This is a genomic window from Bartonella sp. CL266QHHD (genome assembly GCF_042195355.1).
Classification (GTDB): Bacteria; Pseudomonadota; Alphaproteobacteria; order Rhizobiales; family Rhizobiaceae; genus Bartonella.
On the sequence record NZ_JBHIOD010000058.1, the window covers coordinates 1 to 57,671 of the forward strand.

Below are 57,671 nucleotides of genomic sequence, written 5' to 3' on the forward strand. Positions count from 1 at the left end.
AGATTTTACAATGACACTGTTAAATGACAATCATACACTCTAATATGCTTCTTAATTTTAAGGTGTTGCATGTAATATAATCTTGAGCTTAAAGTAAAGACTCTTATTCATAGAATAGACCAAATTTATTGGAACTGTTACATATTAGAGACAACAAAAAACACTCCATTATTATCGCTTGATAAGAAAAATAGTATGATAATAGCTTGTTATTAAAATAAGAAAATGCGTAATGCCATAACTTATGAAGAATTAGCATATTTTAAAGCCGCTTATCCCAATGAAAAAATTACTAAAGATGATCTATTTTATTATGTTTACGGTCTCTTGCATTCAGAAGATTATCGTGCTCGTTATGCTGATAACCTCTCTAAAGAATTGCCTCGTATCCCGTATGTAAAAATTGCTAAGGATTTTGGAAATTGTGACAGTAGGGCGTAAACTGGGGCATTTGCACGTGAATTATGAAACTGTAGAGCCTTATCCTGTGACCTTTAAAAAGGGTAATCCAAAACAGACAGAAATCTCTAATCTCGAAAAATTCTATTATGTGACTGAAATGAAATTTGCTGGGAATAGTAAGGAAAAGGATAAATCAACAGTTACTTATAATAGCAATATCATCATAACAGATATCCCTAAGTAAGCTTATGAGTATATCGTAAATGGTAAATCCGCTCTTGAATGGGTTATGGAACGCCAATGTGTAAAGACAGATAAGAAGAGTGGCATTGTTAATGATGCCAATCGTTATGCTGTTGAAACCATTGGCAACCCTGCTTATCCATTAGAGTTGTTTCAAAGGGTTATTACTGTAAGTTTAGAAACAATGAAAATTGTTAAGAACTTACCAAAATTAGAAATAAGAGAAACCAAATAACTTATAAAGCATGCTCACATGATAGGCATATTAACCTCACAAGGGGGTATAAGGTCTTATACCTATAGGTTCCTATACCCCCTTTATACATTGCTTACATACAATCTTTAAAAGGAGTATTTATATGCGTTATTCTAAAAAGAAATCATTTGCACTTTTAAATACTCTTATTTTGATTGCCTTTAAAAGATTATATCGTAATCTAAAATGATAGCTTTATCCTTTTCAAAAGCTTTGTTTAAACAGAATTATGTATATTCATTTTCTTATATTACTTATAGGTTTTGAATGTTTCTACCCCCCCCAAAAAAACCTACAAAAATATATAGCATTAGTTGAATTTATAGGTTGCATTATTAATATAGGTTGTATTTTGAAAAATAGACAAAACTTAACTTATTGAAATATAATGATTTTAATTTTTTCTCATTTAAAAAAAATGATATAGGTTCTAAAAAGAACTGACAAGACTGACAAAAGTTTATTAAAAGGGATTTTGCTCATCTCTATAATGATCAGTTTCTATTGAGATGTTTTCATAAGTGTTTTCATAACGGTCTATAAATCACAATTATCATATATCCTATTTATCATTTCTCTTATGAACATGAAAAATGATGCCATGGCTATAAAGAACATAACAGCTATAGAGAAAGCAAAAATGCAAATGAAAGCATTTGTTATAAGAGCGCGGTGCTATTAAGGTCGTTTAAATTAAAGCCCCTTATAAACAAAATTCACAAAAAATTTAAAATTCATTTAGTAAAAAATTGATAGGTTATAAAGATAAAAATACGCATTATGAGAGCGTTTTTAAATATTATAAATGTATAGATTCAGAAAATAACGCAATCGTTTCATAAAACCTATAATATAGTTTTAAAAGCACATAAATATAAAAGAAGAAATTGATAAGCATAAGATATTATCAACACGCAACGTATTAAAAAATAAGAAAAAATATCAAAAAGATAGAAATATTATTTGACAATAAACACGTATTTTGTTATATAAATATTCAAGTGCTGAAAACACTTAACGATTAGCGGATAGGTTACGAAACAATCTTTCCAAAGTCTTTAAAATACTGACTGTTTTTTATACGTATTAAAGCGTATAATGATTTTGTCGGGTGTGTCACACCATGCAATACCCTTATGGGAAAAGTGTGACGACGGACTAATCGCCGTGTTTTCAACGCCCGGCGCCTTTATAGCGCGTCAATTGAAAACTTCATTACGATTAGAAAGAATTTAAAATGAAAAATTCTATAATAAAAACTTCCCAAAATACAATTTCCTCTAACATTGCAAACGAAATCACATCTGTTAATCAACAAGAGTCTGCAAAAAAATACGAATTTACCAATGAAAAATTCACTTTTGATGGTCTTACTTTACACCGTATACGTGCTCTAAGAGATTTTGATGATGTTAAGGCGGGAGACCTCGGCGGTTTTATTGAAAATGAAAGTAACTTATCCCATGATGGCAATTGCTGGGTCTATGATAATGCCGCGGTTCTTTTCAATGCAACTGTTTATGAAAATGCTAAAATTTATAATGATGCGAAAATCTTTAGAGGTGCCAAGGTGTATGGCAATGCTATCGTTAATGGCAAGGCATTGGTTTTTGATACAACCGCTCATATTTATGATAATGCAAAAATTCATGATAACGCTAAGGTCTGTGGGCATGTTTATGGTAATGCCGTAATTAGTGATAATGCTACTATTTCTAATGGTGCCAAGGTTTATGACAATGCCCGTGTCTATGAAAGTGCCTATGTTTGTAGCTATATTTTTGGCAATGCTCGTGTGTATGGCAAGTCACGCATTTATGTCTGGGCGCGCGTTTATGATAATGCCCATGTTTTTTGTAATGCTTGGATTAAGGATTATTCAAGTATCTATGGTCATGCCAAGGTTTCTGGCTCGGCTCGTGTTGGTTGCTTTGTAAGGATTTATGATCATGCCAAGGTCTATGGCAAATCAAATATTGATCATCATGTGCAAATTTATGGCAATGCTGTTGTGAATAGCCGTGCAAAAATTCGTAATGATATCTGTGATGATAATCAGTCACTAAAAGACGCTGCTTAAATAACGCGTGGGCGCAGCGGGGGCGCCCTCCTTTAAACATCTCATTTAAAAATTAAATCTCTTTATAAAGGAATTGTGCTCATGCAAAAGAAGTTTGCACTCACAAATGAAACGCGTGTATTTGGTAATCATACCCTTTATCGCATTAAAGCATTAAAAGACTTTTCTGATATCAAAGCAGGTACCTTAGGCGGCTTTATTGAAAAGGAAGATAACCTCTCTCATGATGGCAATTGCTGGGTGTATGATGAGGCTCTTGTGTTTAAAAATGGTCACGTTTATGAAAATGCAAGAGTTTTTGGCAATGCTGTCACTTGTGGTCATATCTATGGTCATGCGTGGGTTTATGACAATGCTATCATTGCTGGCTATGTCTATAATAATGCCCATGTTTATGGCAATGCCGTTATTTCTGATAATTCCCATGTCTATGGTAATGCTCATGTGTATGGCAAGGCTATTATTTATGATAATGCCTATGTTTATGACAATGCTAGGGTTTATGAAAACGCTCGTATAGCAAATAACATGCATGTTTATGAAAATGCCAATATTCATGGAATTGCTGTTATTCGTGAAAATGTCGGCGGGTCTACTAAAATAAAAAACTATACTGAACGTCTCTCTCCTTATGGTGAATTAGAGATTGTCTGGGTCTAATCAATAAAGCAGTGTAAATGAAAGCACGGGCGCGGCGGGGGCGCCCCTCTTTCAAATTTTCCCATTTCAAATTTTAGAAAACGTTTATCACATTAAATTGTGAGGGTATCTCTATGTGCAAAAAATATGAATTAACCAGTGAAATCAAAAAAATCAAACATGCTCTTACTCGAAATATTATAAACCTTTATCGTATTAAAGCTTTAAAAGATTTTGATGATGTAAAGGCGGGGTCCTTAGGCGGCTTTATTGAAAAGGAAGTTAACCTATCCCATGATGGTAATTGCTGGGTGTATGATGAGGCTTGTGTCTATGGTCATGCAAGAGTGTATGAAAATGCAAAAATACGCCATTTTTTCAAGTCTGTGGTCAAGTTTATGGCAATGCTGAGGTCTATGGAAAGGCTTTTATCTCTCAATATGCTAAAGTTTATGACCATGCTTTTGTCTATGGCAATGCTCATGTTTATGGCAATGTTTATGGGTATGCTCATGTGAATGGTAGTGCCCGCATTCTTGCTGATGCTCATATTTATGATCATGCGCATGTTTCTTATGATGCTACGGTTTTTAGTTATGCACGCGTTTATGGTCATGCCAAGGTTTCTGGCTTGGCTTGTATTTATAGCCATGCAAAAATTTATAATTATGCTGTTATTAATGGTCGTGCAAAGATTTATGGCAAGGTTTATGGAAATGCTTGTGTGAGTGGCTCTTGTGAGATTTATGGCTCTGTTTATGGCAATGCTAAAATCTCATATTGTGCAACGATCTGGGGGCGTGCTTATGGCAATGCAAAAATCAACAAAAAAAGCAAAGTAAGGTTGGTTCCAAAAAAATGTGAGGTTTATGAAAGGGATAATGTTGTCAATATAACTGATAAAACAGAATAAAAACACGCATGGGGTGTGCATTCTTTATGGTTATAAACGCATATAAAATGCATTGCTATAAACATATCATAAAAGAGAGAGTAAAATAAAAAAAAAGCCGTGCCAAGTGATATGACGCGGCTTTCAAATAGCGATTCTTATTGATTAAAATGAATCATCCACAATGGAGTAATGAATGCATATATACAAAATGTATCATATTGCAAGCGCTCTATTAGAGATATGAAAACTTATCAAAAGGAATGTAAATGTGCGTATGATCTTTAATCACTCATTTGAATGAGAGAGCCTATAAAACGCTTGTTATGGCTATCAAACGTATCAAACAAATCAAAATGCTCGGTAGCTTTAACAATCCAATCAAAAGCAAATGCATATTCAATAAATATCTGCAAAAAACGTTCTTTTTACATTTGGAAGCGTTGGTTTTTACAAAGCAGCTTTTCATAAGATAAATAAACAATTATGGTTTTTTGTTACCATTTTTATCAAGTCAATTTTATTAATAATAGTTATTAAAAAATCACAAAATTAGAATAACCACTTGAAAATATACCCATATGGGTATATTAATAATCATGAGTAAAATAAAACGTATCATATGGCTTGGTTCTTCACTCAAAGATATAAAAAGTCTTCCTGATCTTATTCAACAAAGGATTGGTTATGCTCTTTATCTTGCTCAGATAGGAGATAGAGGAGAAAATGTTAAGGTTCTCAAGGGGTTTGGATCTGCCAATGTTCTAGAAATTATTGAACGCGATATTCAAGGAACTTATCGCGCTGTTTATACGATACAATATAAAAAATCTCTTTATGTGTTGCATTGTTTTCAGAAAAAATCGACCCGTGGCATTGCAACAGCAAAACCAGACATTAATCTGATTAAAGAACGTCTCAAGTTAGCAGAACAATTAGAAGGGAATTAAAATGATCAATGTTTTTCACGGTAGTTCCAATGTTTATGCGGATCTTGGCTTTTCAGATTCCAGAGAGATGCTTATCAAAGCGCAACTTGCTCATAAGATTAGTCAAATTCTGAAAGAAAAGAACTTAACACAAAAACAGGCTAGTCAACTTTTGAAAATGACTCAACCAAAACTGTCTAAACTCTTAAGTGGAGAATTTCGAGGAATTAGTGAAATGAAAATGCTTGAGTGTTTGGCAAAATTGGGAAACGATATAAAGATTATTGTTAATCCGAAAGAAGTTAAAACGCTTGAAGGACATTTTGAAGTTGTTTTTTCTTCTTAAACTTCTTTATGATTAGCTTTTTTGGGTCTATTCATACATGGCAATTGTTTATAAAAAATGGTCAAATGAATCACGTATAAAAGTGTGGATTCTTGAGTGGATTCATATAAGATAATTACACTCAACCTATTGACTTTATTGTGTTTTTTAGTATTATATCTCATATGACCGATAACAACTTTCTTGTCTCTTCTAGATGTTCACTGATACTTACTGGTGTTAATAACTTTTCTCTTGGTGTAGCTACTCCATCTGCACTCGCAATCTTGACAAAAAAACCACTGGTCATTAGTGCATAAAAACTTAATTTCAATTTGCGTTGCATTCTTTACACTCCATAATTTCAAATTTAAATTCTCCCATTTAGAAAAAAGTGCATAGACAAAAACAACACAACGTAATTGCTCAACCTCATGTCTTTTAAGATAGCAAAGCATACGATGGATTAAGCTCTGATAGACGAAATATACACCTTGTGTTTTAAAATGCATACACAACTAAAAGATTTAATTTATTTTAGATACACTTTAAAAGTGTTGCAATTGCATCCATAAAAAATATTTTTAATATTTTGAGACACTAAATACTGATCTACGAATAAGATTGATCCCTTAATAGATAAAAATGGCATTAAACTTTAAAGGAAACAGCAATGTGAATGAGAGCTGCGTTTATAGCCACCTATTGCCATCTTCTACAGCATTTAAAGCAGCGTCTTTATTTTATTCATTTTAGATAATATATAGAACACTTATTCATACTCATCAGTCCATAATCATTGTTCTAATATATAACGAAGTGTCATAATATTGACTCGACACTGATTTGAAATTTCTATAGTTATAATTAGTTAACTCGTTATTTGATTTGTCATATACTGAAAGGGACATTCTATTCATGTCTATAAACTCAGAAATGAAAGCTACAAGCAACAGAAACTCCCCTCGTCGAATTTTATTTGCTAGCCTTATTGGACCAACAATTGAATTCTTCGATTTCTATGTCTTTGGCACTGCCGCAGCTCTTATATTCCCTCATGTGTTTTTTCCAACACAAAATGATCAGACTGCCATTTTACAATCTTTCCTAATATTTGGAGCAGCCTTTTTTGCCCGCCCTTTTGGATCAGTTGTTTTTGGACATTTTGGGGATAAAATTGGAAGAAAAGCAACACTTATTGCTTCTCTTCTCACAATGGGTCTTTCAACAGTCATTATTGGTTTTCTTCCTACTTATGAAATAGCAGGGTGGTTTGCCCCTTTCCTCTTAACCTTGTGCCGTATTGGACAGGGAATGGGATTAGGAGGAGAATGGGGAGGCGCTGTTTTGCTCGCAACAGAAAATGCCCCTCCAGAAAAGCGCGGCTGGTATGCGATGTTCCCCCAATTAGGCGTTTCAATAGGTTTGTTTTTATCTATTGCTGTTTATTTAGCTCTGTTGCATTTCCTTGATCGTGCGGAACTTTTAGCTTGGGGATGGCGTATTCCTTTTATTGCTTCAGTTGTCTTTATGATTATAGGATTATGGGTCCGTCTTTCAATTAATGAAACTGTTCAATTCAAAAAAACTCTTGAAAGTAAAGAACATGTCAAAGTTCCTATCATAGATGTCTTTTTAAAATGTCCACGAATCCTATTTCTTGGAGTATTTTCTGGTATGGCAACTTTTGTTTTGTTTTACTTGGTTACTACATATTTGTTAAGCTATTCAACAAACCATCTGCAATTGCCATTTCATCAAGCTCTTCAAATCGAAATTGTCGGTGCTATTTTTTGTGGGATTTTTACTGTCATCACTGGAAAACTCGCTGACCGTATTAGACGTAGAACTTTGATGATTTGGATTACGATCATCACCGGTATTTATTCTTTCGCAATTCCTTATTTCTTAAATTCTGGAGTTATAGGAGTCCTTGCAATGTCTGTCATCGGTTTGTCTCTCATGGGAATGATATATAGTCCTCTTGGTGCTGTTTTGGCTTCACCATACCCAACAGCAATTCGATATACCGGTTCTTCTATCACTTTCAATTTATCTGCTATCATAGGAGCTTCTCTCGCGCCTTATATTGCAGAATATCTGGTGCAACATTTCGATACATCTTATATCGGTTATTATTTGCTTCTTGCTTCTTTTATTTCACTGATTTGCTTCGTCGGATTTACAGATGATGAAATATCCAACTAAAATATAATAACGAAGAATAAAATAAGGACTGGCGGCAAAAATGCTGCCAGTTTTGTTTTTAAAGACAGGGGTTGAGGTATTTTCCACCACAATATTCCCGCAAACAATGCACTCAAAAAGAAAAATAAAAAATCTGCAATATTACTCATATAAGCAACAGCAAACATTTTTGATAAGATATGCGTTGTCCCCAACCACGACACGCAAAAGAAGGACAACATCACAGCCCATAAAATAAGCAAAATTCGATCAATAATCATCATCATGGCGTTTCGTTTTTTTAATTATAGGCCATATCTTTAGCATGCCTAAAAGAAAAATCACAATAAAAACCCAACGCCCTCCCCCTGAACCTTCCGTAATAAAAAGTGCTGGATTTACTATTCCCAGCAATCCTATAAAAATCAGAGCAATAGATACGAGACGCATTAAACCTGTTTTTCCCAGCGACGATCTTCAGTCTGTTGCCAATACGTTAAATTATGATTTTCCATTTTATATTTTTTCCACTGTGCACGAACGAGATTCAACTGCTCTTCACTTCTACCATCAAATATCACGACAAGCCGTTGATAAGCATCAATATCCGAACAAACAGCTCCCTCTATGAGAAAACGAACCTTTGAATCATTCGGATTTTCTTGTCCTGTCGTCAGAAATACAGGCTGAAAGTTTGAATATTGATCACACTCCGTTCCATGTCCAATAAATGATTCATCAGCATAAACCCATAAATGTATATCTATAGAATCGCGTTGTTCTTTACTCACACATTGTATTGTTACTTTACCAAAACGAGCCAATGCACGCTCCACAAGCGTCGGCAAAATATCCTTCAGCGTTGACTGCGTCAAATGATAGAATAAAATATCCAATCTCTTAAGCCTTCATCATTCTTTATAAAAAAGCTAACATCTTTTTAAAAAAACTTCTATATCTCTAATACAAAGGAAACGGTTCAAGATATAAACCCTCTTTTTTGATGGAGATGCATCATCTTTTTGCACGTGTCTTTAAAAGACAATAATTTTTATTTTCAACGTTAATAAAAAAGTTTTTTAAGTTATTTTCTAGATTCTTTGTAGACTATAGTTGAAAATAAAATATAATGTACGGAAAATTTAAAGAGGACCTCATAGGCAATTTTATATTATTTATTTGGTAAAAATATCCAATTCATGAAAGGATATTTTTTCAAACTTTATTACATTTTAACCGAAAGCAGTAAAAATATTTGCTATCGAATTAAAGACTGAGGATTTTCCCCAATTTATGCGTATTATTGAGTTCTACATCCTGAAACGTGTCCTTGTTTTGTTTAGTTCTGTCATGATTGCAGCAGTGGGCGTTAGTTGGACTATACAAATTCTTGCACGGATAAACTTTCTCACAACAAGTAAACAAACACTCCTCACAGTCTTACAATTTTCACTTTCATTGGTTCCTTCTGTTATTTTTCTTGTCATTCCATTTGCATTAGTGATCGCAGTTACAACCATCCTCTCAGCAATGCATCAAGACTCAGAATTTGCTGTCATCAATGCCTCTGGTTTTCCTAAAAGTACTGTTTGGAAACCTATCCTTCTTCTTGCTATTGTTGCATCCTGTATCTCCTTTTCTATAGCTAATTTTGTTGTTCCTCAAGCGCGTCTTCATATGCGACAAATGCTAGCAAGCGCTCATTTTGATCTTATTAATCTATTCATTAGTGAAGGGAGCTTTCAAAAACTCGCCAATAACCTTTACATAGAAATTGGCGAACGAAATCCAAACGGAACACTTGAACGCCTTTTCATTGCCGACCAGCGTGATCCTAAGACTGATCTTTTTTATTATGCAACAGACGCATCCATTGTGAGCAATAAAAACGGCAGTTTTCTGGTTCTCAATAACGGTGAAATAGAAAGAGTCAATCATCAAAATAACAGTGTTTCAATCGTGCAATTTAGCTCATATACTTTTAGCCTAGGAGAGTTTATCCCCAGTGATAAAACACCTACTCTTTATCCAAAAGATCGGTCTCTTTCTTATTTACAAAACCCTGACCCAAAAGATCCCTACTATCAACGAAAACCACTCCAATATAAAGCTGAATTTCACCGCAGATTAACACAATGGCTCTACCCTATTGTTTTTTCACTTATTGCATTAGCAGCGGCAGGGGATGTACGCTCCCATCGACAAGCTCGTCATTCCGCAAATCTCTCGGCAATTGCCCTTTCTTTTCTGGTGTATTGGATAGGATATTTTTTCGCAGAAAAATCAAAAAGCGATCTTGCATACGTTCCTCTCCTTTATATTATACCCATAGGAACAAGTGCATTTGTCTTTTTTATGCTTTTAACGAATCATAAAATTGGGCTTCCCACAAAAGTTAATGAGATACTTCAAATCGCTTTTCAAAAAATAATGAACAAATTTGAACAGCGAAAATCTCAAGATTCCTCGGATAAAATATCATGATTGGGTGGACACTTGGACGATATTTTTTTATACGGTATCTTAAAATAACTTGTTATTTCTGGGGAAGCATTTTTGTTCTTGCTCTTTTAATCGATTTCACAGAGAATTCCGGTAGGCTATCTTCCCTTCCGCATTATACAGCAAAAGATGCATTTTTCCTCTCTGCTTTACGCATCCCTTTTATCATGCAACAACTTATCCCTTTCATTGCACTCTTTTCTGCAATGGCAACGCTTATCTCGCTCAACAAAAAACTTGAACTTGTAGTGACTCGTTCAATCGGTGTTTCTGCATGGCAATTTCTTATGCCAGCTTGTTTTGGAGCTTTTCTTTTGGGATTATTTTCAATTCTTCTCATTAATCCACTTGCTGCATGGGGATTTTCTCAAGCAGAAAAAAAGATGACTGAATGGCGCAATCACAATGTACTAACACCTCTTCACAATACAAGTATCCACTGGTTAACACAACGTACAAATTTAGGCAGAACAACCATTGGTGCCAAATCTATCACCGATCAAGGACTTTCTCTTCTCGATGCAACCTTTGTACAATACAATGACAACGCAACCGTCAAAAATTGGATTAACGCCCCAAAAGCAACCTTGACTAATGGATTTTGGCTATTAACAAATGGAACAATCTATAAAATAGGGCATCCTCCTGAAAAATTTACCGTGTTGCAAATAAAAACCAATCTAAAACCTGAATTTTTAACGGAACGTTTAGTGAATCCCGCAACTATTCCATTTTACCAATTGCCAAAAAAAATTATGATTGCACGTTCATTTGGCTATTCTGCTAATAATTTTGATATGTATTTTCAATCTTTGATTGCATTACCGGCATTGCTTGTGGCAATGACCCTCATTGCAGCAACTGTATCTTTAAATTTTACACGTTTTGGGCAATCTAGAATGTTGATTCTTGGTGGCGTAATAGCTGGGTTTATGCTTTATGTTATTTCCGTACTTGTTCAAGCTTTTGGTAATGCTGGATATATTCCACCAATTATTGCAGCTTGGACACCCGTTGTTATTGCGTTATTCTTAGGAATCTCTTTTTTACTTCATAAAGAGGATGGCTAAGTGAAAGCATTAACACTTAAAAAAACTATTTTAACAAAATTAAGTGCTCTCGCTTTTAAAAGTGTTATAGGGGTTATTTTAGGAAGTGCTTTGTCTTATTGTGCGCACGCTCAAAGCCTTCTATCTCCTTCTCAAAGTCGCATTCAAAATCCGGAACCTCCTCTTTTGCTCTCTGCGGATGAACTCATCTACAATCGTGATGAAAACACTGTTTCTGCACACGGTAATGTTCAAATCGAATATGATGGCAATAAAGTTGTCGCTCAAAAAATTATTTACAATCAAAAAACAGGACGGCTTATAGCACAAGGGAACGTTGAAATTACTCAAAAGGATGGTAATAAAATTTATTCCAACCAAATTGATATGACCAAAGATCTTGGCGAGGGTTTTGTAAACGCCTTACGTATTGATACAGCCAACAATGTTCACTTTTCAGCCCAAAATGCTACACGCAAACACAACCACATAACAGTCTTTGAAAATGCAACCTATACAGCCTGTGAACCTTGCTCTTATAAACCAGATCGAGACGTCCTATGGAAAATTAAAGCAAGAAAGATCATATGGAATAATAACATCAAAAAAATTCGGTTTGAAAATAGCAGTTTTGAAGTTTTTGGTGTACCGATTATAAAATTTCCAAATTTTGAGATCTATGATCCAACTGTTAGGCGTGCTAGCGGTCTGCTTACTCCTCATTTTTTTTATACTGATTATCTCGGTATGGGGATAAAGAATTCTTATTTCTGGAATCTCGCCCCCCATTATGATTTTACCCTTTCTTCTACGGTTTATACCCAACAAGGGCTTTTAACCGAAGGGGAATGGCGTCAGCGTTTAAAAACGGGACGTTATAACATTCGCTTTGCTCATATATATCAAATGAAACCGCATAGATTTGATAATGATACGATTGATGCCCAACATAAAAACCGTTATATGCTGGCGACAAAGGGGGATTTTCGTATTAATTCACACTGGACTTATGGATGGGATATTCTTGCACAATCAGATCGGCATTTTAGTCGTGCCTATAAACTTGAAAACTATAACAATCCTACACAACTTTCTCAGATCTATCTGAATGGTCTTGCAGGAAAAAATTATTTTGATATGCGTTTTTATCATTTTAAAGTTCAAGATTCAATATTGAATGATCCTCATTATGAACGTCACTCTCGGCAAGCGTGGGTCTTACCACGCATCGATTATTTTTTCACACCAGATGAACCCATTTATAATGGAGAGCTTACCTTCCATAGTAATATGCAATCAGTTTATCGTCGCCATGCTGACTTCAGTTCACCCGACCAGAACGGAAACCCTCTCAACACAGTAAAACTTTCTGGTATGGCTGGAAATAGTTTGCGTTTAACAAACGAGCTTCAGTGGAAAAAGCGCTTCAACACGCACAACGGACTCATCTTAACCCCTCTTCTCTCTCTACGAGCTGATATCATTACAACCAATGCAAGAGAAAATCACACAGATTCTATAGAAAACAATGCCTTATCCGCAATTCATGGTTCAGCAATTCGTGGCATGGCAACAGCAGGGTTGGAACTACGCTATCCCTTCCTCATTACAGCTGATCATTCTACACATATTATAGAACCAACTGCACAAATTTTTATACGCAATAATGAACAATATATTGGACAAATTCCTAATGAAGATGCTCAAAGCTTTGTCTTTGATGCAACCACTCTCTTTCAACGAGACAAATTTTCTGGTTATGATCGTGTAGAAGGCGGTACAAGAGCCAATATAGGTATAAGATATTCTGGAAGCCTTAATGATAATTGGTCTCTTTATGGTCTCATTGGACAATCCTTTCATCTAGCAGGAAAGAATTCTTTTGCAGAAAAGGACTTTATCAATGTCGGTACTCATTCTAGCTTAGAGGCAAAACGTTCAGACTATGTTGCAATGTTTGGTACAACCCATAAAAGTGGTTTTTCCTTAGAAACGCGTGGACGCTTTGACAAAAAAACAGGAAAAATCCGCCGTAGTGAAATCGAAGCATCACAAAAATGGCAAAATTTTTGGGCAGCTCTACAATATGCCTATATCGCAAAGCAACCAGATTATGAATATTCTCAAGAGCGCCAAGAAATTTCTTTTCAAACAGGACTTAAATTGGCAGATTATTGGTCCATTAATAGCAACGCCGGTTATGATTTAGTATCTGGTACATTTATAAAGCGAGGAATTAGCTTGAGTTATATGGATGAATGTTTCGGGTTAACATTCGGTTATCAACAGGTAACGAATCCAGGCAGGAAAGCACCCTTGCAAAACTTTAATTTCTCTCTTTCATTGCGTACGATTGCAGATATCGGAAAAAAGATAGATTAATTTATAAAGGGAATGTATCAGTCATTTAACTTATCATTGTTTTTATGAAAGAAAGCGTGTATTTTAAGTTGTTGATGAGAATTAATAAACAATGCGAAAGCCTATTTACATGAATAAATTGAAAAAGCGTTTTCTTGCTTTATTTTATATTGCGTCTTTGAGCGTAAGTAGCCTGTTAATAAATGGATTTTTGATTCCGACAGTCTTTGCGCAGACTTCTATTGTTGTTACAGTTAATGGCAACCCCATCACAAATTATGATATACAAAGACGCCTTGCTTTTCTCAGATTACAACAAAAGCAAGGCAATTTGGTGGCACAGGCTAAAAAAGAGCTTATTGACGAAAAGCTAAAAAATATTGAAATAAAACGTCGTAATATTGAAGTAAGCAATGATGAAGTTGATAGAGCTTTTGAGAATTTTGCGACACAAAATAATATGACGATTGATCAGCTCAACCAGATTCTGATCCAAACTGAGATCACAGTGCAACACTTTAAAGATTACATCCGTGGACAAATAGGATGGGGGCGTCTTGTTAGCGCACGCTATCAAGCTGAAACAGGTATGATTAGCGAACAAGAAGCTGTACGCAGAATATTAAAAAATGGTGGTGTAAAACCTTCAACCAACGAATATACATTACAGCGAATTGTTTTTGTCATTCCTGCACATCGTCGTTCAGAGATCTTTGAAAGACGTCAAAGAGAAGCAAGTAATTTTCGCGCACATTTCCGTGGATGTGCCAATGCTCACAATCAAGCAAGAGGTATTTTAGACGTTACTATCCGCCACTTAGGAAAGTTTCTGGAGCCACAACTTCCTAATGCATGGGAACAAGCTATTCTTGAAACGCCTGCTGGAAAAATGACAAAATTACAAGAAACATCTGATGGAATTGAAGCAATTGCTGTCTGCAAAATAAAAAGAGTTTCTGATGATTATGTCGCTCGACTGATATTTTCTCTTCAAGATAGTAAAAAAAGAAGCCCGCAAAAACTTGAAGAATTAAGCGACAAATATTTAGGAGAACTGCGGCGAGTGGCACGCATTCAAAATTCATAATGGCTGCTCTTATTGTTAGTGGTGGTGATCCTGCCGGTATTGGTCCTGAAATAGTATTAAAAGCGTGGAATTTGCGTGTTACGCGCCAAATTCCACCTTTTGTACTTCTTGCTGATCCAGATGTTATTCGTTCGCGCGCTCGTTTTTTACAGATTGATGTTGAGGTGCAATCTGTTTTAAGCAATAATCCTGCAAAAAATTTTCAAAACGCTCTTCCTATCATACCGTTAAAAAACAAACAAAGTGATCAATTAGGTATACCTTCATCGAATAATGCCGCTGGAATTATTGAAGCAATTAAACGCTGTGTTCAATTGATTCAAAATGGCCATGCATGTGCACTTATCACTTGTCCTATTGCAAAAAAGAACCTTTATGATGCCGGTTTTCAATTTCCAGGTCATACAGAATTTTTAGCTGATTTAGCCCATAAAGCTTTTCATAAATATTATCATCCAGTTATGATGTTAGCAGGACCTCGATTAAAAACAGTACCAATAACTGTTCATATTCCATTTAAAAATGTTCCTTCACAGCTTACCCGTGATTTAATTATTCAAACGGTACTTATTACTGAATGTGACTTAAAAACACGGTTTAAAATAACGTCACCCCGACTAGCTGTTGCTGGTCTTAATCCCCATGCTGGAGAAGGGGGTGCAATGGGCAAAGAAGATATTGAAGTTATCACTCCTGCTATTGAATATCTTAAAAAGAAAGGACTCAATATTGCAGGCCCGCTACCTGCCGACACAATGTTCCATGAATGTGCAAGAAAGGCATATGACGTTGCCATTTGTATGTATCATGATCAAGCCCTTATCCCTGTTAAGACATTAGACTTTGACAGCACTGTTAATGTCACGTTAGGTCTACCTTTTATTCGCACGTCTCCAGATCACGGAACTGCTTTTGACATTGCTGATAAAGGGATAGCCTCTCCCGAAAGCTTTATTGCTGCTCTTAAACTTGCAAATCAACTTGCAAAAAATAGTTTAATACCATGCCAATAGATAATCTCCCTCCTCTGCGTGAGGTCATTGATATATATGGATTGCAAGCGCATAAATCTTTGGGGCAGAATTTTCTTTTTGATCTTAATTTAACATCTAAAATTGCTCATCAAGCAGGCAATATAGAAGGAAAACCTGTTCTTGAAATTGGTCCTGGTCCTGGAGGTCTCACACGTGCCTTGCTAGCAAAGGGTGCCATTGTAACAGCAATAGAACGCGATGAGCGCTGCATACCGGCTCTCTTAGAAATAGAAAAACACTACCCTAAAAAATTAAAAGTTATTTGTAATGATGCACTAAAGCAAGACTTCTCAAAACTCTTTGAAACAAGCCCAGAAAAACCTCGTATTATTGCAAATCTTCCCTATAATATTGGGACAAAACTCTTATTAAATTGGCTTTTGACTGAACCATGGCCTCCTTTTTATGAATCAATGACATTGATGTTTCAACGTGAAGTTGCCAAACGGATTACAGCTAAACCTCAATCTACTCATTATGGACGTCTTAGTGTCTTAACTGGCTGGCGTACTACTGCTAAAATTGCTTTTGATGTACCCCCTCAAGCCTTCATACCAATACCTAAAGTAACGTCTTCCGTTGTTCATATTATTCCACGAACACAACCTCTTGCCTGCTCTGCACAAAAACTAAGCCTCGTCACAAAAACCGCCTTTGGGCAAAGACGAAAAATGCTTCGTCAAAATCTCAAAACACTTGGAGGTGAAGTGCTATTAGAAAAAGCTGGAATTGATGGAATGCGCCGTGCTGAAACGCTCTCGGTTTCTGAATTTGTAACTTTAGCGCATCTAGTGCTCTAAAAAATGCACTTTGTGTTATGAAACCTTTTTTAATCACAACATTTATCGATTTTTTCAGCAATAAGCCCATCAACAAAAGAGCCAAGATAAGAACAACGCTCACGTTTTACGGTTTCAGCTAAATAAATTGATTTAATAAAAGATAAAGACTGATCTAAATCTTCGTTAATCACAACATAATCATAAGAACGCCAATGCTTTAACTCCGTTCGTGCATTTTCCAATCGCAAATTGATGATATCTTGACTATCTTCTGCTCGACGATGTAAACGCGAAACAAGCTCTTTCATTGATGGTGGAAGGATAAAAACAGATACAGTGTCTCCTAGCATCTTTTTTTGCAGCTGCTCGGTACCTTGATAATCAATATCAAATAACATATCATGGCCAGCATTCAATGCGTTTTCAACAGTTTCACGCAAAGTGCCATAATAATTTCCGTGAACTTCTGCCCATTCAATAAATTCATCTCTATCACGCTTATATTCAAACTCTTCCTTTGAAATAAAGTGATAATGTAGCCCATCTACTTCACTAGGACGCCTTTTCCTTGTGGTCATACTTACGGAAAGCTCTAATTGTCCATCTTTTAGAAGTAATCGAGAAATTGTTGATTTACCAGCACCTGAAGGTGAAGAGAGAATAAATAAAAAACCGCGGCGTTGATTTATTTTTATAGCACTCAATTTACTTTCAAAGACTGTCATTACATCACTCTACTTTGTTCATAAATGTTTCTCCAAAATTTGAATTATACATTATCTCAACCTCTCCCCTAATCAATGTGTTTTCTTAGCAATTCTCAATGTTATTTTGCTCTTTTTTGAGATAAGGTATTAGCAGTATATTCACTTCTTTCTTAAATATTTTTATCCATACGCCAATCCCACTTGTGACAGACAAGAAAATGATTTTTTATCATTCTCATAAAAAGTTTAAATAGAAAAATTTTACTATATTTGGGATTCTCATTTACGATGCAAAAAGATGTGTTATCACTATAAATTCAATGTTTTGCCTTTAATTCTCGCCACTTGCGAACATTCATATTATGTTCCTCTAAAGTTCGAGAAAAAACATGCCCTCCTGAACCATCAGCAACAAAATAAAGTGCATCACTGCTTGGTGGATGTGCCACCGCTTTTAAAGAATCCCGACCTGGATTTGCAATAGCCGTTGGGGGCAAACCATTAATTTTATAAGTATTATATGGTGTTTCCTTCTCAAGATCTGAACGATAAATTGCACGACCGGATGGTTTTCCTTTTCCTCCGAAGAGACCATAAATTACTGTTGGATCCGATTGAAGACGCATATGCTTTGTAAGGCGGTTATAAAATACCGCAGCAACCATTGGTCTTTCTGCTGCAATTCCCGTTTCTTTCTCAACAATTGAGGCTAATATAACAAATTCATCAATTGATTTAATGGGTAAATCAGGTGAACGCGTAGCCCATATAGCATGAATTAATTTTGTCTGTCCTTCACGCAACCTGTTTACAATCTCTTTACGCGTTGTTCCCCGAATAAAACGAACAGTATCCGTCATTAAATAACCTTCTGGAGGCAAAATTTTTGGAAGGTCTCCAATCAAAATTTCATTCGCAGCTAATCGATCGAAAACTTGCTGAACCGTTAAACCTTCAGGTACTGTAAATGTATACTCTATAGATTTTCCTTTCACAAGAATATCCATAATATCCTGCATCGAAGCATGAGCTGGAATTAAATATTCACCAGCCTTCAGATGCGTTGTTTTTTGGTGATAACCAACCCCATAAACAAAAATATCTGATGATCGAATGAAACCACGTTTTTCTAGCAATGAAGCAATTTCACGAATTCCGGTACCAGGATGGATAAGAACAATTTGTTCTTCCTCAATTTTTCCCTTTTCTTCAAAAATACTTTTTCCAATATAAAGAGGAATACTTATGGCAAAAAGAATAATCACAATCAGCATAAGAAAAAAATGACCGAGAATGACCAACGGATTACGGACGATAGATGATTTCTTTCGTTTTTTATGTATTAACATGTCATAACTATCTGCTAAATGATTCGAAGAGGAATCACTTACGTCCTTTAATGATTTCCATTTTTCACATCGGACATAACCCCTCAATAGCGATTAAGGATAATATTATAATTTCTCATTCACCTTATAATAAAGTAGAAAACTCAAAAGCAAAAATTAAATAAAAATACTTATTATCCCCTAAAACGTCGCATCACCAACGATGCATTTGTCCCACCAAATCCAAAAGAATTAGAAAGAATCGTATCAATCTTTCGTTCACGCGGTTTGTGTGGTACAAGATCGATTTTCGTTTCAATCGATGGATTGTCAAGATTAAGTGTCGCTGGGGCTATATTATCCCGTATAGCTAAAATAGAAAAAATAGCCTCAGCAGCACCGGCTGCACCAAGTAAATGCCCGATAGATGATTTCGTTGATGACATAGAAACTTGTGGTGCATAACTCCCTAAAACACGCTCAACAGCCGCTAGCTCTATGGAATCAGCCATCGTAGATGTACCATGAGCATTAATATAATCAAGTTCACTCACATTCACTTGTGCACGCTTAAGAGCAGCTATCATACTACGCTGAGCCCCTTCACCACTTTCTGAAGGCGCTGTAATGTGGTAAGCGTCACCAGATAAACCATAGCCAATAACCTCAGCATAAATACGCGCTCCTCGTTTTTTGGCATGTTCCAGCTCTTCTAAAACAACAACTGCTGCTCCTTCCCCCATCACAAAACCATCACGATCAGTATCATAAGGACGTGACGCCCGTTCAGGATCATCATTGCGACAAGTAGAAAGAGCTCTACAAGCTGCAAAACCTGCAAGAGATATCCGATTTATCGGAGATTCAGCCCCCCCTGCCACCATGACATCTGCATCACCAAACATAATCAAACGTGCCGCATCACCAATCGCATGCGCCCCTGTTGAACAAGCCGTTACAACAGAATGATTAGGCCCCCGTAAACCATATTGAATAGACACATAACCAGAAGCAAGATTAATCAAACGACCTGGAATAAAAAAAGGAGAAACACGACGTGGGCCCTTGTCACGAAGCGTATAACCAGCTTCAACAATACCCTCAACTCCCCCAATTCCCGAACCAATTAACACGCCTGTACAAATCTGATCTTCATCACTCTTAGGAAACCATTCGGCATCTGCAAGCGCTTGGTTAGCAGCAGCCATTGCATAAACAATAAATGCATCAACTTTACGTTGCTCTTTAGGTTCCATATACAAATCAGCATTATAAGTCCCCTCTGTTCCATCCCCTAAGGGGATACGCGCAGCAATCTGGCATGGCAAATCTGACACATCAAACTCTGTGATACGTCGGACACCACTTCTTCCTTCAAGAAGTCGTTTCCAACTATATTCAGTATTACCAGCTAATGGAGATACCAACCCTAAACCAGTAACAACAACACGTCTCATAACTTCTAACCTTGAACTAAACTTCACCTCTCAAAGCTCTCTTTTCAAAAGAGCTCCGAAGAATATAGGCAAAAGCAATTCATGCCTTTGCCCTTTAGTAATCACGCAGAAGCTTTATCAATGAACTTGACTGCATCGCCAACTGTGAAAATCGTTTCAGCAGCTTCATCTGGAATTTCTACCCCAAACTCTTCTTCAAAAGCCATAACGAGTTCAACCGTATCAAGGCTATCAGCCCCTAGATCATCGATAAAGCTTGCATTTTCTACAACTTTATCAGCATTAACCCCAAGATGTTCCACGATAATTTTCTTAACGCGCTCTACTGTATCACTCATGTTGAAATCCTCGAATTTATATTTTCCTATAATTTGGTTAACTATATCGGTTCATCTAATCAAGCAATAGATGCATTACTTTAAAAGATTTTAGTAATGATTTAAAACATCCTGTGGATATCCCCTACAAAATGAACCAATCTGACATTCCGACATCAATTGATCAACGACCATATTAAAGAAATAGATGCATCTATCCATTTCAATCGTTACTATCTAAAATAATACAACTCATAAATCAATGTGGAATAAAATAAATACTCAAATCATTGCCATTCCACCATTGATATGGAGTGTTTGACCTGTCGTATAGGCTGCTTCATCGCTTGCTAAATAAACAGCAGCAGCGGCTATTTCTTGCCCACTTCCCATACGCTTCATCGGAATCGCAGCCATAATGGCTTCTTTTTGCTTTTCATTAAGCTTGTCTGTCATTGCGGATTTAATAAATCCTGGAGCAATACAATTGACAGTGATGTTTCGCGAAGCAATTTCTTGTGCCAATGCTTTAGAAAAACCTATCAAGCCTGCTTTTGCAGCACAATAATTCGTTTGTCCAGGGTTTCCCACAACACCAACAACAGATGTAATGTTAATAATCCTTCCATAACGGCGGCGCATCATAGAATGTATTAATTCACGCGTCAAAAGAGAAGCAGCTGTTAGGTTAACTTCTAAAACATCATCCCAGTCTTTATCTTGCATACGCACAAAAAGACCATCCCTAGTGATTCCCGCATTGTTAACCAAAATATCGACGCCATCCATTTCTCTTTCTGCAACTTCAGCCAATTGTTTAATCGATTGGCGTTCAGAAAGATTAGCGGGAAATACAAAAACATTCTGCCCTAATTCTGCCGCCACTTCTCTAAGCTTTTCTTCGCGTGTTCCATGAAGTCCAACAATGGCTCCTTGTGCATGAAAGCAGCGTGCAATTGCCTCACCAATTCCTCCCGAAGCCCCCGTTACAAGAGCTTTACGTCCTGTTAATCTAAACATCTTTTAACTCCTTATAGATTAAACGCCGAGCATACCTAGCGCTGATTCTATTTCATCAACTGTTCCAATGGTTACCCCCTTTATATCTTTATTAATACGACGCGTTAAACCTGTTAATACTTTTCCAGAACCAACTTCAAAAAGCGTATCAACTCCATTAGCAGCGATCCATTCTATTGTTTCACGCCATCGCACCCTCCCAGTCACTTGTTGGACAAGAAGAGTAGTAATACGCTCTGGATTGCTCTCAGGTGCAACAGAAACATTGGCAATCAAAGGAACAATAGGGGACATTTTGTTAACAGTCAAAAGTGCTTTCTTCATGGCATCAGCAGCAGGTTGCATTAAAGATGAATGAAAAGGTGCAGAAACAGGAAGAAGAAGTGCACGTTTTGCACCTTTTGTTGATGCAATCTCTACCGCTGCTTCAACTGCTTTTGCTTTACCGGAAATAACAATTTGCCCACCACCATTATCATTAGCAATCTGACATAGTCCTTCTCCAGAAACAGTTTCACAAATTTCTTCCACAATGTGCTCTTCTAAACCAATTAATGCAGCCATAGAACCTTCACCAACCGCGACAGCAGCCTGCATAGCATTGCCACGAATACGCAAAAGTCTTGCCGTATCTGTGAGAGTAAATGTACCAGCAGCACAAAGAGCCGAGTATTCGCCTAAAGAATGACCAGCAACAAATCTTACCTTTTCTTCTATACGAAGCCCTAATTGTTTCATCACACGAATGACAGCCATAGATACAGCCATTAATGCCGGTTGTGCATTTGCTGTTAACGTTAAAACATCTGCTGGTCCTTCAAAAATGATCTTTGATAATTTCTCACCCAAAGCATCATCAACTTCCTCGAAAACCATCCGTGCGGCAATAAATTGCTCTGTAAGCGCCTTCCCCATACCAACAAGTTGACTCCCCTGCCCTGGAAAAATAAAAGCTGCACCCATTTATCAACTCCTAAAACTGTACAATTAAATTATTTTCTTTTGACCTTATTCATCCGCACAAATCAAGATAAAGCCCTTTATTTAAAACGAATACCACACTTAAAATTATATTTTAAGGGCGGAATTTGATATAAAAACTTAGGGAAATAGGGTGCTATAAACTGAATAACACCCAAACTTATGAGACTTCCTAAAATTGCACCTGCTAAAATATCAAAGGGATAATGTACACCCACAAAGATGCGCGCCCAACAGATCAAACATAAAAATACCGAAGCAAATTTAAAAGCAACTTTGTATCGGTAAAAATAAAAGTTAGCTGCATAAGATGCAATGGTCAAGGCATGATTACTAGGAAAAGAAGCTGTCGCACGATGTTGAATAAGCGGTGTCGTCAGCCCTACCACGAATGGGCGAGGATGAAAATAAAAAAGAGAAATGAGATAACCTATGAAAAGAGCCGCACAAATACTCATGCAAATGCTTAGCACGACACATCGTTCCCTCTCCCCACCACAAAACCACAACGCACAAAGATGGAGAGGAATAATATAAATTAAAAACTTTGCACAAAAAATACTAAAAAAAACTACAATCGACCAAGCGTGATGATTGCCGACAAACATTTCAAAGAGTGTAACATCAATCTGGTTTAAAAAGTCCATTTTTCCCTCCTTTACCTTTATATTACAGTATTATCTTTTTGTAGAAGAAGGAAATATATCAAGATTTAACAAATCAATTTTTTTATGTGCATAAACTTGCTATTTTAAAAGATAACCTGTAAATGTGAAATGTTCGTTGCCGGCACTTTAGCTGGAGGTTGAACGGAGGGCTGTAAAATATCAGTAGGAAATACAATGTTTCCGGCCTCCCGTGTCTCCGCTCTGAGATGTCTCGAATTGTAAACGCGTCCTTTCTTCTTTGGATTTCCAAAAAAGACAAGTCGCAGAGGCTTTGCGCTAAAGCCGGTGAAATTTAATTGAAGAAAGGCAAAACAATGGCTCTTTATGAACATATGTTCCTTGCCCGACAAGACATCGCACCGCAGCAAGTTGATGAACTTTTGAGTCTCTACAAAGGTGTCATTGAAGCGCATGGTGGAAAAGTTGGGCGTATAGAAAATTGGGGACTTCGTCCTCTTGCTTACCGTATTCGTAAAAACCGTAAAGCTTATTATGTCTTGGTCAATATTGATGCACCAGCTTCAGCAATTGCTGAAGTGGAGCGTCAGATGCGCATCAATGAGGATATTTTGCGTTATATGACCATTCGTGTAGAAAAACACGAAAAAGAAAAATCTGCTATGCTCTCACACCTTGATCGCAATAGTCACATTGGACACGATGAAGAGCGTCCTCGTTTTCCACGTCGTCAACGTGAAAATGCTATAGAAGAGGTAGAATGATGACTGATACTAATCAAAACTCTGCACGTCGCCCCTTTCATCGTCGTCGTAAAACATGTCCTTTTTCAGGGACCAATGCTCCCAAAATTGATTATAAAGACATCAAGTTGTTACAACGTTATATTTCCGAACGTGGGAAAATTGTTCCTTCACGGATTACTGCTGTTAGTCAGAAAAAACAGCGTGAATTAGCTAATGCTATCAAACGTGCTCGCTTTTTAGGCTTACTTCCGTACGTTATAAAGTAAGCGATCAATACGCTATGCAACTGGAGATTTTCTCCAGTTGCTTTTCTTATATGGTTAAAAATAGCTTGTTGTATCCTATGTTAAGCTATTAAATGTCAAAGTTGGGGTATTGACACGCCTCTAACTGCAGAAAGCAGGACAGCAATAAATGAAAAAAAATCGTACTTATGAGATATTAACCGGTATTTTGGCAGGATTATTTGCTGTTGTGATAGGAATGGCAATCATCAGTGTTGCAAATATCGCGCCCTTTTTTTCTCTTCTTCTTGGCTGCTTTCTTTCATTGCCAATTTTTATTGTTGCGTTCGGTCAAGGAACATTAGCCAGTCTCATCGCCCTCATAAGTGCCACTGTTGTTCTTATCATAACCACTAATACCTATATTGCTCTTGGCTCTATGTTCTTATTTTTCCTTCCTGCTGTCTATGCTTCTTGGCTTCTTGGGCTTGCACGACCAGCGCAAAAAGAAAACGAACTGATATGGTATCCATTATCATCGGTTATTTTTCATTTAACTAATTTTATCGCTCTTATAGCAACTTTCATTGGGCTCTATGTTCAAACCCGTCCATCCACACCCGTCATTGCAAAAAAAATCACCGAAAACATAGCACAAACTCTGCAACAATCACAGTCAATAAAAGAAGCCGATATACGCGCTTTTAGTGAGCTTTTAATGACGCATACAGCAACTTTTACTGCTTTTTCTTTGACTATTTATAGTTTGGTTTTTCTCATTGGTAACCTTTACTTTTCCATGATAGCAGCACAACATATGAAATGGCTGAAAAGACCCCGTGATGATTGGAGCCAAACTCTCCGCCTTCCAATTTCTGGAATTATTATTTTCATTATTGTTTGCATAGCATCGATGATTGAGCTGAGCGCTTCTCTTAACTTGAGTACCCGTGTCTTTAGCACTGCATACATTGTCATCATATTAATTAGCGGTCTAGCATATCTGCACAATATTACAAAAGGGGTAAACGGTCGAATTATTATACTTTCTCTTGTTTATATTGCTATTTTTACAATCGTTTTTACTCCACCTATTGTTTTCATGATGCTTTTGATGGGAATTTGGGCTGCTATTCAATACAATTTTCAATCACGCAAAAAACTCCACTAAATTTATTTGTTCGAAAGGAAAAACTATGGATATTATTTTACTTGAGCGCATTCCTCGTCTTGGTCAGATGGGTGATATTGTCTCAGTTAAAGATGGTTATGCGCGTAATTTTCTCTTGCCTCAAGGTAAAGCTTTACGCGCAAATGAAGCTAATAAAAAACATTTTGAGGTACAACGTGCACAACTTGAAGCACGTAATCTTGAACGCAAAAGTGAAGCTCAAAAAATTGCTGAAAAACTTGATGGACAATCATTCATTGTTGTTCGTTCTGCTGGTGAAACGGGACAACTTTATGGTTCTGTGTCAACACGTGATATTGCTGAAATCATAACAGATGAAGGCTTTTCTATTGGAAGAAATCAAATCGAACTTAATCATCCAATAAAAATGATCGGTCTTCACACTATCACTCTTAGCTTACATCCAGAGGTTCAAATTTCTGTGATTATTAACGTTGCCCGTTCTACCAGTGAAGCACAACGCCAAGCAGAAGGTGAAACTCTCACTTCGGCTAAAGAAATATATAATATTCAAGAAGAATTATTAGAAGAAAGTCAGGAAGAATTATTGGCAGAAGAAATTAATGACAACGATATAAACAGTTCTCATCAAGAAGCTTAATTGCTATTTTTTCTTTGTGTTTTATATTTTTTATTCCATTTTAAATATTGTTCATAAAATACTCACACTTTAAAAGTGAGTATTTTATGGCTATCGTACATAAATAATCTAATTTTTATGAAAGAATTAGAAATATATTATTTAAAGGCATTATATGCCGAGAATGATAATATCACTAAGAGGAAATGTCTTTTGTCTTCCAGCATATAAAGCAAAAATAATTTAAAGTCCTACCCTTAAGGCTAAAGTTTGTATGAGCGTTAAGTTGATTATATCCTCACATGATCTGAAATAATTTCAGTTATAAAAAAATAATTCTACTTACACAGATATTGGAATTTTAAGGTTAAGTAACTTAAAAATACTTAAATTTAGAGTAGCAAAACTTCCACTTTAAAATCACATATTATAAAATAAAATAGATAGACGTTATATAAATAATACACAAATGATAAATGAGGAACGAAAAGAGAGTTTTAAAAAATTATATAATTTTAACTTAAAATGAAGATTTGTCGCTCTATTCTTTTAATTATACGATTTTCAATTTATCGCCTAAAGTAGCTAGACTTAGAATTTTAGTGGAAAAATATTATGGAAGAAACTAACGTTGTTAATGTCAGCTCTTCAAAGAAAGAGGATTCTCCTTCTTTTCGGCAACTTCCGCATAATATTGAAGCTGAACAGGCATTGCTTGGTGCCATCTTTATCAACAATGATTCTCTTGACCGCGTTTCAGATTTTCTAAAACCAGAACATTTTTTTGAACCATTGCATCAAAAAATTTATCATGTTTTATCTCACCTTATTAAAACAGGAAAACGTGTAGATCCAGTTACAATCAAGCCCTATATCCAAATGGAAGAAAAAATTGGAGATATTACTGTATACCAATATGTTGTTCGCTTAGCCACAGAGGCAGTCACTATTATTAACGCTGAAGATTATGGACGCGTCATTTACGATCTTTTTATCCGACGGTCTTTGATTAACCTTGGAACTCAAGTTGTCAATACAGCCTTTGATGCTCCTGTAGAACTCACGCCTACCCAACAAATTGAAACTGTTGAAAATCAGTTATTTGAGCTAGCAGAAAAAGGGAAATATGGAGGTGGATTTGAAAATTTTAATGAGGCTATTAAAAAAGCTATCGATATGGCAAGTGCTGCGAAAAAGCGCTCTTCACAATTATCAGGGATAGCCACCCATATTAAAACACTTGATGAAAAAATGGGAGGATTACAAGCATCTGACTTAATTATCCTTGCGGGGCGCCCTGGTATGGGTAAAACCTCACTGGCTACCAATATTGCCTTTAATATTGCTAATGCTTATAATCGTAATGCCAATATCCAAGAAAATGAAGGCGGCATTGTGGGATTCTTCTCACTTGAGATGTCATCCGAACAGCTTGCAACCCGTATTATTTCTGAACAAACAGAAGTCTCTTCTTCTGATATTCGGCGTGGTAATATTTCAGATGAACAATTTTCAAAAATTATTCGTGCGGTGAACCAACTACAAAAGGCACCACTTTATATTGATCAAACTGGGGGAATATCAATTACGCAATTAGCTGCTCGTGCGCGGCGTCTCAAGCGGCAACATGGTTTAGATATCTTGTTTATTGACTATATCCAACTCATGACAAGCAGTTCAAAGCGTTCATCAGAAAATCGTGTCCAAGAGATCACAGAAATTACCACAGGATTAAAAGCATTAGCGAAAGAATTGAATATTCCTATTATCGCTCTCTCTCAACTTTCACGTCAAGTAGAAAATAGAACAGATAAACGTCCACAGCTCTCAGATTTACGTGAATCTGGTTCAATTGAGCAAGATGCCGACATCGTTCTTTTTGTCTATCGCGAAGAATATTATCTCAAAAATGAAGAACCAAAGTTAGGTAGCTTGGAACATACAAAATGGCAAGAAATAATGGACAAAGCTTTTGGAAAAGCTGATGTTATTATTGCAAAACAGCGCCATGGGCCAACAGGAATCGTGCCCCTTGCCTTTCAATCTGATTTCACACGATTCAGTGATCTTGCCGATAGCAATTATCTTCCAGAGCAAATTGGTTAAATCAACATGGTACGTAATCGTATTCAATTTATCTGTCAAAATTGTGGCACTGTTCATTCTCGTTGGGCAGGAAAATGTAGTGCTTGTGGAGAATGGAATTCCCTTATCGAAGAAAATATAAATGGCGGCATAGGAAGTGGTCCTAAGCAGAATACGCGTAAAGGACGCATCGTTGCCCTTACATCTCTTTCTGGAGATATCCAAGATGCTCCACGTATTTATTCTGGTATTGCGGAACTTGATCGTGTTACCGGTGGGGGCTTTGTCCGTGGATCGGCACTCCTTGTTGGAGGTGATCCGGGTATTGGTAAATCAACATTGCTGACACAAACAGCTGCTGCTTTATCACGTAAAGGATATAATGTCATCTATGTTTCAGGTGAAGAGGCTATTGCGCAAATTTGTCTGCGCGCACAAAGGCTTGAAGCTAACAATACAGAGGTGAAAATTGCTGCTGAAACCAATGTTGAAGATATTCTGGCAACCTTAAGCGAACATAAAAACCTTGATATGGTGATTATCGATTCGATTCAAACCCTATGGTCAGATACAGCAGATTCAGCACCTGGCACTGTCACACAAGTACGTATCGGTGCTCAGGCAATGATCCGCTTTGCCAAGAAAACAGGAGCCGCCGTTGTTCTTGTTGGGCATGTTACAAAAGATGGACAAATTGCTGGTCCTCGGGTCGTTGAACATATGGTTGATGGCGTTCTCTATTTTGAGGGTGAAGGAGGACATCATTATCGCATTCTTAGAACTGTAAAAAATCGCTTCGGACCAACAGATGAAATTGGTGTCTTTGAAATGTCTGATAAAGGATTACGCGAAGTGATAAATCCATCCGAATTGTTTTTAGGAGAACGTAATGAAAAAGCCCCAGGCGCTGCTGTTTTCGCCGGTATGGAAGGAACACGCCCGATACTCGTAGAAATTCAAGCGCTTGTTGCTCCTTCTTCCCTTGGGACACCAAGACGTGCGGTTGTCGGATGGGATGGAAATCGTCTTTCTATGATTCTTGCCGTTTTAGAAGCCCATTGTGGCATTCGTTTTGGACAGCATGATGTCTATCTGAACGTGGCAGGTGGCTATCGCATATCAGAACCCGCTGCTGATTTAGCTGTAGCCGCTGCTTTGGTATCTTCTCTTGCCAATATCGCATTGCCAACGGATTATGTCTATTTTGGTGAAGTCAGTCTTTCAGGAGCTACCCGCGCTGTTGCACATTCAGCACAGCGCATAAATGAAGCCAAAAAACTCGGCTTTCAAGGAGCCTTTCATCCCACAACAACAACCGAAATGATGAAGTCGCTCAACTTTAAACAAAAAACTTTCTCCGACCTTCCCGAACTCGTTGCTACTCTTACCGTAAGTAAAAAATGATCTGCACCACAGATATGATAATATAGAAAAAACTCTATAACATACAAAAGATCCTTGCTATAAGAACAAAAAATGGCATAACAAAAAATATATTTGCACACAGACTTAAAAGAACGCAACTTTATGTATAAGGAACAAACAAATGATCATAACAATCCTTGATGGAATTGTCGTAGTAATCATCCTGTTGTCCGCTTTTCTTGCTATGCTTCGAGGATTTTCACGTGAAGTGTTATCGTTGATTTCTTGGGCAGTTGCAGCTGTTACGACACTGTTTTTATTCAAACCTGTCTTACCTTTCTTTGAACAATATCTCTCTAATAAAATGATTGCATTGATCACAACATTGGTCACAATTTTTATTATTGTTCTCATTATTACTTCAATTATTACAATGAAGATCTCTGATTTTATTATTGATAGTCGAATTGGTATCCTTGACCGTGCTATTGGTTTTATTTTTGGAGCACTTCGTGGTTTACTTATCATGGTCATCGGTATGTTGCTGATTAATGCACTGATTAAACCCGAGCTTCAAGCGAATTGGTTAAAAAATGCAAAAACAAGACCCATTTTAGATTCATTGGGACAAAAAGTTTGGGAAATACTCCCAAAAGATATTGGATCTGTTCTCGAAAAGGCTGAAAATTTGTTTAAAGACAGCAATAAACATACGTATGAGCAACACTCTCATGAAAAGATAATTTTAAAAAATAGAGAATAGTTTTTCATGAGGAAAGAGAACTAAATGATGTAAAATGTGATATTAATGATTCCTCCATATCACAACTGAAAGAATATGATGATAAAAAGCGATGTTTTCTGTCAAGAATTTTCATTAGATGATGATACCCTTCATGAAGAATGTGGAGTTTTTGGTATTCTTGGGCATGAAGATGCCGCAACATTAACAGCTCTTGGACTCCACGCACTTCAGCATCGTGGGCAAGAAGCAGCTGGGATTGTTTCTTACCACAATAAAATATTTCATCAAGAAAAGCATTTAGGTCTTGTTGGTGATCACTATACAAACCCTGCAACACTTGCGCGCTTACCAGGAAATCGTGCTATTGGACATACCCGTTATTCAACAACTGGAGAAGTGGCATTACGCAATGTTCAACCCCTTTTTGCTGAATTGAAAGTTGGAGGTATTGCTATTGCACATAATGGTAATCTTACCAATGGTCTCACATTACGCCGTGAACTCATCGCTTCTGGTGCTATCTGTCAATCAACGTCAGATTCAGAAGTTTTTCTCCATCTTATTGCCCGCTCACGTTATGAATCGTCCTCTGATCGTTTTGTTGATGCGATTCGGCAAGTAGAAGGTGGGTATGCTATGTTAGCGCTCACACGTACAAAGCTTATTGCGGCACGCGATCCAACAGGAATTAGACCTCTCGTGATGGGGGAACTTGATGGTAAGCCTATCTTTTGTTCTGAAACTTGTGCTCTTGATATTATTGGAGCAAAATATGTCCGTGATGTTAAAAATGGAGAAATCATCATATGTGAAATACAAAAAAATGGGGAAATTACGAAAAAAATTATAAAACCAGAAAATACAAAACCAGAAAAACTTTGCTTGTTTGAATATGTTTATTTTGCCCGCCCAGACTCAATCGTTGGAGGACGTAGTGTTTATACAACACGCAAAAATATGGGAATCCATTTAGCACAGGAAGCCCCTTGTGAGGGTGATGTTGTGGTTCCTGTTCCTGATGGAGGAACGCCTGCCGCAATTGGCTATGCACAAGAAATTGGAATTCCCTTCGAGCTTGGTATTATTCGTAATCACTATGTTGGCCGCACTTTTATCGAACCAACACAACAAATTCGCGCTTTTGGCGTCAAGTTAAAACATTCGGCAAACCGTCCTGTGATTGAAGGAAAACGTGTTATTCTGGTTGATGACTCTATTGTACGTGGAACAACATCCCTTAAAATTGTACGAATGCTTCGCGATGCAGGAGCAAAAGAAGTTCATATGCGCATTTCTAGCCCTATGATTTTTTATCCTGACTTTTATGGTATTGATACACCTAAAGCTGAAAATCTTTTAGCAAATCAATATCCAGATTTAAAATCTATGTGTGATTTTATTGGAGCGGATTCATTAGAATTTCTTTCAACGGATGGATTATATCTTGCTGTAGCAGGGGAAAAACGGAATAACGCCGATCCACAATTTACTGACCATTATTTTACTGGATATTATCCTACGCATCTGGTTGATCAAGAAAATCTCTCCAAAATTCATCAATCATCTGTTCTTAAAACAAGAGATTAATGATGGCAAAATGTGATTTTAGTCTCCATGGGCGTGTGGCACTTGTTACTGGCGCATCAAGAGGGATTGGCTATTATTTGGCACTCGAGCTTGCTGCACGCGGGGCTCATATTATTGCTCTTGCACGAACAGTCAGTGGACTTACTGAATTAGATAATCAAATCCGAGAAAAAGGAGCTCATGCAACCCTTGTTCCCCTTGACTTGCATCATATGGAAAACATCGATACTCTTGCTATCTCAATTGCCAAACGCTGGAAAAAACTTGATATTATCGTTGCAAACGCAGGAATTCTTGGAACACTCTCACCAATAGCGCATATAGAAAACACGGTATTTGAAGATGTTTTTCAAATAAATCTTTTCAGCCAATGGCGCTTAATGAAAGCCGTTGAGCCTTTATTACGTGAATCTGATGCTGGACGAGCCATCCTGTTATCCTCAAGCGTTGCGCATGCTGCGCGCCCTTTCTGGGGAGCTTATGCAGCCTCTAAAGCGGCTTTAGAGGTGATTGCCCGCTGTTGGGCAGAAGAACTCAAACAAACCCCTATTAAGATTAATTGTGTCAACCCTGGTGCCACACGCACTGCCATGCGCGCTGAAGCTATGCCCGGTGAAGATCCACAAACTCTGCCTTCACCACAAGAGGTCGCAAAAAAGATCGTACATTTGTTATCACCTGATTTAAAGGAAACTGGAAAACTCTTTAATGTCCATAAAAATCGGTTTGTAAATTATCACATACCTGATTGATCATCATATGAGAAGTAAATCGTTTGACTCTCTCTTTTTTCTGTGCTCTTCGACAGAAGCATGAAGCACTTTATGATTCTTGGATAGCTTTAGCATCAGCCTTTTTCTCTTCTAAAGTAGCACGTTTATTATAAGCGATAAAACTACAGGGGAGAAAAATCATATAGCTAACAGCTGTAATCAATAAAGTTTCCCATGTGTAAGTCGCAAGAAAACCGACATAAATAACAATGACCAACATGCACGGTATAACGATATCGCGCCTTAAATTTTGATCAATTGTTTTTGCATTCCATACCGGTAAACGACTAATCAAAAGAAAAGCAATAATTACAGTATAAAGACTAAAAAATAATGCCCACCCCCAATTGGGAACCAAACCAAGAGTGCCTAAATAGGTAGGCAATAAAAGGAGTAATGCTCCTGCTGGTGCTGGAACACCAACAAAATAACTTTTCTGCCACTTAGGTATATTGGGGTTATCTAACATCACATTAAAACGTGCTAATCGCAAACAACAAGCAACACAATAAACAAGAGCAGCAACCCAACCAATGTGATTTGCTTGATTCAAGATAAAAGAATAAACAATGAGTGCAGGGGTAACACCAAAATTTATAACATCAGCAAGAGAATCCATCTGTGCCCCAAAAGATGAACTACCATCTATTAAACGGGCAATGCGACCATCAGCACCATCTAAAACTGCGGCCAAAAGCACCATTAAAATAGCAGCTTCATAGCGATGTTCAAAAGCCAAACGAATACTGCTCATCCCTGCACAAATTGCTAAAATAGTAATGATATTGGGAATGACATACCGCATCGATGTAGGTGAACGCCGCCGATTTGCACCTTCATCATGCTGCCCCTCAGGATTGAATGAAGAAAATGGCGAAAAATTTTTCATTGTGAGTCCTAATCGTATCTGAAATCCGTTGTGGCACTCTTATCATCAAAAGAACCCAAAACTGTTTCTCCAGCAATTGCTGTCTGTCCAACTGCAACACGCACTTTCATTTCAGTTGGTATATAAATATCAAGGCGAGAACCAAAACGAATCAATCCAAATCGCTCACCAGTCATAACGGCATCATTTTCTTTTGACCAGCAAACAATCCGGCGTGCAACCATTCCCGCTATTTGTACGATACCGATTTTACCATGTTTGCTATCAATTACCATCCCATTACGCTCATTAAACTGACTAGCTTTATCAAAGTCAGCATTAGTAAATCGACCTGGCTGATAAACGATAGACTCTACTGTACCACTGATAGGAATACGATTAATATGGCATGAAAAAACATCCATAAAAATGGAAATACGGATCATTTCATCTTTCCCTAATCCTAATTCTTCAGGTGGAACACATGATTCCACAAATGAAATACGCCCATCTGCAGGCGACATAACCCAATTTGAATTCAAAGGGATCACACGATCTGGATCACGGAAAAAGTATACACACCACACCGTGAGAATGAGACCAAACCAAAACAACGGACTCCATATCCAACCAAGAATGAGCGAAATAACAAAAAACGCTACAATAAAAGGATAGCCTTCTTTATGAACCGATACAAAGCTATTATGGAAAGATTGCAGAATACTCATATAATTTCCTATTCATCGTAAACTTAAACAAGCAACAAATCTTTTTGTTCCTCTTGTGTCTTTTTATGTATTTAATCAATCACTCCATATAAAGATATAGATTACATTTTGCTCTATTTATTTTTTACGATTAACAACACTCATCTCATCTTCTTCACGCATTTTACGTAACTTTTCTTCAGCTTTCGTTGCTTCAAGCTGCTTATTCCACATTGAAGCATAGAGACCTTTCTTGCGTAAAAGCTCTGTATGCGTCCCATTTTCAATAATACGACCACTTTTAAGAACTAAAATTTCATCAGCATTGATAACAGTAGAAAGACGGTGAGCAATAATCAATGTTGTACGTCCACGGCTTACAATATCTAATGCTTGTTGAATTTCCTGTTCCGTCGCCGTATCAAGAGCCGCCGTTGCTTCATCTAGAATAAGAAGTGGGGGAGCTTTTAAAAGTGTCCGGGCAATAGCCACGCGTTGTTTTTCACCACCTGATAATTTGAGACCTCGCTCTCCTACCATAGACTGAAAACCTTCCGGTAAAATTTCAATAAATTTTGATATTTGTGCCATTTCAGCAGCTTTGCGCATCTCTTCATCTGTAGCACTTGGACGCCCATAGCAAATATTATAGGCAATTGTATCATTAAATAACACCGTATCTTGTGGGACCATGCCAATCGCTTCACGCAAACTCTTTTGTGTTACGTCACGAATATCCTGCCCGTCAATTGTGATAGAGCCCGCATCAACATCATAAAACCGAAAAAGCAACCGAGAAATAGTGGATTTACCGGCACCAGATGGACCAACAATGGCGACTGTTTTTCCTCCCGGAACTTTAAAATCAATATCTCTGAGAATCTGACGTCTCGAATCGTAGGAAAACTTTACCTGATGAAAACAAATGGTCCCATCGCTTATCTCTAACGGTTTAGCATCCGATTTATCAACGATCTCCTTCTGAACATCTAAAAGATCAAACATTGCTTCAATATCCGTTAAACCTTGTCGAATATCACGATACATTGACCCAATAAAATTTAGTGGAATAGAAAGTTGCATTAAAAGCGCATTAATAAAAACAAAATCTCCTAAAGTTTGTGTCTTATAAAAAACTTCATAAGCTGACATCAGCATCATGATCGTCATTCCAATACCAAAGATAAGAGTCTGACCAAAATTAAGCCAGCTTAACGATGTCCAAATCTTCGTTGCGGCTTTTTCATAACCTACCATAGAAGCATCAAATCGATCGGCTTCTAGAGTTTCATTACCAAAATATTTGACCGTTTCAAAATTCAAAAGAGAATCAACAGCGCGAGTATTCGCCTCAGTATCCGCTGTATTCATTTTTTGTCGAATGCGAATACGCCAATCACTCGCCTTAATGGTAAATAAGATATATAATCCAACCGTTGCAACAACGATGAGAAGATAATGCCACCCATAACTTATGTAAAATACCAGTGCCGTTAATATAAATTCTAAAACTGTCGGTACTGTACTAAGAATTGAAAATCTTACAATCGCTTCAATTCCTTTTGTTCCACGCTCAATCACACGAGAAAGCCCACCTGTTCGGCGTTCCAAATGAAATCGCAAGGATAACTCATGCATATGTACAAAGGTTTTATAAGCTAATTGACGAACAGCGTATTGACCAACAGTGGCAAACAGGGAGTCGCGTAATTGATTTAATCCAGCCTGCATAATACGCGCGACATTGTATGCCAAAACGAGCATGATGGGAATAATCCAACTGGATGGGAACCATTCAGGTAGCTGAAAGCTTGAATCAAGCACATTCGTAGAATATTTAAATAAATACGGTACAGATATGAGAACGAGCTTAGCCAAAACAAGATAAAATATTGCCCATAGCACACGCATTTTTAGATCACGCCGACCTACCGGCCACATATAGGGCCATAAATTGTAAAGTGTGTGCAGAGTCTTCCCTGTATCTGATGATACAGTTTTTGTCATTTCATTGCGTTTCATAAAGTCCTTACTTCTCTATCATCCGCACAAACAGGCAAAATACCCTCTGTGGTTATTTATAGATTTATCTCTTTATTATACTTCCAATAAGCTATACCTACCCGTTTTTTGAAGTTAGACTGTTTTTGAAAAAGGAACAAGAAATAATCCACTATACAATTTATTATTTTGATCTGTATTTTCATACCACTCTGCTGCGAATAAACTTTCAACTTTTACATGTTTTTTTTTCAATTCTGCCTGAAGCCACTTTTTTGTTTTACCAATCTCTTTAAGTCCATCATCAATAACTTCACCATTTTCTATTAAAATCGTCGATTTCTTTCCCTCTTCCTTTTTAATGACAGTGCAATCACCATTGGTTTCCAAACGAACAAAAGCAGCTTCATGTAAGTGACACCCTTTAAGACGTAACATCGTAATGAGATCATTAATATTGATCCCTAAGTTCTTAATCTTATCCATTTGGAAAACTCCATCTAAAACTAATGTGACATTCCGCCCTGCAATAAGACGACGAAAAAAAACTGAATAACGTGCAATAAAATTAAAAGATGTAATCAAGGTTTGCCAGATGAGTAAAACAAGCAATAATTGAATGCTACTAATATTCTGATTATAAATAACGCCTCCAATAATACCTCCCATGACAAAATTACTGACCAAATCAACTGGTGTCATTTGACTAAGACTCCCCCGCCCCGTCGTTCTTAAAATAAATAAGAAGGCAACAAGACCTACAGCCAGCTTAAGCGCGATATATCCATAATGATATAAAAATTCCATCATATTCTCCTTTTTTATGGAGCTGCTGGAATAGAGACATTAGTGTCGCTTTATTTCCCACACAGTTATGCGCTCACCACTCTGCGGATCCTTACTGTCTTTTAAAAGAACCCCCTCGGCTGCAAGCTCATCACGAATTGTATCCGCAGCTTCCCACTCTTTATTATGGATAAGTCTTAGTCTTTCGGCAATGCGCTGATCAATAAATTTTGTATCAAGGAAAGTTTTTCTTATAAATAATGGGCAATCTATTTCTTTAATCCATTCTTGTCTTAACAGTCCTAATAAATTCATTCCATTTACAAGAGCCAAAGCATTTCCTTCCTTATAAAATTTTCGCAAAAGAGTCAGTGCTTTTGGAGTATTAAGATCATCACTAAGTGCATCTATCAAAGTATCATCAATTGCTTCATTGTTTTTCATCTCACTCTTTTTGCTGCGAAGCCATTCATACCAACGATACAGTTCGCTGCTCGATTGTATTAAACGCTGCGCTGTCCAATTTAGTGGTTCACGATAATGCGTTTGCAACATCGAAAAACGCGCAGACAAACCAGCCCAATTTTGCTTCATTTCATCGGTTAAAATACCATTAAACTCCAAAAAATTATTCTCTAAAACAGAACGAATAGTTATGAAATTGCCAAAGCTTTTCGACATCTTTTTGCCTTCAACTTGTAAAAAACCATTATGCAGCCAAAAATTAGCCATTCGCTCCGTCCCAAAAGCTGAACAACTTTGTGCAATCTCATTTTCATGATGAGGAAAAATTAAATCAATTCCACCACCATGGATATCAAAAACATTGGCGGTCGGATCATCACAGGTTAAACCACCGCCATAGGGCGCTAATAACTTTGCCATTGACATTGCAGAACATTCAATATGCCAACCTGGACGACCTAAAACAGGAATTCCGCCCGGTGATTCCCAACCTGGTTCTCCTTCCACAGAAGGCTTCCATAAAACAAAATCCATCTCTTCCCTTTTATAAGCAGCAACATCGATACGCGCCCCCGCCCTCATTTCATCTAAAGAACGATTTGCAAATGCCCCATAATGGGGAGGATTTTTTATGCTACTTACAGAAAACAATATATGGTTTTCCGCTTTATAAGCGTGCCCCTTTTCAAGCAATCTTTCAATTAAAGAGCGCATTTCCTCTAAATGCTCGGTTGCGCGCGGCTGGCTGGTTGGCAAAAGACAACCAAGTGCTATTGTATCTTGCTGAAACTGAGAATATGTACGTTCTGTTAATTGACGAATAGCATCATTCAATGACAAGTTTGGATATTCGCAAGCTGCGCGTGCATTAATTTTATCATCAACATCTGTAATATTACGTGCATATAGAACATGCTCATTACCATAAACATGACGCAATAAACGAAATAAAATATCAAAAACAATGACAGGGCGTGCATTTCCTATATGCGCATAATCATAAACTGTCGGACCACAAACATAAAGACGTACTCTTGTCGCATCTATTGGTGTAAAATTTTCTTTTTTACGTGTCAGCGTATTATAAAATCGCAACTCTTTCATTTATTGACTCCATGGACGATATTATGCACCGATCCTTTTAGATGTATCTTATCTCAAATTATTGTATTACGCTGTTTAGGCTAAAAACTTTTATCTTATAGTAAATTCTTCTTACCATTTTCCCATTGTATTCACGGCTGTATCCATCATTTATCATAAAAATAATCTATTTTATTTGATTGGACAAAAGCGTTCTATCATTAGAAATGCTTTCCCTCCTTAAAGAAAACGAACTTAGAAAAAATTCTATAGGTAATACAATATAAATCTATGTGAAAAATAGATAGTTTGCAGAAAGAAAATCTTAAATTTTAAACTACACAAAGCTTCATCAGTATTTTCAATATTCCACAATGGGTTCCTTACAGCCTCTTACGCCCTATATTTTATAATCAATAATTGAGAATAATGTAGCAATTAACTCTATTTTTTACACCGTTCTCATGACAAAATTATTTTATCTTTACAGAGTTTTATTCAAAGAAAGCAATAAAAATAATGCGTAATAGATTGATGAACATCATTATTTTAATATTTCTTGTCATTTCAATGCCAACCTTTGCACAACAATCTCCACCTTATGAAAAAAAATTACTCCGACTAGCAGAAATTTTGGGATCATTGCATTCTCTCCAAAATCTTTGCGAGCCTCCAACAAACCAATGGTATGACTATATGAATGCACTGATTGAAGCAGAACACCCCATTCCACAAAGACGTGCTTATTTTTATGAAGCGTTTAATGAAGCGTATCGTGCTTTCTCAGAAAATTATCATCATTGTACACAAGAAGCCATTGAAGCCAATCAAAGATACATTGAGGAAGGAAGAACTTTATCTGAAAACCTCCTCATGCATTATAAATAATTAATCTATACAAAAAGTATCTCTCTCAATTTTAGCGGTATCAATGATACTCCTTTCACAAATGCGGGGAGCAATAAACCAGCTCTGAAAATAGAGAGACGTTTAAAGAATAATGTCTCGATACGCTTTTATTCGTATGAGCGCCTTTTTCCCCATACAAAATCGCTCTTTGGCTTCCTCCCCACACCTCAAAGGACGAAGATTTTTAACTAAATTTGCTCTGTAAATAATCTAGGTTCTTGTTGAACAAGGTTCCTCTTAGCTTCTAACGCATGTAATTTGCTGCATAGTTTCTACAAACAAGCCTAAGAATATTCACCACGCATTAAAAAAACACTTATGTATCAAAGAGGCTGACATACCCTATATCACCACTCTAAAGGATGGTATTTTACGGCATACTTATAATTTTAATCTGTTTACACCAAAGTTTCCATAAATTTAACAGGCTCTCCTTGTGAAGGTGTGACAATTTCACCTTCCCACATAACGCGCATACCACGGATAATAGTCCCAACAGGCCAACCTTTAACTTTTTGACCATCATAAGGTGTCCAACCGGCGCGAGAACCAATTAAGCTATTCGTAATAATTTCCTCTCGCTTAAGATCAACAATGGTTAAATCAGCATCAAACCCAACAGCAATGCGCCCTTTACAGCTTATACCAAAAATACGACTAGGGCCATGTGAAGTGAGATCAACAAAACGTTCAAGAGATATTTTTCCTGCATTCACATGTGTCAACATAATTGCTGCTGTTGTTTGCACGCCTGTCATACCTGAAGGTGAAGAGGGATAAGGTTGAAGTTTTTCTTCAAGAGTATGAGGCGCATGATCTGAGCCTAAGACATCAATTATTCCTTGTTGAACACCGTACCAAAGAGCTTCACGGTGGCGCAATTCACGAATAGGCGGATTCATCTGAATTAATGTACCAAACTTCTTATAATCATCAGCCGTGAGTGTCAAATGATGTTGTGTCACTTCAATTGTTGCAACATCCTTATGTTTTTTTAGAAAATCAATTTCTTCTTCTGTCGAAAGATGTAACACATGAATGCGAGCCTTCGTCTCATGAGCAATTTTTACCAAACGCTGCGTACATTTTAATGCCGCAACTTCATCACGCCAAATCGGATGTGACGATGCATCACCTTCAATACGCAATATTTTACGCTCTTTGAGCCTCGCCTCATCTTCAGAATGAAAAGCCGCACGACGGCGTGTATTCTTCAAAATAAGGCGTACACTTTCATCATCATCAACCAAAAGATCACCGGTAGAGGACCCCATAAAGACTTTAATTCCAGCCGCACCAGGAAGTCTTTCTAATTCAGACAATTCATGAGCATTTTCACGCGTTCCTCCAACCCAAAATGCAAAATCACAATGCATTCGATGAAATGCGCGTTGAACCTTATCGCTTAATGTTTCTTCTGATGTTGTTAATGGACTGGTATTAGGCATTTCAAAAACTGCCGTAACCCCCCCTAACACAGCAGAATACGAGCCACTTTCCAAATCCTCCTTATATTCATTTCCTGGTTCACGAAAATGCACTTGGCTATCAATAATTCCTGGTAAAATATGAAGCCCTGTACAATCAATGACCTCACTAGCCGATGCACATGTAAGATCGCCTATTTCAGCAATACGACCATTTGTAATACCAATATCACGCTTGCTTCTTCCATCATGATTCACAAGTGTTGCACCTTTAAAAATTGTATCAAATGTTTTAAACATAACCACGCTCCTTACATATTGCTCACTTATCGATTATGTAACTTTGAGCAGAAAGGCAAGAACCATGATTAAAAAACAAAATGCCATTTGCTTAAAAAACCGCGGGCTTATTCAAATTACAGGCGAAGAAGCAACAGATTTTCTACAATCCCTGATCACGACAGATGTAAAAAAAATCAGTCCACAGGAACTTTTCCCTGGAGCCCTTTTATCCCCACAAGGAAAGGTTCTTGCTGATTTTCTTATCGGAAAAAAAGAAGATGGTTACCTGATTGATATCAGGATGCCTTTAGCTGATACGCTCCATAAGCGTCTGTTGCTCTATAAGCTGCGCAAAAAAGTAGAAATTACACAACCATTCCAAGAGCTTGTTACAGTTTCTTTGAATAATGAATCAGATTCTTTAAATTTTGATTCAAGTTTTGTTGATAAACGCTTCCCACAACAAGAAAAAATAATACGAATCTATAGCAAAAAACCTTTTTTAACTTCAGAATATCATGACACATGGAATCGATTGCGTATCCGTTATGCAATTGCGGAAAGTGGTCAAGACTATGAAGTTGGCAAAGTCTTTCCTCATGATATTAATTACGATCAAATCAATGGACTTGCATTCAATAAAGGATGTTATATTGGACAAGAAATTGTTTCACGAATGCACCACCGCCGTGCAGCACGTCGCCGTATTTTTATTGTAAAAGGCCAGTGTGAATTAACCCCTCAATCTAGCATTGAAGCAGAAACAAAAGTAATTGGCTACTTGGGAACATGTGTAGAAAATGAGGCTCTTGCTTTAATGCGTATTGACCACGTCAAAGATGCTATGGATCATAACATCCCCTTTACTGTAAAAAACATTCCTGTCACTATAAGCATTGCTGAAAATATGAATTTTACCTTTCCTGAAAATACTATAGAAAACACTCATGGCTAAAGCTGAATTATTAAAAAATGGAGAAGCCCGCGCTTGGCAAAGAATGCTCTCTGGAAGGCGACTTGATCTTCTCAACCCTTCTCCTTTTGATGTTGAAATTGAAGATATTGCCCATGGACTTTCTCGCGTGGCACGTTGGAACGGTCAAACACGAGGAGAGCATGCCTATTCTGTTGCACAACATTCACTTTTGGTTGAACAAATATTTCAAAAACTTTTTCCACAATCGGGAAGCAACGAATGTCTTTATGCCCTTCTTCATGATGCTCCAGAATATGTCATCGGCGATATGATTTCCCCTTTTAAAGCTGTCATAGGAAAACAATATGAACGCGTTGAAAAACGCATCCAAGATGCTATCCACATGCGCTTTTCTCTTCCCGTTGATCTTTCTCAAAAACTTTTAAAAAAAATTAAACAAGCCGACCGTATTGCTGCCTATTATGAAGCGATTACGCTTGCTGGATTTAATACAGAAGAAGCCCTTCGCTATTTTGGCTCTCCCAATAATATTCTACCCGATGATCTTAATTTATCCCCCTATTCTACACAACACATTGAAAACGCATTTTTAACGCGCTTTAATGACTTGGATGCCCAAAGATTATAGACTCTTCGCATTGTTGATTCCTTGTCATTACAGAATCATCACACTGACTTATAATAATAATTCATTGTTTTTTCATTTTGAATGAGAGCTCCTAATATCGTAAGCTTCACTCATTTCAAATCTGTTTATATTGAATCAATCAAAATCATTCTCTTGCACACCACAAGTGGGGCTGGCGTGTAGATAAAACTTTTTAAAGAAAGAATTAAAATGCTTCTTATGAACTATCTCAAGTGCTAAGCGCTGTCGCAACATTGAAAATTGGCAAAGTGCGTGATGATGCCGGCTTGCTCTCTTATGAAGCGTAAAGACGGGAGTGCTCTATAAATTTTATACACTTCATAAGGGACTTACCACTATACTATTCACGAACGCCGTCGCGAAATAGGATTGGGTACCTTAAGAAAGCTTTCTTTAAAAAAGCACGTGAATTAGCGACCCAATGGCGTTCTGTTTTGCATGAGAGGCGTGACTTCATTAAAGAAATGGAAAAAATCACAGTTCAAATTGCATACAAAATATATCAAAAATGCACATTCATTATCAAAATAACAAATGTTCTCTTGTCAAACCTTTCATCTTAAACTGAAGTTTATTTTAGTTTATAAACTTCATTATCCGCTGGGAAAGCACGAGATGTGACATCCTCTGCATAATTCTTTATTGCAGTTTCCATGGCTTGTTCAAGGTCTCCATAACGGCGTACAAATTTTGGCACATGAGAACCATAGCCCAACATATCTTCCATAACCAATACTTGCCCATCACATTGATTGGACGCCCCTATACCGATCGTAGGGATAGAAAGCTTATTTGTCAGTTTCACCGCTAAAGGTTCGACCATTGCTTCTAAAACAACAGCAAAAGCACCTGCCTCTTCAATCGCTGCTCCATCTGCTTCAATTCTTTGCCAATCATTCTCCTTGCGTCCTTGTGTTTTAAAACCACCAAAACGATTCATTGCTTGGGGTGTAAGACCGATATGCCCCATCACTGGAATGCCACGTTTACACAAAAAATCTATTGTTTCGGCTATATAAACGCCCCCTTCAAGCTTAACTGCACCACACCCCGTTTGTGCAAGAATGCGCGATGCATTTAAAAAAGCTTGCTCTGGACTTTCCTCATAAGAACCAAAAGGCATATCAATAACAACAAGAGCTTTTTGAGATCCACGCACCACGGCTTTCCCGTGTGAAATCATCATATCTAAATTAACAGGAAGCGTTGTCTCAAACCCATACACAACCATCCCAACGCTATCACCAACCAAAAGGATATCGCAATATGGATCAGCAATCCGCGCAGTATAAGCTTGATAAGCTGTTAAAGAAACAATTGGCTGTTGTCCCTTTCTTGCACGTATTTCGGAAGATGTTATACGCTTTACGGTTTTATGTACACTCATTTTCCACTCTTCTCTTGCAATATATATTGATCAATCAGCCTTACCTCACCAAAGCGGACAGTAAGGAGTAAAACCGCCGGTTTATTCAATGTTCCTTTAACCACGCATAAAGTTTCCATATCCCGTAAATCTATCGCTTCAATGATTGCACGCGTTTCTTGTTGTAAAATATCACGAACAGTTTTGCATAATTTATCAACCGACCGTTCACCTTCATGATAAAGCTTTTCAGCAGCTTTTCCACTTTCAGGAATAATTTTGGCAGCTTTACGATCTTCTAATGTTAAAAGCTGATTGCGTGAAGAACAAGCTACACCATCTGACTCCCGTAGAATAGGAACTCCAACGATTTCAATAGGAAAAGCCAAATCTTCAACCATACGCCGAATAATTAAAATTTGTTGAAAATCCTTTTCCCCAAAAAAAGCCTTATCTGGTTGGACAATGTTAAAAAGTTTAGCAACAACGCTTGTTACACCACAAAAATGCCCCGGACGTAATTTTCCCATCAAAATACGTGATAATTTTTTCACTTGTACAATTGTATCATTCCCCAGTGGCCACATTTCATCTACAGAAGGAGCAAAAACACATTCAACACCTGCTTCTTTTAACAAAGCACAATCGCCCTTCAAATCTCTTGGATATTGAGAAAAATCTTCTTGAGGTCCAAATTGCTTTGGATTGACAAAAATAGAAACCACTACGCGATCACACATTGCTCTTGCATACTGTACTAATGCAAGATGTCCATCATGCAATGCCCCCATTGTTGGAACAAAACCAATCGAAAAACCTAAACGTCGTTCCTCTGAAGTATATTGGCGGACTTCAGCAATTGTCTTTAAAATTCTCATTTTCCCATTCAATTATCATCAGATCAACCAATTAATGCCTGCACACCAAATTGGCGCTCAAACAATTGTATCATATTCATGCGCACTGACGGCTGCTTTATATCTCGTGGCTCCCAGACATGACGCATAAGAAAAAAACCCGTCAGTATAAAACCATTTATTATGTCACTAAAATCAGCAGGACGAGTCGCTCTTTGTACAAGAAACTGTGGTAGAATGAGAAGCTTTTTTTTCCAAGGTTCCCCTGCTTCTTCACAGACAGCCCGTCCAGATTTTGGTGATACGTAATGAAGCCTTTCCTGACGACCTGTTGCAGCACAACAAGATAAATCAAGACCAAAACCAAGTTCTTCAAGAAGCCGCATTTCAAAACGTACAAGCAATTCTGCATTTACAAATGGTTCATCAAAATTCTGCATAAAAAGGTGTAAAATATCATATAAAATGGGGTGCGGATCACGTTCGGGAAGAAGCCGCAAATGAAAAGCTATCAATTGCAAAGCATAAAGTGCTTCTGGTAGACAGATTAATCGTGCCGCATGTAAATCAAGAGCTTCAAGCCGAAAAAGTCCCAAATGTTCGTCTAAACGAGCCCACCATTCAGCCTCCACAAAATTTCCAGGTTGAAGAAGAGCTGCCATACGACGCGACCGCCCCCCTTTTACCACCCCCATATAACGACCATGTTCACGTGTCATAATCTCAAGAATAACACTTGTTTCACCATATTGGCGTGTACCAAGAATAACGGCTTGTTCTTTCCACTTCATTTTACTTTAATTATTTTTTTAAAATCTTATTTTAAAAAATCCAATCCCATTTCGCGATAACGTTCTGGATCGGTATCCCAATTATCGCGCACTTTCACAAAGAGAAAAAGATGAACCTTTTGATCCATAATTTCCATGAGTTCTTTACGTGCTGCTTGTCCAATCGCTTTAATTGTATCGCCTTTTGCTCCTAAGACAATTTTTTTCTGACTCTCACGCTCGACATAAATAACTTGATTAATTTTAACGGAACCATCTGAACGCTCTTCCCAGCTTTCTGTTTCAACCGTTGAGGAATAAGGAAGTTCATCATGAAGACGAAGAAAAAGTTTTTCACGCGTAATTTCAGCAGCAAGATGACGCATGGGCATATCAGAAATTTGATCTTCCGGATAATACCATGGCCCCTCCTGCATCATATTACTCAACGCATGAAGTAAATCCTTGCAACCAGAACCGTTTAGAGCAGAAATCATAAATGTTTGCGCAAACTTTACACGTTCATTTATTTTAGTGGTTAACGCTAGAAGAGATGATTTAACAACTGTATCAACCTTATTAAGAACAAGAACTTTTTCTTGTTTCAGATTGTTTACAATATCTAACATCATATCAACTTCATCCGAAAGACCATTTTGAGCGTCGATTAAAACGAGTAGAACATCAGCGCTCTTAGCCCCTCCCCAAGCAGCAGAGACCATGGCTCGTTCTAAGCGCTTATGGGGACGAAAAACACCCGGTGTATCGACCAACACAATTTGCACATCATCATGAATGACAATACCGCGGATTAAAGTTCGTGTTGTTTGTACCTTATGCGTTACAATTGAAACCTTTGTTCCAACCAATTGATTAACCAGTGTCGATTTACCGGCATTAGGCATCCCAATAAGCACAACAAACCCAGAACGCGTTTTCATAACGTCACTCATGATCATTTTTTCCCACTGTTTTCCATACACCCTCTCGTCGCAAAATTTTTTCAGCTGCCATTCTTTCGGCATATCTTTTGGAGCTTCCCTGCCCAATCTCTGAAGCAAACCCAGAAATACTGACCTCTACCATAAAAACAGGATCGTGATCGGGACCTGAACGTTTGATAACCTGATAATGTGGTTGTGCATTGCCTTGGATATGCGCCCATTCTTGTAATTCTGTCTTGGCATCACGTCGACCAGCATCCATTTTCTTTGCCCGACTTTGCCAATATTTTTGAATAAAAGGGCGAACGCTTTCCAATCCTCCATCGAGATATATCACGGCAATCAAAGCTTCCACGACATCTGCATGCATATTGATAAGTCGACGCCCCTCGAAATTTTTCATCTCAAAACCAACACGGATCATATCAGGAAGCCTCATTTCACGCGCAATATCAGCACATGTCTGCGCATTAACAAGATGATTCAAACGGACTGATAATTCACCTTCACTTGCCTGAGGAAAAAGTTGATACAGCATTTCAGCAATCAAAAGCCCTAAAACCCGATCCCCTAAAAACTCTAGTCGTTCATAATTTCCCTGTTCCGAATCTTGTACACTCGAATGTGTTAATGCCTTCGTTAACCTCTCTTCATCTTTAAAACGATGCCCCGTCAGCTTGAAAAGCTGATCAATCATGAGACGTTTCATCGTTGTTTCCTTGCTTGATAAGCGGCAAATCATGAACCGTATTTATGAAAGAAAACAAACGTTTCCAACGCACATCAAATGGCCAGCGCCAAATCTGCCAAGCACTTGAACCGTTACTGATAGAAAAGAAAATCACGCTCGCGCGACCAATAAGATTTTCTTCTGGAACATAGCCTACATCTAAACGACTATCATCTGAATTGTCGCGGTTATCTCCCATCATAAAGTAATGTCCTTGAGGAACTTCAAAAACTTTTGTATCATCAACTTTCGGGATGAAAGCTAAATCAAGTGTATCATAACTGACACCGTTAGGCATTGTCTCGCGATAAACCTCAACAGGATAGTTAACCTCTGTTATATCAGAATTATTAATCTCCCCCATAAAGTGACGTGAAACAGCCTCATCATTAATATAAAGAACACTTTGACGGACTTGTATACGATCACCTGGTAGCCCAACAACGCGTTTTATATAATCAATCTTCGGATTACTTGGTAAGCGAAAAACGACCACATCTCCACGTTGAGGTTGAGATGCCCAAATCCGTCCAGAAAAAAGAGGGGGAGAAAAGGGGATGGAAAAATGAGAATACCCATATGCATACTTAGAAACAAACAGATAATCTCCCACCAACAAAGTAGGACGCATTGAACCGGAAGGAATACTAAACGGCTGGAAAAAAAGTGTCCGAATAAACGCTGCTAAAAGCAGAGCCTGTACTAAAACAGAAATAAATTCACGAATCCCACCTTTTTTTTCTTTTTTATGCACTTTATCTTTTTGGATCATCACCAACTGCCTTCTCATCACAGATATAATTTTTTTTCATCATAATATTCAAATAACAAAAGCACAATCTCTCACGCCATCTATCCACGTGGAAGTGCTTCGATAATAATAAATGCCTGTGCCCAAGGAAAATCATCTGTTATGCTAAGATGAATAACTGCATCATGATGAGGAGGTAATAACTTTTGAAGTTGTATTTGCGCACGATTTGTTAATTGCATTATTGGTTTACCAGATGGCAAATTAACTACCCCCATGTCTTTCCAATTGATACCACAAGCGATTCCCGTTCCTAAGGCTTTAGCACATGCTTCTTTAGCAGCAAATCTTTTTGCATAGGAAGAGGAGCTTTTTTTGAGATTTTCAGATCTATTTTTTTCAATATCCGTAAAAATACGTTGGATAAAACGCTCACCATAACGAACCAACATTTTCTCAATACGTCGTATATCAACCAGATCATTTCCAAGACCAATAATCATAAGATATTAACCCGATCTTTCTCAAATTTATTTCTGTTTTAATACAGGCGATGAACGCTTCTTTAAACGCCTTTTTTTTATAATCTTTTGATATCGCTTTTGTTTAAAACGAACCGTTGCTCTGTAAACACCTATATAAGATAAACCACCAAAAACAATACCTAAAAGAGTTCCACCTAAAATCATAGGACTCATAATTGTGTCCCATGCGCCTTTAAAGAGGAGAGAGAGATTTGACAATGTCAAACCATTAAATAGAGCACGAATTTGCGAAAGAGAAATCTCTTTGACATCGCTAAAAAGTGATAAACAAAAATACCCTACTTTATAATCAGCCATGATAATCAATAAAAATGTGAGTGGATTAGAAAAAATCGTCCCAATGATTGCGGCAGCAAAGTTTGCACGCAAAAGCCAAGAAAAAAATATTGCCAAAATAATATGCAGCCCAAAGAAAGGGGAACAAGCTAAAAAAATGCCAACAGCAACCCCTAATGCTACTTCATGCGGTGTTGCTGATATACGCAAAATACGTTTATATATGTAGCAAAATGAGCGAGAAAATGAACGACGTGGCCATAACCAAAGTCGAATACGCGTTACAAAATCTATTGGTTCTCGACGACGAAAAAGCATATGACTCTCAATATACATCTTTTGATAATGAAATAACCTATATCATCCAAATTAATCTTTTTAAGCTTTTGCACAAAAAAAAAATAGAAAGACAATTAAATATTTCGACTGCCTGGTTTAATCGCTGGAAGAACAGAAAGCTCTGCAGGAAGAGCATCACTAGCATAAGAGGTTATCTCGTATTCAGCAAGCGCAATCAATGGAACTCCAACATTGACCTTACCACCAGAACGATCAAGAATACATGCACTGGCCAATACCTCTGCTCCTGCTGCAACAAGCGCTTCAACAGTCTCACGAATGGAAAGACCCGTTGTCACAATATCTTCAACAATAACAACCCGTGCACCCTTCTTGATTTCAAAACGACGCAATTCAAAGATGCCATTTACACGCTCTACCCAAAGAGAAGGAACACCAAGGTGACGTGAAGTTTCATAGGAAGGAATAAGACCGCCAATTGCGGGCCCAACAACATAATCAATTTTTTCCTCGATAGATTTTTTGATTTTTTCAGCCAATCCACGACATAACTTTTCTGTCAAGTCAGCATGCATGAATACTTTCGCTTTTTGCATATAAGTCGCACTATGGCGTCCCGATGTTAAAATAAAATGCCCTTCTAGAATAGCATCTGCTTGTTTAAAAATATCAATGACATCTTGTGTATTCATTGCTAAATCTTTCTTTTTATCCATGAACCCGCCGTACTGTACTTACTGAACCTGCCTTTTTTAATTGAGAAAAAATACGATTCAAATGTTTTAAATCCCACACTTCCAAATCAATCATAATTTCTGTAAAATCTGGTGCTGTACGGATAAAAGATAAATTTTGGATATTGGCATCGTTAGCAGAAATTATTTGTGTAATTTCAGCCAAAGAACCAGGACTATTTACAACCAAAATATTCATCCGTGCAGGAAAACGTTCATTCATTTGGGCATCAATATCCCAGCGAACATCAATCCATCGTTCTGGCTGATCATCATACGCCATCAAAGCTGAAGACTGTATTGGATAAATAACGATCCCAGCTCCTGGCTGCATAATACCAACAATCCGATCTCCAGGTACTGCTCCTTCCGGTGAAAAACGTACGGGTATATCTCCATGGGTTCCTCTAATAGGCAATGCTTTAGATTGATGATTCTCGACCTTTGCATTCTTTTCATTTTCTGGAACTTTAAAAATCATACCTTGAGCATTTTCAATATTAAACCAACCTTCTTCCCCAGGCCTAAAAGATGACTTTTGTACCACACGGTGATCTTGATAATCAGGATAAACCGCTTTAATCACATCAGCGGAAAACAGCTCTCCACGCCCAACAGCAGCCAATACATCCTCTACATCTTTACGTGCTAAACGTGGCAAAACTTTCTTCAAAAGGTCTTTTGAAAATTGCTTTCCCATATATTCAAATGAACGCTCGAGAATACGATATCCTAAACCCGAATATTGTTTACGTACCGCTGCACGACTTGCTCGTCGAATAGCTGAACGTGCTTTACCTGTGACAACAAGAAATTCCCATGCTGCTGGCGGAATTTGAGCGTGTGAGCGAATAATATCAACCTCATCACCATTTTTTAATTTGGTCATTAAAGGCATAATACGACCATTGATTTTTACACCCACACAAGAATCACCGATGTCTGTATGGACGGCATAAGCAAAATCAATAGGCGTAGCTCCTTTAGGAAAAGCAATTAATCGACCTTTCGGCGTAAAACAAAAAACTTGGTCTTGAAAAAGCTCAAGTTTTGTATGTTCTAAAAACTCTTCTGGATTATCTCCATCAGACAAAGATTGTATCGTTTGACGCAACCATGCATAGGCATTCGTTTCACTTGATAACTTCACAGTCGAATAATTGGAACCGCGCTCTTTATATATGGAATGAGCAGCAACCCCATATTCAGCAACTTCATCCATAGCAGCCGTTCTAATTTGCAACTCAACACGTTGTCTTGAAGGGCCAACAATTGTTGTATGAATAGAACGATAATCATTTTGCTTTGGTATAGAGATATAATCTTTGAAACGACCAGGAACCATTGGCCATGTCGTATGAATGACACCAAGAGCACGATAACAATCATTCACGGACTCAACAATCACACGAAATCCAAAAATATCCGATAATTGTTCAAAAGATAATGCTTTACTTTCCATTTTGCGAAAGACTGAATAAGATTTTTTCTGACGGCTTTTAACATCTGCTTTAATGCCATGCTCCAAAAAAAGTTTTGTCAATTCATTTTCAATTGTGGAAAGCAAATCACGGTTGTGTTTCAATAATTCAGAAAGTCGATTGGTAATCGTACGATAACCTTCTGGATTTAAATAAAAGAAAGAGAGATCCTCTAATTCCTCACGCATATCCTGCATACCCATACGGCCTGCAAGTGGCGCATAGATATCCATCGTCTCTTCAGCAATTCGCCGACGTTTATCATCACGCATAACACCAAGGGTACGCATATTATGAAGACGGTCAGCAAGTTTGACTAAAAGAACACGAACATCATCAGAAATAGCAATAAGAAGTTTACGAAGATTTTCTGCCTGTACGGCTTTCTTTGATACAAGATCAAGCTTATTAAGCTTTGTAAGCCCTTCAACCAACTTCCCAATTTCAGAACCAAAAAGCTGATCAATTTCTGCTCGTGTAGCGCTTGTATCTTCAATTGTATCATGCAAAAGAGCAACAGCAATCGTTGCCTCGTCCAACCGCATATCTGTCAAAATAGCAGCAACTTCTAAAGGATGAGAAAAATAAAGATCACCTGACGCACGCTTTTGATGCGCATGCTTTTTCATTGCATAATCATAGGCCCTGTTTAAAAGAGCCTCATCTACGTCAGACTTGTAACGTTGAACACGTCCAACAAGCTCACACTGACGCATCATACGAGCATATCCTTTATCTTTTCACACCCCTAATCTTTATTGAACACGTCCTATTAATAAAAGACACGAAAAATAATTGCTCCTCACATGACAAAGTATCTTTACTCCTGTAACATAAATTGCTGCAATTAATAATCGTCACTTTTTTCTGGAACAACCAAACCTTCAATACCCGCTAAAAGCTCTTCTTCTGACATATGATCAAATGAAGTACCTTCTTCTTGCGATGACGTATTAAAAACACTTTCAGCTTCACCTGAATGGGTAATAAATTCACTTGCCATTTCTGGCTCATCTACTTCCACATGCTTCTGCAGCGAATGAATAAGGTCTTCCTTTAAATCAGCAGGCGACAATGTTTCTTCTGCTATTTCACGCAAAGCAACAACTGGATTTTTATCATTATCGCGATCAACCGTAATCTGGGCTCCTTGTGAAATCTGACGCGCCCGATGACCTGCTAAAAGTACCAACTCAAAGCGGTTGTCAACTTTATCAATACAATCTTCTACCGTTACGCGGGCCATTTATGCCTCTTTCTCAAATAAAAAAATTTAATAGCGGATAAGGGAGTATATACAATAATCAAAATAAAACACAAGAAAAACAACACAAACTTTTATATTTTTTGATTAAAGAACTTATTTAAGAAAATTCTTGGAAAATTTATAAAAATGTATAACCTATTCATGCTCGTTATCAAAGTTTCTCGTAAAAGCATTCCAATAGATTGACTTCAAACAAAGGACGGTCTTTCTTGACAAAATATTTGTCTGGAGTATTCATCCTTTTAAAAGGAATACCAGCTATTTAAAATCCTTTGCAATAACGGCAGCCTTACGCATACTTTTTATGATAATATCTTTATCTAAAGAGAAAACTTTTTTTCTTTGAACATCATGTGTATTGCACTCTTATTCATCGAATAAATTACTGAAAGATGACCTCTTACACAATAATTAGCAATAAGTTTATATTAAACTTTCTTCTAAAAAAGTTTATTTATATTCATTATAGATTGTTTATCAAAACATAACCCGTCATATACGCTATAAAAGACTCAAAAAAATAGAAAAACGATTAATGCCTAACACCATGAATAGCCAATTAACATCACTTTGCCCAGAACCACCCCAAAATTGCAATTTATGTCCTAGGCTTCATCAATTTATCGCTGGCTGGCGTGTAAAAGAACCAAGTTGGTATAACGCACCGGTGCGCCCATTCTTTCCTCATAAAGGGCCCGACACAACACGCCTTCTTATTGTTGGGCTTGCTCCTGGATTGCGCGGAGCAAATCGAACTGGACGTCCATTTACTGGTGATTATGCTGGGCACTTACTTTATTCAACTTTAAAAAAGTTTGGTTTTGCCCAAGGAACCTTTGAAGAAAGAGCAGACGATACTCTTGAACTTATTGATGCAGCAATCGTTAACTCTGTTCGTTGCGTTCCACCAGAAAATAAACCCACCGGTGCAGAAATTAACACGTGCCGCTATTTCTTTTCACCTCTTTTAACAAATCTTCCCAAACTTAAAGCCGTTATTACCTTAGGCACCATTGCGCACCATTCAACGATACGTGCCCTTAATGCAAAAGTTTTATCTCACCCTTTTGGACATGGTGAAATCAATAACATCGGCAGATTACGCATCTTTTCGAGCTATCACTGTTCTCGTTATAATACAAATACTGGGCGCTTGACAGACGCCATGTTTCACCAAATCTTTCAAGCAGCAAAAACATACTTAGATCAATACTAAAACTGTTTTTAAAAGTGCTATAAATAAAGAATATCGAAATTGCATCCATCATCCATATCTTTTTAAAAGTCTTGCTTTTTCACGTCCCCAATCACGTTTTTTTTCCGTTTCGCGCTTATCATGAAGCTTTTTCCCCCGCGCTAGAGCGATCTCCAACTTAACGCGCCCTCGTTCATTAAAATAAAGTTTGAGAGGAACAAGTGTCATTCCTTCACGAGACGTTGCATTAAAAAAACGTGCCATCTCACGTTTTGAAAGTAATAATTTGCGCAAACGTCGTGGTTCATGATTAAAACGATTAGCCTGCGTATATTCAGGAATATAGCTGTTTACTAACCATAATTCCCCATTCTCAAAACTCGCATAGCTTTCAGCAATATTGGCATGATTAGAACGTAAGGACTTCACTTCCGCTCCCTGAAGGACAAGACCAGCCTCGAGATTATTAAGGATTTCAAAATTAAAACGTGCTTTACGATTGTCAGCAATTATTTTCCGTACGGGCGCGTTCTTTTTTTTATTCATGGCTTTGTCAATATCATTTTATGCTTTTAAAAGACCAGCATGACTGAGGGCTGCATCAATAATCTTCTTTGTTCTTTCTGTTAATGGAACAATAGGAGAACGCACAGTATCACCACAAAATCCTAATTTTGCAGCAGCATATTTAATACCTGCCGGACTAGGTTCAATAAACACAGCACGATTAAGAGGCATCAAGCGATCATTTAATTCTCGTGCTGTTTTATAATCACCACGAAAACAAGCTGCTTGAAGTTCTGCACAAAGCTTCGGAGCAACATTGGAGGAAACTGAAATACACCCCATACCTCCATGTGCATTAAAACCTAACGCCGTACAATCATCACCGGAAAGCTGCACAAAATCTTTTCCACACTTTTCACTTTGTTCACTAACGCGCTCAATTCTGCTCGTTGCATCCTTAACACCAATGATATTGTTAAAATCTTGATAAAGGTCTTTCATCGTTTCTACAGCCATATCGATAATAGAACGACCAGGAATATTATAAATTATAATCGGAATAGAAACAGCTTTGGCAATGGAAGAAAAATGCTTGTATAAACCAGATTGATTTGGTTTATTATAATAGGGAGTGACAACCAAAACTGCATCTGCACCAGCTTTTTGCGCGTATTGTGCAAGCTCTACAGCCTCGCTTGTGCTATTTGATCCCGCTCCAGCAACAACAGGAACACGCTTTGCAACCTGCTCAACACACAATTCTATAATCCGCTTATGTTCTTCATGACTTAACGTTGCTGATTCACCTGTTGTCCCAACAGGGCTTACACCGTTAATCCCTTGTGTGATCTGCCATTCAACAAAATCACAAAACGCCTTCTCATCAATTGCGCCCTTGTTATCAAACGGTGTGATAAGCGCAGTTATAGCTCCCTTGAGCATGATAAACTCCCTATAATGTTTGCTTTTATTTTTTTATAATCGCCTTTTATAAATTTTAAATAGAGCATAATCTTGCTCTATCATTGAAGCAAGATGAATTTCAAAAAAAGCCCTCATAAGATGAAAATGCCCCTCCTTAAATGTTGAACAGTTCTTTAAAATAAGCCGTCTATATTAACGCGTTTTTCACGCTTGTGTTCTATAAATCCTTAAGTTTTTACAAAAAGCAAGGTCTCAAGGTCTTTTCTCTATGCGTGTATTCTCCACCTCTCTTTTCGTATCAACCTTTACTGCACTTATACTGGCAATAAGAATTTTATTTTCAAGTGCATACGCGCAAACACCCCTTTTGCAAGGGAAAGCGCCAATCCCTTTGGTTCGCCCTACTCCCTTTACCACAAAAGAAGCTCAAGACTCTCTTCAACAGATACACACGACATCACACAATACTGCTACACTTCAGCAACTGAAAGCTGGGCTAGATGCACTAGCAAACAACAATATTGCAAAAACAATAAATCTTCGTAATTCAATGGAAAAACATAGCCTTGATCGTCATATTTTGACATGGGCGCTGGGGGTATCAAACCAAGCGAATATACCAAGTTCTGAAATATTTAATGCAATCAACATGCTAAAAGGATGGCCAGGTATAGAAACGATGCAACGCAATGCTGAACGTGCTTTTCTTAACGAAACCAACGTTACACGCGCAATCATCCAAAAATTTTCTCATCACCCGCCCCAAACAGCACAAGGGATGGCTCTCTTCGCTAAAGCACTTATCGAAACCAGACAAACCACTCGTGCTCAACACATTATTGCTCCATGGTGGCATAAAACACAACTCAGTGCAAAAGAAGAAGTATTTGTTCTTAAAAATGCAAGCGCTGCATTAAAACCTATTGATCATTTGAAACGCATGCAGTTTATGCTGTATGCACATCGTTTTGATTCAGCAGCACGCGTTGCAAAATTAGCCCATGCTCAATCTCTTTTTAATGCTTTTGTGGCCGTTGAAAAAAATGATCCTAGAGCTACACAAAAATTAAAAGCTGTAGAGAGATCATGGCAAAAAGATCCTCTTTTTCAGTTTGCTCGAATACGCCATCTTCGACGAACAGAGCAATATGATGCAGCCGCAGCACTCATGATGAAAACATCAAACGATGCATTTCGCCTTATGAACCCTCATTCATTGTGGAAAGAACAACGCGCCCTTTCTCGTGAAATGCTCGATTTAAACAAACCAAAAATTGCTTATCAACTCGTTGCAATGCACACTGGTATAACATCTGCATTAGCCGTCGATGCTGAGTTTCATGCAGGATGGTATGCACTACGGTTTCTTCATAACCCTAAATTAGCAATGCAGCATTTTTCACGTATTCCTCAACTCTCTTCTTTACCTTTTTATGCATCACGTGGATATTACTGGATGGGACGAACAGCAGAAACGCTAAAAGAACATCAAAATGCCCAGCAATACTTTCATCGCGCTGCTCATTTTGGTGCAACTTACTATGGTCAATTAGCCGCTGAACGACTCAACCAAAAAAAGCTTAAAGTTTTCTTTCCCAAACCAACAACCGCTGAGCGACAACATTTTAGTGCACGAAAAGCGATCAAAGCAATTCAACGTCTTGAAGCAGCCGGCTATGCTGATTTTGCTAAAATTTTTTATAGAGAGCTCGGAAAAAGAATAGAAAGCCCCGGTGAATTAGCTCTTCTGGCTGTTATGGCAGAAAAAAATGGAGACTATTATACCAGCCTCAAAATTGGAAAAATGGCTGCTTTTCAGGGAAAAAATGTTGGTGCACTCTCTCATCCTCTGGGAGCTATACCAGCTTCTGCTAATATTTCTGTAGAAGAAAAATCGCTTATCTATGCCATTGCACGCCAAGAAAGCGAATTTAATCCAACAGCCATATCAAAAGCAGGTGCACAAGGTATACTCCAATTGCTTCCTACAACAGCAAAAGCACTGGCAAAAAAATACTCAATCGCATGGTCTCCTAAAAAATTTAGCAGTGATGCTCATTATAATGCAACATTAGGTGCCCATTTTCTCAATGAACAATTAGAACGTTTTAATGGATCCTATATACTAACTCTTATTGGCTATAATGCGGGTCCCCGTCGAGTCAATGAATGGATAAAACGTTATGGCGATCCTCGAGGACAATCTCTCGATAACGTCATTGATTGGATTGAACGTATTCCTTATACAGAAACACGTAATTACGTGATGCGTGTCATGGAAAATTATGGTGTCTACAAAGCAAGACTCACTGGGAAAATAGATATAAAAACCGATCTGCTTTCTGGTCGACGGAAATAATATGCCTTAACTTCCCAAATAGCATTTGAAAGCATTCATAAGAAGTGTTT

55 protein-coding genes and 4 pseudogenes are annotated in these 57,671 nt (G+C 37.5%); 28 read left to right on the forward strand and 31 right to left on the reverse strand.

Annotation, left to right across the window (positions count from 1 at the left end; all coding sequences use genetic code 11):
- Positions 1–228 precede the first annotated feature (228 nt).
- From ACFIK7_RS07695 to ACFIK7_RS07710, 4 genes and pseudogenes are all read left to right on the forward strand, one after another.
- Positions 229–880: pseudogene (locus ACFIK7_RS07695) on the forward strand (type ISP restriction/modification enzyme); the annotation flags it as partial.
- Between the two features lie 1,258 nt (positions 881–2,138).
- Positions 2,139–2,981: a hypothetical protein gene (locus ACFIK7_RS07700; RefSeq protein ID WP_375663198.1), complete on the forward strand. Its 843-nt coding sequence runs from the start codon at positions 2,139–2,141 to the stop codon at positions 2,979–2,981.
- A gap of 81 nt (positions 2,982–3,062) precedes the next feature.
- Positions 3,063–3,641: a hypothetical protein gene (locus tag ACFIK7_RS07705; RefSeq protein ID WP_375663199.1), complete on the forward strand. Its 579-nt coding sequence runs from the start codon at positions 3,063–3,065 to the stop codon at positions 3,639–3,641.
- Between the two features lie 113 nt (positions 3,642–3,754).
- A pseudogene (locus ACFIK7_RS07710) lies at positions 3,755–4,533 on the forward strand (hypothetical protein).
- Between the two features lie 263 nt (positions 4,534–4,796).
- Here the strand turns inward: ACFIK7_RS07710 and ACFIK7_RS07715 are convergent.
- The gene (locus tag ACFIK7_RS07715) at positions 4,797–4,928 is read right to left on the reverse strand and encodes a hypothetical protein (protein ID WP_375631686.1); all 132 of its coding nucleotides are present in this window, start codon (positions 4,926–4,928) and stop codon (positions 4,797–4,799) included.
- 183 nt (positions 4,929–5,111) lie between these two features.
- Here ACFIK7_RS07715 and ACFIK7_RS07720 point away from each other — a divergent pair, with 183 nt between their 5' ends.
- Together ACFIK7_RS07720 and ACFIK7_RS07725 are read left to right on the forward strand one after the other, a co-directional pair.
- A complete protein-coding gene (locus tag ACFIK7_RS07720) occupies positions 5,112–5,462 on the forward strand; it encodes a type II toxin-antitoxin system RelE/ParE family toxin (protein WP_375616946.1) in 351 nt (116 codons plus the stop codon).
- A 1-nt stretch (position 5,463) separates the two neighbouring features.
- The gene (locus ACFIK7_RS07725; RefSeq protein WP_015856199.1) at positions 5,464–5,787 is read left to right on the forward strand and encodes a helix-turn-helix domain-containing protein; all 324 of its coding nucleotides are present in this window, start codon (positions 5,464–5,466) and stop codon (positions 5,785–5,787) included.
- Between the two features lie 160 nt (positions 5,788–5,947).
- Here ACFIK7_RS07725 and ACFIK7_RS07730 read toward each other — a convergent pair whose 3' ends face one another.
- Positions 5,948–6,112 (reverse strand): hypothetical protein, encoded by a 165-nt coding sequence (locus tag ACFIK7_RS07730; protein WP_273791062.1) that lies wholly within the window; start codon positions 6,110–6,112, stop codon positions 5,948–5,950.
- A 572-nt stretch (positions 6,113–6,684) separates the two neighbouring features.
- Here ACFIK7_RS07730 and ACFIK7_RS07735 point away from each other — a divergent pair.
- Complete coding sequence (locus tag ACFIK7_RS07735; protein WP_273791063.1) at positions 6,685–7,974, forward strand: MFS transporter; 1,290 nt, start codon at positions 6,685–6,687, stop codon at positions 7,972–7,974.
- Here the strand turns inward: ACFIK7_RS07735 and ACFIK7_RS07740 are convergent.
- From ACFIK7_RS07740 to ACFIK7_RS07750, 3 genes are read right to left on the reverse strand one after another with little or no spacing between them, the layout of a single operon-like run.
- Entirely contained in the window at positions 7,971–8,234 is a 264-nt protein-coding gene (locus tag ACFIK7_RS07740) for a hypothetical protein (RefSeq protein WP_273791119.1), read from the reverse strand. The two genes, ACFIK7_RS07735 and ACFIK7_RS07740, sit on opposite strands and share 4 nt — an antisense overlap.
- On the reverse strand, positions 8,224–8,403 hold the full coding sequence (locus ACFIK7_RS07745; protein WP_375630745.1) for a hypothetical protein: 180 nt from the start codon (positions 8,401–8,403) through the stop codon (positions 8,224–8,226). Before ACFIK7_RS07745 ends, ACFIK7_RS07740 begins: the two co-directional genes overlap by 11 nt.
- Positions 8,403–8,849: a DNA polymerase III subunit chi gene (locus ACFIK7_RS07750; RefSeq protein ID WP_273791065.1), complete on the reverse strand. Its 447-nt coding sequence runs from the start codon at positions 8,847–8,849 to the stop codon at positions 8,403–8,405. The genes ACFIK7_RS07745 and ACFIK7_RS07750 overlap by 1 nt, the downstream gene beginning before the upstream one ends.
- Before the next feature lie 397 nt (positions 8,850–9,246).
- On the opposite strand from ACFIK7_RS07750, the gene lptF reads away from it, so the two are divergent.
- From lptF to rsmA, 6 genes are all read left to right on the forward strand, one after another.
- Positions 9,247–10,437, forward strand: a complete 1,191-nt coding sequence (gene lptF, locus ACFIK7_RS07755) for an LPS export ABC transporter permease LptF (RefSeq protein ID WP_273791066.1) — start codon at positions 9,247–9,249, stop codon at positions 10,435–10,437.
- Positions 10,434–11,525, forward strand: coding sequence for an LPS export ABC transporter permease LptG (gene lptG / locus ACFIK7_RS07760; protein WP_375612925.1), 1,092 nt, complete (start codon positions 10,434–10,436; stop codon positions 11,523–11,525). Before lptF ends, lptG begins: the two co-directional genes overlap by 4 nt.
- Positions 11,526–13,886 (forward strand): LPS-assembly protein LptD, encoded by a 2,361-nt coding sequence (locus ACFIK7_RS07765; RefSeq protein WP_375663200.1) that lies wholly within the window; start codon positions 11,526–11,528, stop codon positions 13,884–13,886.
- Positions 13,887–13,995: 109 nt separating this feature from the next.
- Entirely contained in the window at positions 13,996–14,952 is a 957-nt protein-coding gene (locus ACFIK7_RS07770) for a SurA N-terminal domain-containing protein (RefSeq protein WP_375620739.1), read from the forward strand.
- Positions 14,952–15,965, forward strand: a complete 1,014-nt coding sequence (gene pdxA / locus ACFIK7_RS07775) for a 4-hydroxythreonine-4-phosphate dehydrogenase PdxA (RefSeq protein ID WP_273791070.1) — start codon at positions 14,952–14,954, stop codon at positions 15,963–15,965. The genes ACFIK7_RS07770 and pdxA overlap by 1 nt, the downstream gene beginning before the upstream one ends.
- A complete protein-coding gene (gene rsmA / locus ACFIK7_RS07780; RefSeq protein ID WP_375630755.1) occupies positions 15,956–16,786 on the forward strand; it encodes a 16S rRNA (adenine(1518)-N(6)/adenine(1519)-N(6))-dimethyltransferase RsmA in 831 nt (276 codons plus the stop codon). The genes pdxA and rsmA overlap by 10 nt, the downstream gene beginning before the upstream one ends.
- 29 nt (positions 16,787–16,815) lie before the next feature.
- On the opposite strand, the gene gmk is transcribed toward rsmA, so the two are convergent.
- From gmk to ACFIK7_RS07815, 7 genes and pseudogenes are all read right to left on the reverse strand, one after another.
- The gene (gmk, locus tag ACFIK7_RS07785) at positions 16,816–17,493 is read right to left on the reverse strand and encodes a guanylate kinase (protein WP_273791072.1); all 678 of its coding nucleotides are present in this window, start codon (positions 17,491–17,493) and stop codon (positions 16,816–16,818) included.
- A gap of 299 nt (positions 17,494–17,792) precedes the next feature.
- Positions 17,793–18,901, reverse strand: a pseudogene (mltG, locus tag ACFIK7_RS07790) (endolytic transglycosylase MltG).
- 96 nt (positions 18,902–18,997) lie between these two features.
- Positions 18,998–20,260, reverse strand: coding sequence for a beta-ketoacyl-ACP synthase II (fabF, locus tag ACFIK7_RS07795; RefSeq protein WP_375637388.1), 1,263 nt, complete (start codon positions 20,258–20,260; stop codon positions 18,998–19,000).
- Between the two features lie 101 nt (positions 20,261–20,361).
- Complete coding sequence (locus ACFIK7_RS07800) at positions 20,362–20,598, reverse strand: acyl carrier protein (RefSeq protein ID WP_004860281.1); 237 nt, start codon at positions 20,596–20,598, stop codon at positions 20,362–20,364.
- A 261-nt stretch (positions 20,599–20,859) separates the two neighbouring features.
- Entirely contained in the window at positions 20,860–21,597 is a 738-nt protein-coding gene (fabG, locus tag ACFIK7_RS07805; protein ID WP_273791075.1) for a 3-oxoacyl-[acyl-carrier-protein] reductase, read from the reverse strand.
- Between the two features lie 18 nt (positions 21,598–21,615).
- Positions 21,616–22,560 (reverse strand): ACP S-malonyltransferase, encoded by a 945-nt coding sequence (gene fabD, locus ACFIK7_RS07810; protein ID WP_273791076.1) that lies wholly within the window; start codon positions 22,558–22,560, stop codon positions 21,616–21,618.
- Between the two features lie 77 nt (positions 22,561–22,637).
- Positions 22,638–23,225, reverse strand: a complete 588-nt coding sequence (locus tag ACFIK7_RS07815; RefSeq protein ID WP_375625018.1) for an undecaprenyl-diphosphatase — start codon at positions 23,223–23,225, stop codon at positions 22,638–22,640.
- Positions 23,226–23,560: 335 nt separating this feature from the next.
- Here ACFIK7_RS07815 and rpsF point away from each other — a divergent pair, with 335 nt between their 5' ends.
- The 9 genes from rpsF (at position 23,561) to ACFIK7_RS07860 (ending at position 32,480) form a co-directional block, all read left to right on the forward strand.
- Positions 23,561–23,968, forward strand: a complete 408-nt coding sequence (gene rpsF, locus ACFIK7_RS07820) for a 30S ribosomal protein S6 (RefSeq protein WP_273791078.1) — start codon at positions 23,561–23,563, stop codon at positions 23,966–23,968.
- Positions 23,968–24,216 carry a 30S ribosomal protein S18 gene (gene rpsR / locus ACFIK7_RS07825; protein WP_012754957.1) on the forward strand — a complete coding sequence of 83 codons (249 nt, stop codon included), beginning with the start codon at positions 23,968–23,970 and terminating at the stop codon, positions 24,214–24,216. Before rpsF ends, rpsR begins: the two co-directional genes overlap by 1 nt.
- A 148-nt stretch (positions 24,217–24,364) precedes the next feature.
- Positions 24,365–25,345, forward strand: a complete 981-nt coding sequence (locus ACFIK7_RS07830) for a hypothetical protein (protein WP_375630761.1) — start codon at positions 24,365–24,367, stop codon at positions 25,343–25,345.
- A 25-nt stretch (positions 25,346–25,370) separates the two neighbouring features.
- Positions 25,371–25,967, forward strand: a complete 597-nt coding sequence (gene rplI, locus ACFIK7_RS07835; protein ID WP_273791080.1) for a 50S ribosomal protein L9 — start codon at positions 25,371–25,373, stop codon at positions 25,965–25,967.
- A gap of 594 nt (positions 25,968–26,561) precedes the next feature.
- Positions 26,562–28,052, forward strand: coding sequence for a replicative DNA helicase (locus tag ACFIK7_RS07840; protein WP_273791081.1), 1,491 nt, complete (start codon positions 26,562–26,564; stop codon positions 28,050–28,052).
- A gap of 6 nt (positions 28,053–28,058) precedes the next feature.
- Positions 28,059–29,435, forward strand: coding sequence for a DNA repair protein RadA (gene radA / locus ACFIK7_RS07845; RefSeq protein ID WP_273791082.1), 1,377 nt, complete (start codon positions 28,059–28,061; stop codon positions 29,433–29,435).
- Between the two features lie 142 nt (positions 29,436–29,577).
- The gene (locus ACFIK7_RS07850; RefSeq protein WP_273791083.1) at positions 29,578–30,159 is read left to right on the forward strand and encodes a CvpA family protein; all 582 of its coding nucleotides are present in this window, start codon (positions 29,578–29,580) and stop codon (positions 30,157–30,159) included.
- 75 nt (positions 30,160–30,234) lie between these two features.
- Positions 30,235–31,728, forward strand: a complete 1,494-nt coding sequence (gene purF / locus ACFIK7_RS07855; protein WP_375630765.1) for an amidophosphoribosyltransferase — start codon at positions 30,235–30,237, stop codon at positions 31,726–31,728.
- Between the two features lie 2 nt (positions 31,729–31,730).
- Positions 31,731–32,480 carry an SDR family NAD(P)-dependent oxidoreductase gene (locus tag ACFIK7_RS07860; RefSeq protein WP_273791085.1) on the forward strand — a complete coding sequence of 250 codons (750 nt, stop codon included), beginning with the start codon at positions 31,731–31,733 and terminating at the stop codon, positions 32,478–32,480.
- 70 nt (positions 32,481–32,550) lie between these two features.
- On the opposite strand, the gene pssA is transcribed toward ACFIK7_RS07860, so the two are convergent.
- The 5 genes from pssA to cysS form a co-directional block, all read right to left on the reverse strand.
- The gene (pssA, locus tag ACFIK7_RS07865) at positions 32,551–33,390 is read right to left on the reverse strand and encodes a CDP-diacylglycerol--serine O-phosphatidyltransferase (RefSeq protein WP_273791086.1); all 840 of its coding nucleotides are present in this window, start codon (positions 33,388–33,390) and stop codon (positions 32,551–32,553) included.
- Between the two features lie 8 nt (positions 33,391–33,398).
- Positions 33,399–34,097, reverse strand: coding sequence for a phosphatidylserine decarboxylase (locus ACFIK7_RS07870; RefSeq protein ID WP_273791087.1), 699 nt, complete (start codon positions 34,095–34,097; stop codon positions 33,399–33,401).
- Between the two features lie 117 nt (positions 34,098–34,214).
- Positions 34,215–36,098, reverse strand: coding sequence for an ABC transporter ATP-binding protein/permease (locus ACFIK7_RS07875; RefSeq protein WP_273791088.1), 1,884 nt, complete (start codon positions 36,096–36,098; stop codon positions 34,215–34,217).
- 114 nt (positions 36,099–36,212) lie between these two features.
- Positions 36,213–36,884, reverse strand: coding sequence for a DUF421 domain-containing protein (locus ACFIK7_RS07880; protein WP_375613046.1), 672 nt, complete (start codon positions 36,882–36,884; stop codon positions 36,213–36,215).
- Between the two features lie 39 nt (positions 36,885–36,923).
- Positions 36,924–38,432, reverse strand: a complete 1,509-nt coding sequence (gene cysS / locus ACFIK7_RS07885) for a cysteine--tRNA ligase (protein ID WP_375643100.1) — start codon at positions 38,430–38,432, stop codon at positions 36,924–36,926.
- A gap of 498 nt (positions 38,433–38,930) precedes the next feature.
- On the opposite strand from cysS, the gene ACFIK7_RS07890 reads away from it, so the two are divergent.
- Entirely contained in the window at positions 38,931–39,299 is a 369-nt protein-coding gene (locus ACFIK7_RS07890; RefSeq protein ID WP_375657721.1) for a TIGR02301 family protein, read from the forward strand.
- A 419-nt stretch (positions 39,300–39,718) separates the two neighbouring features.
- On the opposite strand, the gene ACFIK7_RS07895 is transcribed toward ACFIK7_RS07890, so the two are convergent.
- Positions 39,719–41,047 carry a dihydroorotase gene (locus ACFIK7_RS07895; protein WP_375659940.1) on the reverse strand — a complete coding sequence of 443 codons (1,329 nt, stop codon included), beginning with the start codon at positions 41,045–41,047 and terminating at the stop codon, positions 39,719–39,721.
- Between the two features lie 64 nt (positions 41,048–41,111).
- Between ACFIK7_RS07895 and ACFIK7_RS07900 the strand changes: the two genes are divergently transcribed.
- The 3 genes and pseudogenes from ACFIK7_RS07900 to ACFIK7_RS07910 all read left to right on the forward strand — a co-directional run.
- Positions 41,112–41,984 (forward strand): YgfZ/GcvT domain-containing protein, encoded by an 873-nt coding sequence (locus ACFIK7_RS07900; RefSeq protein WP_375659939.1) that lies wholly within the window; start codon positions 41,112–41,114, stop codon positions 41,982–41,984.
- Positions 41,977–42,594 carry a YfbR-like 5'-deoxynucleotidase gene (locus ACFIK7_RS07905; protein WP_375630780.1) on the forward strand — a complete coding sequence of 206 codons (618 nt, stop codon included), beginning with the start codon at positions 41,977–41,979 and terminating at the stop codon, positions 42,592–42,594. Before ACFIK7_RS07900 ends, ACFIK7_RS07905 begins: the two co-directional genes overlap by 8 nt.
- 351 nt (positions 42,595–42,945) lie before the next feature.
- Positions 42,946–43,088 (forward strand): annotated as a pseudogene (locus tag ACFIK7_RS07910) (integrase); the annotation flags it as partial.
- 98 nt (positions 43,089–43,186) lie between these two features.
- On the opposite strand, the gene panB reads toward ACFIK7_RS07910, so the two are convergent.
- The 11 genes from panB to rpoZ form a co-directional block, all read right to left on the reverse strand.
- Complete coding sequence (panB, locus tag ACFIK7_RS07915) at positions 43,187–44,002, reverse strand: 3-methyl-2-oxobutanoate hydroxymethyltransferase (protein WP_375630782.1); 816 nt, start codon at positions 44,000–44,002, stop codon at positions 43,187–43,189.
- Entirely contained in the window at positions 43,999–44,859 is an 861-nt protein-coding gene (panC, locus tag ACFIK7_RS07920; RefSeq protein WP_273791096.1) for a pantoate--beta-alanine ligase, read from the reverse strand. The genes panB and panC overlap by 4 nt, the downstream gene beginning before the upstream one ends.
- 23 nt (positions 44,860–44,882) lie before the next feature.
- Positions 44,883–45,629 (reverse strand): DNA repair protein RecO, encoded by a 747-nt coding sequence (gene recO / locus ACFIK7_RS07925; protein WP_375659937.1) that lies wholly within the window; start codon positions 45,627–45,629, stop codon positions 44,883–44,885.
- Between the two features lie 26 nt (positions 45,630–45,655).
- A complete protein-coding gene (era, locus tag ACFIK7_RS07930) occupies positions 45,656–46,561 on the reverse strand; it encodes a GTPase Era (RefSeq protein ID WP_273791098.1) in 906 nt (301 codons plus the stop codon).
- Positions 46,554–47,261 (reverse strand): ribonuclease III, encoded by a 708-nt coding sequence (rnc, locus tag ACFIK7_RS07935; RefSeq protein WP_273791099.1) that lies wholly within the window; start codon positions 47,259–47,261, stop codon positions 46,554–46,556. Before rnc ends, era begins: the two co-directional genes overlap by 8 nt.
- On the reverse strand, positions 47,242–48,054 hold the full coding sequence (lepB, locus tag ACFIK7_RS07940) for a signal peptidase I (protein ID WP_273791100.1): 813 nt from the start codon (positions 48,052–48,054) through the stop codon (positions 47,242–47,244). Before lepB ends, rnc begins: the two co-directional genes overlap by 20 nt.
- Before the next feature lie 80 nt (positions 48,055–48,134).
- The gene (gene acpS / locus ACFIK7_RS07945) at positions 48,135–48,536 is read right to left on the reverse strand and encodes a holo-ACP synthase (RefSeq protein ID WP_375663201.1); all 402 of its coding nucleotides are present in this window, start codon (positions 48,534–48,536) and stop codon (positions 48,135–48,137) included.
- 27 nt (positions 48,537–48,563) lie between these two features.
- On the reverse strand, positions 48,564–49,172 hold the full coding sequence (locus tag ACFIK7_RS07950) for a DUF2062 domain-containing protein (RefSeq protein ID WP_375630786.1): 609 nt from the start codon (positions 49,170–49,172) through the stop codon (positions 48,564–48,566).
- A 95-nt stretch (positions 49,173–49,267) separates the two neighbouring features.
- Positions 49,268–49,846, reverse strand: a complete 579-nt coding sequence (gene pyrE / locus ACFIK7_RS07955; protein WP_273791120.1) for an orotate phosphoribosyltransferase — start codon at positions 49,844–49,846, stop codon at positions 49,268–49,270.
- A 16-nt stretch (positions 49,847–49,862) separates the two neighbouring features.
- Complete coding sequence (locus tag ACFIK7_RS07960; RefSeq protein WP_273791103.1) at positions 49,863–52,088, reverse strand: bifunctional (p)ppGpp synthetase/guanosine-3',5'-bis(diphosphate) 3'-pyrophosphohydrolase; 2,226 nt, start codon at positions 52,086–52,088, stop codon at positions 49,863–49,865.
- Positions 52,089–52,216: 128 nt separating this feature from the next.
- Entirely contained in the window at positions 52,217–52,615 is a 399-nt protein-coding gene (rpoZ, locus tag ACFIK7_RS07965; protein WP_273791104.1) for a DNA-directed RNA polymerase subunit omega, read from the reverse strand.
- 568 nt (positions 52,616–53,183) lie between these two features.
- Between rpoZ and ACFIK7_RS07970 the strand changes: the two genes are divergently transcribed.
- Positions 53,184–53,852 carry a uracil-DNA glycosylase gene (locus ACFIK7_RS07970; RefSeq protein WP_375657760.1) on the forward strand — a complete coding sequence of 223 codons (669 nt, stop codon included), beginning with the start codon at positions 53,184–53,186 and terminating at the stop codon, positions 53,850–53,852.
- A 48-nt stretch (positions 53,853–53,900) separates the two neighbouring features.
- On the opposite strand, the gene smpB is transcribed toward ACFIK7_RS07970, so the two are convergent.
- Together smpB and dapA are read right to left on the reverse strand one after the other, a co-directional pair.
- Positions 53,901–54,377 carry an SsrA-binding protein SmpB gene (smpB, locus tag ACFIK7_RS07975; RefSeq protein ID WP_012231306.1) on the reverse strand — a complete coding sequence of 159 codons (477 nt, stop codon included), beginning with the start codon at positions 54,375–54,377 and terminating at the stop codon, positions 53,901–53,903.
- Between the two features lie 18 nt (positions 54,378–54,395).
- On the reverse strand, positions 54,396–55,280 hold the full coding sequence (dapA, locus tag ACFIK7_RS07980) for a 4-hydroxy-tetrahydrodipicolinate synthase (RefSeq protein ID WP_273791105.1): 885 nt from the start codon (positions 55,278–55,280) through the stop codon (positions 54,396–54,398).
- Between the two features lie 250 nt (positions 55,281–55,530).
- On the opposite strand from dapA, the gene ACFIK7_RS07985 reads away from it, so the two are divergent.
- The gene (locus ACFIK7_RS07985; RefSeq protein ID WP_375663202.1) at positions 55,531–57,621 is read left to right on the forward strand and encodes a lytic transglycosylase domain-containing protein; all 2,091 of its coding nucleotides are present in this window, start codon (positions 55,531–55,533) and stop codon (positions 57,619–57,621) included.
- Positions 57,622–57,671 lie beyond the last annotated feature (50 nt).

Bases quoted from the DNA above. Each gene is read 5' to 3' on its own strand.
- rplI (WP_273791080.1), top strand. From the start codon at position 25,371: ATGGATATTATTTTACTTGAGCGCATTCCTCGTCTTGGTCAGATGGGT.
- ACFIK7_RS07770 (WP_375620739.1), top strand. From the start codon at position 13,996: ATGAATAAATTGAAAAAGCGTTTTCTTGCTTTATTTTATATTGCGTCT.
- gmk (WP_273791072.1), bottom strand. From the start codon at position 17,493: ATGACAGTCTTTGAAAGTAAATTGAGTGCTATAAAAATAAATCAACGC.
- ACFIK7_RS07725 (WP_015856199.1), top strand. From the start codon at position 5,464: ATGATCAATGTTTTTCACGGTAGTTCCAATGTTTATGCGGATCTTGGC.
- rpsF (WP_273791078.1), top strand. From the start codon at position 23,561: ATGGCTCTTTATGAACATATGTTCCTTGCCCGACAAGACATCGCACCG.
- recO (WP_375659937.1), bottom strand. From the start codon at position 45,629: ATGAAGTGGAAAGAACAAGCCGTTATTCTTGGTACACGCCAATATGGT.
- ACFIK7_RS07895 (WP_375659940.1), bottom strand. From the start codon at position 41,047: ATGTTTAAAACATTTGATACAATTTTTAAAGGTGCAACACTTGTGAAT.
- ACFIK7_RS07950 (WP_375630786.1), bottom strand. From the start codon at position 49,172: ATGCTTTTTCGTCGTCGAGAACCAATAGATTTTGTAACGCGTATTCGA.
- rpsR (WP_012754957.1), top strand. From the start codon at position 23,968: ATGACTGATACTAATCAAAACTCTGCACGTCGCCCCTTTCATCGTCGT.
- ACFIK7_RS07880 (WP_375613046.1), bottom strand. From the start codon at position 36,884: ATGGAATTTTTATATCATTATGGATATATCGCGCTTAAGCTGGCTGTA.
- ACFIK7_RS07815 (WP_375625018.1), bottom strand. From the start codon at position 23,225: ATGGACTTTTTAAACCAGATTGATGTTACACTCTTTGAAATGTTTGTC.
- lptG (WP_375612925.1), top strand. From the start codon at position 10,434: ATGATTGGGTGGACACTTGGACGATATTTTTTTATACGGTATCTTAAA.
- ACFIK7_RS07875 (WP_273791088.1), bottom strand. From the start codon at position 36,098: ATGAAACGCAATGAAATGACAAAAACTGTATCATCAGATACAGGGAAG.
- ACFIK7_RS07900 (WP_375659939.1), top strand. From the start codon at position 41,112: ATGATTAAAAAACAAAATGCCATTTGCTTAAAAAACCGCGGGCTTATT.
- ACFIK7_RS07870 (WP_273791087.1), bottom strand. From the start codon at position 34,097: ATGAGTATTCTGCAATCTTTCCATAATAGCTTTGTATCGGTTCATAAA.
- lptF (WP_273791066.1), top strand. From the start codon at position 9,247: ATGCGTATTATTGAGTTCTACATCCTGAAACGTGTCCTTGTTTTGTTT.
- ACFIK7_RS07840 (WP_273791081.1), top strand. From the start codon at position 26,562: ATGGAAGAAACTAACGTTGTTAATGTCAGCTCTTCAAAGAAAGAGGAT.
- smpB (WP_012231306.1), bottom strand. From the start codon at position 54,377: ATGAATAAAAAAAAGAACGCGCCCGTACGGAAAATAATTGCTGACAAT.
- ACFIK7_RS07700 (WP_375663198.1), top strand. From the start codon at position 2,139: ATGAAAAATTCTATAATAAAAACTTCCCAAAATACAATTTCCTCTAAC.
- ACFIK7_RS07740 (WP_273791119.1), bottom strand. From the start codon at position 8,234: ATGATTATTGATCGAATTTTGCTTATTTTATGGGCTGTGATGTTGTCC.
- ACFIK7_RS07730 (WP_273791062.1), bottom strand. From the start codon at position 6,112: ATGCAACGCAAATTGAAATTAAGTTTTTATGCACTAATGACCAGTGGT.
- ACFIK7_RS07960 (WP_273791103.1), bottom strand. From the start codon at position 52,088: ATGATGCGTCAGTGTGAGCTTGTTGGACGTGTTCAACGTTACAAGTCT.
- fabF (WP_375637388.1), bottom strand. From the start codon at position 20,260: ATGAGACGTGTTGTTGTTACTGGTTTAGGGTTGGTATCTCCATTAGCT.
- pssA (WP_273791086.1), bottom strand. From the start codon at position 33,390: ATGAAAAATTTTTCGCCATTTTCTTCATTCAATCCTGAGGGGCAGCAT.
- acpS (WP_375663201.1), bottom strand. From the start codon at position 48,536: ATGATTATTGGTCTTGGAAATGATCTGGTTGATATACGACGTATTGAG.
- fabG (WP_273791075.1), bottom strand. From the start codon at position 21,597: ATGTTTAGATTAACAGGACGTAAAGCTCTTGTAACGGGGGCTTCGGGA.
- ACFIK7_RS07735 (WP_273791063.1), top strand. From the start codon at position 6,685: ATGTCTATAAACTCAGAAATGAAAGCTACAAGCAACAGAAACTCCCCT.
- ACFIK7_RS07800 (WP_004860281.1), bottom strand. From the start codon at position 20,598: ATGAGTGATACAGTAGAGCGCGTTAAGAAAATTATCGTGGAACATCTT.
- pdxA (WP_273791070.1), top strand. From the start codon at position 14,952: ATGGCTGCTCTTATTGTTAGTGGTGGTGATCCTGCCGGTATTGGTCCT.
- ACFIK7_RS07890 (WP_375657721.1), top strand. From the start codon at position 38,931: ATGCGTAATAGATTGATGAACATCATTATTTTAATATTTCTTGTCATT.
- ACFIK7_RS07720 (WP_375616946.1), top strand. From the start codon at position 5,112: ATGAGTAAAATAAAACGTATCATATGGCTTGGTTCTTCACTCAAAGAT.
- radA (WP_273791082.1), top strand. From the start codon at position 28,059: ATGGTACGTAATCGTATTCAATTTATCTGTCAAAATTGTGGCACTGTT.
- panC (WP_273791096.1), bottom strand. From the start codon at position 44,859: ATGAGAATTTTAAAGACAATTGCTGAAGTCCGCCAATATACTTCAGAG.
- lepB (WP_273791100.1), bottom strand. From the start codon at position 48,054: ATGATCCAAAAAGATAAAGTGCATAAAAAAGAAAAAAAAGGTGGGATT.
- ACFIK7_RS07705 (WP_375663199.1), top strand. From the start codon at position 3,063: ATGCAAAAGAAGTTTGCACTCACAAATGAAACGCGTGTATTTGGTAAT.
- rnc (WP_273791099.1), bottom strand. From the start codon at position 47,261: ATGAAACGTCTCATGATTGATCAGCTTTTCAAGCTGACGGGGCATCGT.
- purF (WP_375630765.1), top strand. From the start codon at position 30,235: ATGATGATAAAAAGCGATGTTTTCTGTCAAGAATTTTCATTAGATGAT.
- panB (WP_375630782.1), bottom strand. From the start codon at position 44,002: ATGAGTGTACATAAAACCGTAAAGCGTATAACATCTTCCGAAATACGT.
- cysS (WP_375643100.1), bottom strand. From the start codon at position 38,432: ATGAAAGAGTTGCGATTTTATAATACGCTGACACGTAAAAAAGAAAAT.
- ACFIK7_RS07860 (WP_273791085.1), top strand. From the start codon at position 31,731: ATGGCAAAATGTGATTTTAGTCTCCATGGGCGTGTGGCACTTGTTACT.
- dapA (WP_273791105.1), bottom strand. From the start codon at position 55,280: ATGCTCAAGGGAGCTATAACTGCGCTTATCACACCGTTTGATAACAAG.
- era (WP_273791098.1), bottom strand. From the start codon at position 46,561: ATGAGTGACGTTATGAAAACGCGTTCTGGGTTTGTTGTGCTTATTGGG.
- rpoZ (WP_273791104.1), bottom strand. From the start codon at position 52,615: ATGGCCCGCGTAACGGTAGAAGATTGTATTGATAAAGTTGACAACCGC.
- ACFIK7_RS07830 (WP_375630761.1), top strand. From the start codon at position 24,365: ATGAAAAAAAATCGTACTTATGAGATATTAACCGGTATTTTGGCAGGA.
- ACFIK7_RS07970 (WP_375657760.1), top strand. From the start codon at position 53,184: ATGAATAGCCAATTAACATCACTTTGCCCAGAACCACCCCAAAATTGC.
- ACFIK7_RS07905 (WP_375630780.1), top strand. From the start codon at position 41,977: ATGGCTAAAGCTGAATTATTAAAAAATGGAGAAGCCCGCGCTTGGCAA.
- rsmA (WP_375630755.1), top strand. From the start codon at position 15,956: ATGCCAATAGATAATCTCCCTCCTCTGCGTGAGGTCATTGATATATAT.
- pyrE (WP_273791120.1), bottom strand. From the start codon at position 49,846: ATGAATACACAAGATGTCATTGATATTTTTAAACAAGCAGATGCTATT.
- ACFIK7_RS07985 (WP_375663202.1), top strand. From the start codon at position 55,531: ATGCGTGTATTCTCCACCTCTCTTTTCGTATCAACCTTTACTGCACTT.
- ACFIK7_RS07850 (WP_273791083.1), top strand. From the start codon at position 29,578: ATGATCATAACAATCCTTGATGGAATTGTCGTAGTAATCATCCTGTTG.
- fabD (WP_273791076.1), bottom strand. From the start codon at position 22,560: ATGGGTGCAGCTTTTATTTTTCCAGGGCAGGGGAGTCAACTTGTTGGT.
- ACFIK7_RS07745 (WP_375630745.1), bottom strand. From the start codon at position 8,403: ATGCGTCTCGTATCTATTGCTCTGATTTTTATAGGATTGCTGGGAATA.